A 57671-nucleotide genomic window follows, 5' to 3' on the forward strand; every position below is an offset into this window, starting at 1 on the left:
CTTTTCCGGCGAGGGCCTCGCCGATCGCTTCCACAAAAGCATCGGTACCTTCCGCCAGGAAAACATGGTCGCGGAACAGTTCCATTGTTTCTGTACGAACAGCTACCACGGGTTTTCCCATAGCCAGGTATTCGTCGATCTTGCGGGGATAGTTTCCGATGGTTACTTCATTGAAAACCTGAGGATTAATCAGTACATCCATGCCGGCGAGATAGGCCGGAACAGTGGCCGGTGGCCTGGAGCCCAGGAAGGTGATATTGGGCAGTGATTGCAGCCGGTCGATCGGAAAGGAATCATCCGTATTTCCCACCAGTACTACCTGCCAATCCGGGCGCCGGAGCGCAACGGCTTCGATCAGGTCGGCGTCGAGGCGGAGGGTCGTCAGCGCACCCGTATACCCGATGCGCGGGGATGGAATGGCCAGCAGGTCTTCGGGAATCGCCGAAACAAGCTCCGGGTTAAAGAGCGTCAGGTCACATCCCTGCCCGACGTACACCGACGCCGGGTTATGCTTCGCGGCCTGTGCCGCCAGGTACAGGGAATTACTGGCGATGAGGTCCGCCTTTTTCATCAGTGCCGGTTCGAGCCGGGTACCGTGTTTGCGCCAGTAGTCAACCGCGAGGAAATTATCCCGCAGGTAGTACACGTATACCGACGGCCGGAGCAATTCCTTCAGGTAAAATCCCTGCACCATATCGTTATCATTGAGTACGACGAAATCCGTCCAGCGGAGTTCTTTCAGGGCATCCTGTATGGTGGCGGTCAGTTTCCGGCCGTTTTGTTTGTTGCACCAGTCGTATATGGCGCCATCCGGCAGCCAGTTATAGGAGCCGAGGACTGTCGGCGGGGAGAGCACCCACAGGTTTGGCTCGACCTCGCTGAGGGTTTTCCCTCCTTGAGCATCAATGAATTTCCGGCGTTCGGCGAGGCGTTCGGAGTTTTTCCGGAGGAGCGCCGCCCAGTCCAGCGGCTGGTTGACAAACAGTACCTGATGCCCGCCGGCGGCCAGGGTCCGGGCCATATCCCGGATGTTGCTGCCCATGTTTTTCTCTTCCCAGGGCTGTCGGGCGATGATGACGAGGTGCATAGGTCAGGGCTGTCGGGAAAAATGGATGTCAAAATTGTATTTCACCTGCCGGTACACATCCCGGAGGAAAGCGACAAACCGGTTTCCGCTCTGGGTCCATGCGCTGCGGGTCATGGTACTGGGCTCCGCTTCGGGGTTGATCTGTTCGAGAAGGCTTTTGAAATCATCGTAAAACAGGCCCTTGCCTTTGTGCTGGATGAAAGAAAGGCACATGTTGTATTCCATGCGGTCCCCTTTGATGCCTTCGCCATACCTTCCGAATTTTTGGAAGAAGGTCGTCCGCCGCAGGTGCGGGTGATCACTATAGGCGTAAATTTTTGTATAGTCGAGGCCCCATGCGGGCGTATACATTTCTGAAAAGCCCTCGCCATACGGTTTCCGGTAAGGATAGGGGATGTAGGCGTAAAACCGGACATAGTCCAGTGCCGGATCGTTCTCCATGAACCGCAGCGCCGCCGAAAGCTTCTCCGGAAAAATTGCCGCCGGCTGGAAATCTTCCTGTATATACAGCGTATAGGGCGTCCGGACGGCGTCCTGGCCTTTGTTGATGTTATTTCCGAGCCCCCGGTTTCGCTCGGTCGTGATGAGGCGGAAGGGGTAGGTGGCCTGTAATTGCTTCAGTGCGTCGAGGTGTTCCGGGCGACTGCCGTCGTCCGACACCACAATATCCCCGAATGTACAGGAAAGGGCTCCGAAAGACCGCAGCAGGTTTTCGAGCGAGCGGCTCCGGTTGTAATGCGTGACCAGGAGCGTGACGGTTTCGAATGCATGCGCCATGACCTTAACGGAAAAACAGAAGCTGAAACGTGTTTTTGAGGAAGCGGAACTTCAGGTACAGCCACCGCAGCAGCAGCGTCAGCGGGTCCTGCCGCTGCTTCCAGTCCGACCGGAACGTCGCCGTACTCGGCTCCACCGATGAATTTACCTGGTCAAAGACCTTCGTAAACTCATCGTAAAAAAGCCCCTTACCCTTGTGTTTCAAGACGGAGAGGCACATCGTGAACTCGGCGATATCGCTGTTTGTACCTTCTACATACCGCCCGAAACGATCAAAAAAGGTACTTCTCCGCAAATGCGGGTGGTCGCTGTAAAAATAGAATTTCAGGTGATTGGCATACCAGAGCTGGGGCCGGAAGATCATCCGCGAAAACCCGCCTCCGGCATCTTCGCGGTAGGGGTAGGGGAAATAGGCATACAGCCGTACCAGGTCGAGGGAAGAGTCTTCCTGCATGCGCGACAACGCCGCTTCGAGGACTTCCGGCGCGCGTTCGAGCGGCACAAAATCTTCCTGAACGTATAAGGTATAGGGCGTCCGGACGGCATCCTGACCCTTGTTGATGTTGTTTCCCAGGCCTTTGTTTTTCGGCGTTGTGACGAGGTCAAACCCGTATTCTTTGCGGAGCGATTCCAGGACGGTCCGGTGCTCGGGGCGGCTGCCGTCGTCCGAAACCACAATTCCTCCAAACCGGCATCCCCGCTCCCGGAAGGTCTGCAGCAGGTTGGCCAGCGACTGGCTCCGGTTGTAGTGGGTCACGAGCAGGGTGACGTCCGGGAAATGAGCTTCTTTCATACGCGTTGAGAAAGGAAGGGAAGCCGCCCGTCCTTGAATTTCAGTTCGATGTGGTGGTATGTCCACCGCGCGACGAAGTATATCACGACAAAATTCAGAAATACCAGGTAGCTGTAGGACGCCGGTGAGAACTTCAGAATCCGGACAAAGAGAATATTAAACAGGCTGAGCGTCAGCGGATGTGTCAGGTAAATGGAGTAGCTGTAGGTTCCGACGCGGTGGAGGAGGGTACTCTTTTTCAACGTGGAAGAGCAGATCCCTTTTTCAAACGAAAACACGAAAATGGCCGCGAGAAATACGAATTCATACAAAAGCCCGATATGCTTCAGGGCTTCCCCGAAAGAAATCGATACCACAATCAGGGCCAGCATCAATACCTCCAGTATGGAAAACAGCCCGCCCGGCAGCGCCCGCACGCGGTCGTACGCCGCTGAAAACAGGGTAAAGCAGAATGCGCCTGCGAAAAAGCCCGTCAATCCCCGTAGAAAACCATAGTCAAAGCTGTAGTTGAGCTCCATTTTGCCGGTGACTGCCACGAGAGTTGCTGCGGCGCCGACCGACAGCGCCAGAAAAGCAGGCGCTTTCCACCGGGGGGCGATTAGCCGCATCGCCAGCCCGTACACTACGTAAGCGATCATTTCGGCGCTGATCGACCAGCTCGGAATATTCCAGCTTACGTCTGTTACGCCGAATAGTTTCACGGAATTGAGGAGCAGCAGGGAGGTCAGAAATGTATAAACATTATTATTCGGATTGTCCGGCTGGTTGATATGGACATAGTCCGAAAGGGAATTCTTCGTCAGTTCAACAAACAACACCGCCAGCAGCATCACGAAATGGAGCGGGTAAATGCGCCAGAACCGCCGCGTCAGAAAGCGTTGCAGTTTCCGGGATGTTTCGAACTGCGGGTAGCTGTAGGCGATGACGAATCCGCTCAGGACAAAGAAAAAATCCACAAACATATCTGCATTCCGAACCAGCCGGTTGTTGATCAGCGGCGTATCGGTGAAGAAAGCCATGTGAAACAGCACCACCATCGAGGCGAAAAGCCCGCGGAAAATATCGAGGACGTCAAACCGGTGTTTCATACGTCAGGCAGATTTGCGGAGAGCGAGTATCTCCCGGACGGACATCTTGAAACGGTGCGTCAGCAGCAGGTAAATCCCCCCGCCGATGAGGACCTGCGCGGCTGCGTGGATAATGCCCTCATTCCCAATGGTATATTTATACAGCACAATAGCCGCAACCATGACGGCGCAAAACGCGACCGGCTTGCTGAACATCGTCAGGAACTGCCGCATAAACGGCCCGACCAGCTGGTGTACCGTATAAAAATTCATCAACAGATTCAGGAACATACTGATCAAAAAGGCCAGCGCAATACCCGTCACCTGGTAGCGCGCACCGAGGAAATAGAGCAAGGGTACTTTCAACGCGAGCGTCGCCAGGTTGATGTAAAACAGCAGGTTCGGCTTTCCTTTCGTAAAGGCCAGGGTGAAAAGCGGGTTCGAGAGGCAGTAGAAAATGCTGACGAAGGTGAAGATACGAATGAGGGGAATAGTCGGCTCCCAGCCCGGACCGTACAGCAAGGGTACGACGACGTCGGCCGTCACAAACAACCCCGCTACCAACGGCATGTTCAGGAAACTGACCAGATCGAGGATGTTGAGGTACGACTTCTTCAGCTCCTCGTTATTGTCCTTCATCTTCGCCAGAATCGGGAAGGCTACCTGGAGAATAATCGGATTCAGCTTCGTAATCGGGAAGATGGCGAGCTGATAGGCAATGGTATAAAAACCCAGCGCCTTGACGCCGAGGAGACCGCCCACGATGATGTTATCGGAGTTGCCCTGAATGAAGCCCAGCAGGCCGTCGCCCACGTTGTAAATCCCGAAGCGTAAATGTTCTTTGATCGATCCGATGTTGAGATACAGCATCGGCCGGAAGAGCTTTCGCCCATAAAATACCTGCAGGGCCGTCCGGACAATGTGCATCGCCAACTGCCCGAAAATCAGCGAAAGTTCTTCAAAACCGCTATAGGCAAGGGATACGGCGACGACCATACCTGTCGCCGCTCCGATGATTTCCATGATGGCGATCGACTTAAACCGGAGCTCTTTCTGCAACAGAAACAGGTACACCTGCCCGAAGTAGATAATCACGAAATAGAGGGATGCCAGCTTGATAACCCGGTCGAGTTTCGGCTCCTTGTAATAGGCCACCACCAGCGGCGAACTGAAGTAGACGATCAGGAATATCCCGAAACCCAGTAGCAGACTGACGAAATACAGGCTGGAAAGTACTTTCCGGTCGGTCTCCTGCTTGTAAATAATGGAGTTCGAAAACCCGAGGTTACTGAAGATATAAAACAGGTTGATAATCAGGGTACTGACGCTGATTACCCCAAAAACGGACGGATCGAGGATACGCGCGAGTATCGTGACCTGCACGAACTGAAAAACGGTGGAGATGACGGTGGAAATAGTGATCCATTTCCCGCCGTCGATGGCGTTTTGCTTGTGGCTCATGCAGGAATACGTTTCAGGGCAGCCGTCTGCGGGGCAGCGGACCGACCGGCGGACAGGCAGGTACAGGTACTCGGGTAAAGGACCCGTAGGTAATCACACGGCAGGGTCATTATCAAATGGCGGTTTGATCGATGCTCAGGAAGTTCCCGAAAAGTAGTGCAATGTCAGAAGGCCAGCAAGCGTTGCGCGGAATTAATTCGGACCGAAAACGAGGAGAATACCGTCTGCCGGTCGAACTGATCCAGCACCGAATTCTGATTCCGGACGACCTGGCGGAAGTCCAGAAATACGTTGTGGCGGATCTGATAGGTTGCGGCAAATTCCCCGTAAAGCAGGCTCGTTCCGACGCCCTGACCGATGTAATTGCCGTATTCCCGGTCCTGCGGACGGGTATTGTAGCTCAGCAACGGGTTGCCGCCGAAGTTACGTCCGGCGAAGTCGAGGCCGTAGTTAGCGCCGACAAACGTACCCGTCAGCGTCAGGCGGGGCAGGGGCTGGTACCGCACAATGCCGACGAACTCCTTGAAGTTGCCGCCGAACGGGTGGGCCATCGCCTGATTGAAGTTGACGTAGTTGGTTTTGTCTGATACGTGCTGGAAGGTATAGGGTCGGGCCAGGTTGAATTCGGCCTGAATATCGAGGTTTTCGACGCCCAGTACATCTACGTATTTGGCGCCGATCTGAGCGGCGATCTTGTTGCCCCACCAGCCGGTACCTGCCCGGAGTTTGTTGAGGTTGAATTCGTCGAGGTTCAGCTGGCCGTATACCTGAAACCGGCGGAGGAAGTTCCAGCGGAAGTCCACCCCCAGCATGGAGTTATCGGCACTGTATTTCTGTGCTTCAATAGCCCGGTAGAAGATCACAGGGTTCATGTAGCCGAGATCAAAATATCCCTGTGATTTGTCGCGGCTATGGACGATGGCTTCAAAAACGCCGACGTTCAGGTTTTTACCAATATTGACGCCGAGGTGGTGGAGCGCCAGGAATTTCTTCGGCGGGAGATCACCGTATGCCAGGTTATTCTGGGCATTGTTGATTTCGGCAAAGAGGTTCATGTACTGAACGCGCCCGATGCGTGTCGTCAGTTTCAGAAACAGAAAGGGGCCGCTGTTGTCTGACAGAATAACGGATCGGAAACCGTTCCCGATGAAAACCTTATCATGCCCGAACTGAACATTGATTTGCTTGATCGGGTCGAAGGTCAGGTACCCGCGGGCGGTATAGAAATCCGCGCCGCTTTTGTCGGTAAACTTTCCGTCGGGCGTGCCTTTGAATACCTTCCAGGCGGCTTCACCGGGTACGGCCTGGAACTTCTCCATCCGCTCGGTAAAGTAGCCCGGCATGCGCAGCTGCGTATCCGTGAAGTAGGTATAGAAACCGATTTTCTTTCCGATGGAACCCCGTATTTCAACGCCCCGGGTATTGATGTAAGAGTACGTCGACGCATCCTTCCCGCCGCCGAGCATGCCGTAGAGAACGGGGTTGACATGCAGCTCCACGTCGTCGTTTCTCAGGCTGTACAGGTCATTTTTCTTCCCGTAGAAGTATTTCCAGAAGGGTTTTTCGCTGTCGGCCGTTTTCGGGTCCTGCGACCATTCCCAGCTGTCGTCCTTTAGGTATTGAATATTGAATTTATCGACGGGGGAGAGGTCGGCACACTGATCGCAGTTAAGACTGTCGACGAGCTGATAGACACTTTTCCGGAGATATGGCTTGACTGTGCTCTGGAAGCCGATCGCGTTTTTTCCGCTTTTGATTTCATACCGGTCGACGAGGTGGTAGTAGTCCGGGTTGAGAGGAACGTACACGCTCTGACCGAAGGAGAAGGCAGCCTGAGTCCAGAAAATAATCAGGAATAAAGTAAATCTGGGCATAGGGAAAGAAATAGCGCACTCCGGGTTTCGTGTTTTTATTGCTTACTTTGTACAGGTCACCGGGCCGTGCAAATTACGAAGAGATTCCGAAATAAACCTTTTTCCATGTTTGTCCTCGCCGAGCAATCTTCCGTCGGAAACCATTTCATCGCTGAACTCAGAGACGTTCAGATTCAGCAGGATCCGCTTCGGTTCCGGAGAAACCTGGAGCGTCTGGGGGAGATTCTGGCATACGAAATATCGAAAACGCTGGTCTTTTCGAAGACTTCCGTCAATACTCCGCTCGGTACGTCCGAGACGTTTTTGCTGGCGCAGCAGCCGGTGCTGGCGGTGATCTTGCGCGCGAGTCTGCCGTTTCACCAGGGGTTTCTGAATTTTTTTGACCGGGCGGAAAATGCCTTTATCGGGGCATACCGCGGACCCCACGTCGAAGGAGAGGACTTTACGGTCGAACTCGAATACCTGTCGAGCCCTGATCTGACGGGCAAAACACTCATCCTGATTGATCCGATGCTGGCGACGGGCAAGTCCCTCGAACAATCCTACCGCTCTCTCCTGCGGTACGGTATTCCGGCCCGGACGCATATCGCTGCCGCGATTGCCGCTCCCGAAGGCATCCGGTACCTGCAATCAAAAATGCCGGAATGCCGGATGTGGATCGGCGCGGTCGACGACCACCTGAACCACAATTATTACATTGTTCCGGGACTCGGAGACGCCGGCGATCTGGCCTTCGGTCCCAAGTTGTAACCATGAATCCCGTTTCCAAATATATTTCCGTCGCCCTGGCGTCGATGCTGAAGTTTGTGGCCGGTCCCCTTGCCGGACTAGCCCTGGAGTTGACCTGGTGGGAATCCGCCGCCTGTACCGTCGCCGGAATGATGATGAGTGTTCTGCTCTTTACCTTTCTCGGTCGGCAGATCCGCCGCTGGTGGGAGCAGTTTCGGAAAACCCGCCCCCGGCTGTTTTCGCCACGCACCCGTCGCGCCGTCCGCGTATACCGGGCCTTTGGCATTGCGGGTATTGCCTGCCTGACGCCCCTGCTTTTCACGCCTATTGGCGGGACGCTCCTGGCGGTTTCCTTCAAGGCTTCGCCGCAGCGGATTCTGTTGTGGATGATGGTGTTCGGCGTGGTATGGGGGATAGTCCTGACCCTTGCTATTTACCACGTTCCCGGCCTGCGGGGCCTATTGGGCAAAAGCTGATTGCTCGATCAGCCGCATGATTTTTTCCAGCCCTTCCTGATCTTCTGCGTGAAAATCGTTTAGCTCGGCGCTGTCGACGTCGAGTACGAGAAAGACATTTCCCTCCGGATCAAAACCCGGCACGACGATTTCCGAACGGGAATCGGACGAACAGGCAATATGCCCCGGAAACGCGTCTACGTCGGGTACGAGCACCGTCTGCCGCGTCGTATAGGCATGCCCGCAAACGCCCTTGGTGAAGTCGATCCGCGTACAGGCGATTGGTCCCTGGAAAGGTCCGAGAACCAGTTGATGATCCTTTTTCACGTAAAAACCTACCCAGAAAAAGCCGAAAGCCTGCCGGAGCGCGGCAGAAACGTTCGCAAGGTTGGCGGTCAGGTCGGGCTCTCCGCCGATAAGGGCTTCTATCTGGGGAATGAGACTGTCGTATACTTCTTTCCGGCTGGCCGTTGCCGGAACGTACAGGTTTTCAGCCATGTGCATTGTTATTTTTCCCGGACGAAAAGCTGGGTTTCCACCAATACTTCGTGGTACCGGGTTTCATCCGGATGGTGAATAAGGTGTAAAAGCAATTCCGCCGCTTTCTCGCCCATGGTATAGGCAAACTGCTCTACCGAAGCGACGGGCGGATTGTCGATGTAGTCCATCAGCGGAAGGTTGGCAAAGCTGGCAAAGTACACATCTTCGTTCGGGCGTATCTGCAGCTGCTTGGCCACTTCCATTGCCTGCAGGGCGACGTAGTCGTTGAAGCCAACAATAGCCTGCGGTTTTGGTTCCAGGGCCAGGAGCAGTTTCGTTTTGGTGTGGGTATCCTCGCGGCTGAGGTCGGTGGAGCGCAGGTATTGCGGCAGTACCGGCAGCCCGGCGCCGGTCATTGCCTGGATATACCCTTCCTGCCGCTCTTCGGAGACCTCCAGTTGCGGCGGGCCGTTGAGCAGGGCAATCCGCTCAAGGCCTTTTCCGGCCAGGTACTGAACCAGCTCCCGGGCGGCTTTGGTCACACTGTTCCGGACCTTGTGCGCGGGTACACTGCGCGGCACGCGGTCAAAAAACACCACCGGAATACCGAAGTTTTCCAGCTCCCGGAAATGCAGGTAATGATGGGTTTCTGCGGAAAGAGACGCAATGACGCCATCCACACGACTGGAAAGAAAGGTATTGAGAGCGCTTTTCTCCCGGTCGAGCCGGTCGCGCGATTGGCTGATGACGACATTATACCCCGTCAGGACATCTTCAATGGCCGTCACTGCGGTCGAAAAAAACTCTTCCCCCAGAAAAGGAAGAATGACACCGATGGTATGCGTGCGTTTCTTTTTAAGGACAAGAGCTGCCGGATTGGGGCTGTACTGCAGCTTCCGGGCCAGCTCCCAGACGCGCTCCCGCGTGCGCAACCCGATACGCGGGTTGTTTTGCAACGCCCGCGAAACCGTAGAGATCGATACGCCGAGCTCCTGGGCAATCTGTTTGATAGTGACCGTCTGGTGGTGCTGCATAGTTACAGGAAATCGCAGGGTAAAGATAACCATCCGGAACCGGCCCGGCGGATGCCGCAAATAAAAAGCCTTCAGGACAGTATCCTGAAGGCTTCACCAAACCACTTGTTATTCACTACTAAACAAAAATTAAGATCAAAGGAAGAAGGCTGAACGATGTAAAAATTGGATAAAAACGTGGGATATATTGTTGGATAAATACCGCTCCTGATAGTATGTCTGTTTTTGTGTTACAAATGTAAATGACCACGACTCCGAGCACTTTGTGTTTTAGATGATCGGTAAAAATCACCCTGAAAACGGATGGACCATCGGGATAAACCGCCAATCTCACGAATGAAGGTTCAATTGTAAATAGCATTTTTCCGATAGGGCTTTCGGGAGAAAAACCGGACGTGCGAAGCCGGTTGCACGGCAGCGCGATTCCGGACTGTGAGGTTGCGCAATCCTTTGCAATGGCCTGCGGGTGGAAAAGACGGGTCCCCGGCCGGAAAATCCGTCTCCTCCCTGCTGGAAGATTCCGGATTACCCTGTTGATTTGAAACCGCATCGTTTTACTATTTCCTCCGCATGGAACCTCTGACCCAATCGATCGTGGATCGGTACCGCACCCTCTTCGGGGCAGATCCGTCATTGATCGTCCGCTCTCCGGGCCGTATTAACCTCATCGGCGAGCATACCGATTACAACATGGGATTCGTCCTCCCGGCAGCGATCGACCGCGAAATGGTCTTTGCCATCAGCCCCCGGACCGACCGCCTCTGCCGCGCCTATGCGTTTAATCTCGAGCGGGAAGAGACCTTTTCCCTCGATAACCTGACCCGCAGCGAAGAGCGGTGGACGTATTACCTCAAAGGCGTCATCGATCAGATTCTTCAGTTAGGCTATGACCTGAAGGGTTGTGACGTTGTGTTCGGCGGCAATATTCCGCTCGGGGCAGGTATTTCGTCTTCTGCCGCGCTGGAAGCCGGCTTTTCGTTTGCATTGAATGAAATTTTTCAGCTCGGGATCGACCGGATGACGCTCGTTCGTCTCTGTCAGCGCGCTGAAAATCAATTCGTTGGCGTAAACTGCGGTATCATGGATATGTTCGCGTCCCTGATGGGGGCAGAAGACGCCGTGATCCGTCTCGACTGCCGCTCCCTCGATTATGAATATTTCCCCTTCCGCCAGGAAGAGCACATACTGATCCTCTGTGATACGGGTGTGAAGCACTCCCTCGGAAACTCCGAATACAATACCCGCCGGGCGGAGTGCGAGCGCGGCGTAGCCCTTTTGCAGGCATATGATGCATCTGTCAATAGTCTTCGGGATGTATCGCCTGAGCTGCTCCGGGCGCACCGCGATGAGTTCGACGAAGTGACCTACCGCCGCTGCGAATACATGGTCGAGGAAATTGCCCGGGTAGTAGCGGCCTGCGAAGACCTCAAGCGTGACGACCTGGTATCCTTCGGCAAGCATATGTACGCCACGCACTACGGCCTCCAGCACAAATACGAAGTGAGCTGCCCGGAGCTGGATTTCCTGGTTGATCAGACCCGTAACCAGCCGGCAGTACTCGGCGCCCGCATGATGGGCGGTGGCTTCGGTGGTTGTACCATCAACCTGGTCGAAAAAACCGCTGCCGATGCGTTTCTCGAAACCATGAAAACGGCCTATCAGGCAGCCTTTGGTATCGAGCTGGTTTGCCATAAAGTAGTGATCCGCCAGGGAACGTCCGTTGTCCGCTAACCTTACTGCCTCATGTTTCAATTTGATGAACATCCGCATCGCCGGTATAACCCGCTGACCGACAGCTGGGTACTGGTATCGCCTCACCGGACCAAACGGCCCTGGCAGGGGCAGGTGGAGAAAACGCCGGCAGACGACCGGCCGGCTTATGACCCGACCTGCTACCTGTGCCCGACCAATACCCGTTCCAACGGAGAGAAAAACCCGGACTACTCCGATGTTTTTGTCTTCACGAATGACTTTTCGGCGCTCCTGAGCGATACGCCGGAAGGAACCGTTTCAGACGGAGAGCTTTTTCAGGCCGTCAGCGAATCGGGATTATGTAAGGTGATTTGCTTTTCACCGCGCCACGACCTGACGATTCCCGAAATGGAAACGTCGGATATCCGGCGCGTCGTAGATGCCTGGTGCCTGGAGTACGAAGAATTGGGGAGCCAGCCGACGATCAACCACGTCCAGATATTCGAAAACAAAGGTTTCGTGATGGGTTGCTCCAACCCGCATCCGCACGGGCAGATCTGGGCGCAGGCAAGCGTACCCGACGAGCCGGCGAAAAAGCAGCAAAGCCAGCGCCGGTACTTCGAAAAGCACGGGCGTACACTGTTGAGCGATTACCTGGAGAAAGAACTGGTTAAAAAGGAGCGGATTCTGTTTGAAGACGAGCATTTCGTGGCGCTCGTACCTTTCTGGTCCGTATGGCCGTTCGAAACGATGATCGTGCCCCGCCGCCCGATGGCATCTATCCTGGAAATGACTCCTGCCGAACGCGATGGCCTCGCCGACGCCTACCGAAAACTGACGATTCTGTACGACAACCTGTTCGAAGTATCGTTTCCGTATTCTGCCGGGATTCACCAGGCGCCAACCGACGGCGCTGAACATCCCGAATGGCATTGGCACTTTGTATTTCTGCCTCCGCTGTTACGCTCTGCAACGGTGAAGAAGTTTATGGTAGGGTATGAAATGCTGGCTAATCCCCAGCGGGACATTACACCGGAACAAAGCGCGAAGATGCTCCGGAACCTGCCAGAGGTGCATTACAAAGCGAAGTAGTACACGTTATCCCAAATGTCTGTGAAGTCTGTGTCGTCTGTGAGCTAATTTTTTTCTCACAGACGACACAGACTTCACAGACATGAAACAGCCGGGGCCGCTTCCATTATGGAGACGGCCCCGGCTGTTTTCTTCTCTATCGGTTTCAGGCGACGGGCGTGAAGAATCGTTTCAGCCAGCTTTCTGCTGCGGGCAGGAGCCAGGATGTACGGTACTCTCCGACTGTTTTTACCTGAGAATTATAAATGTTTGTGTCGGGTGAAATGCGGCCGTCAAGTACAGCGGCTTTGGCTTTCAGTGCGTCGACGGCGCTGATACCGTCGGCGGTCTCGAAAAGCACGGAGCGGTCAAAAAAATCAAGGCTGTGGGCCGTACCTGCTTCGCGGATAATCCGGGTGGAAGCATCGATAGAGCAGCCGCTGGCGGCATATGCCTGCTCGTCGACCGCCAGCAATACTACGCGGTGGGCGAGGATCTCGACGGCATTGGTGAGGGGCTGTCCGTGGGCGGCCCAATCGTCAAAGGCAGAATCGAGGCGGAGGCGGATATCGGCTTCTTCGGACGCGGTCAGCGGCCGGTTGGCCTGGTACACCCACAGGCGGGCGTGGTCGGGCATTTGATCAAAGGCAATCCGCATAAGCTATTCCGGTCAGGGCCGGCTGTTGAGGAAATCCGACACGAGCTGGTCGGCTTCCCGGGTGGATTTATCGAGATCGTCGTTCACCAGAATAACGTCGAATTTATCCTGGAACGACATTTCAAACCGTACTTTATACAGGCGTTTCGACAGGCTGTCTTCGGTTTCTGTCCCGCGGGCCCGGAGGCGCTGTTCGAGTACTTCCATCGAAGGTACTTTGACGAAAATAGACAGGGCACGGTCGCCGAAGTATTCTTTCAGCTTCAGACCGCCGCGAACGTCGACATCGAAAATAATATGCCGGCCGGAGGCCCAGACGCGTTCCACTTCTGATTTGAGGGTACCATAATAGCCTCCCGGATATACCTCTTCCCATTCCACAAAAGCCTCTTCGTCAATCTTCCGCTTAAACTCGTCGATGCTGAGGAAGTAGTAATCCTTTCCGTGTTCTTCTGCCCGGCCGCGCTTGTCGCGGGTGCAGGCCGAGATCGAGAAGCCGAACCGTTCGGGATGGGCGGAGAGGAGGTGTTTGACAAGAGTGGTCTTTCCTGAGCCGGAAGGAGCACAGAAGATAATGGCTTTGCCGTTCAAACCGGATGTTTGTTTAGGTACGTTAATGAATAACCCCGGAGAAGCGGAGCTTTCCGAGGCCGTTTACTATGCCAAAAGTAGTTCAAATACGGCAAATGCGGTACAGGAACGGTTTTGATTCTCAATCCGGACAGACTGAATAATCCTTACTTCAGATCGGTAATTTTACTTTTGATGCAATCGACCAGACTCTGCGGTACATCTCTTTTCTCCACACGGAACTGCAATGCTTCTTTGATTGCCTTGTTCACATTGTAGCCGTTTTCACAGGGAAGACACTTGCCCAGGTTCTGGCGGACGTGTTCAATTTCGTCGGGAGTGGCTTCGCCGTCCAAAACCATCTGAATGAGTTTCATGCAATCGGCATGATGCTCACAGTGCTCTTTCTTTACCACCTTCTCTGCCTCGGCAGACGGACTGGATTCGGGTGTCATGGAAGTCATGTCGCAATGTTATTGATCGGGTGCTCTGTTAGTTTGGCCGGATACCTTATTTACCGTAGGAAATACGGAAAACTGACGCCAAAATGAAATAGGAACGCTTTTAGTTCCTGATATACAGTTTTATTGTGATAACTTTTCTGGAGACGAACAGGATAGAAAGACAAAACGCGGGAAACAACTCAGACCTGAAGGGCAGGCGCACCATAAGTGCTCGCTGTCAGAGGCATAGCATATTTTACAGCTAAAAAGTTTCCGGGTCAGGCAGTTTCTTCTTCTTCTTGCTCCGTTGTGTCATATCCCATCGAGGATGCATAGCCTTTCAGTTTCTCTTTCAGAAGCATCCGGGCACGGTGCAGGCGGGAGCGGACAGTACCAATGGGAATGTCCAGAATCTTGGCCATCTCCTCGTAGGTAAAGCCTTCGACGTCACACAAAATCAATACGGTACGGAAATCCACCGGCAGGGCGTTCAGGGCGTTCGTGACTTCGTCCCCGAGCAATTCCTGCACGGTTTCGGCGCGGAGGTCGGTTGTCTGGGCCGTCCCCGCCATTTCTTCCGAATCGTAATACGTTTCTACTTCCTGGTAATCGACCTTGCTGGGCTCTTTCGACTTCCTTCTGTAGTCATTGATAAAGCTATTTTTCAGGATGCGGAACAGCCAGGCCTTGGCGTTTGTTCCTTTTTCGAAAGAGTTGATAAAACGAAACGCTTTCAGATAGGTATCCTGAACAAGGTCATTGGCGTCGTCCTCGTCTTGAGTAAGCCGAAAAGCGAAGTTGTACATCGACTGGATGTGCGGCATGAGCTCCCGGTCGAAGATGGCATACTTTTCGGCCTCAGTGTACTGCCGGACGGCAATAAATTCGTCGGCTGTCATGGCTATGGTGAGTTTTATCGGCTAAAGCTAAAATATATTTTGCAAACAAAAGCCTGCCAGTCCGGATCGGCTGACAAAATGGCCGGACGGTCTGAGTCCGGAATGGCCGGTATGCCTACCGGGTTTACCCGAAAAGAGCTACCTTCGCGGCGTCAACGAACGGACGGGTCGGGCCGGGTCGCACCCCGGGTGAAAACCCCTGATCCTTAACTTCATCATCTTTATGTCAAACGGAATTTTTAATGTTCCGGCTCCGAAAAACGAGCCGATCTTCAGCTACGCTCCCGGTACACCCGAACGTCAGAAACTGAAGGACGCGATCGCGGAGCTCCGGGGAAAAGTCCTCGATATCCCGCTGTACATTGGCAACCGGGAAGTCCGGACGGACAAAAAGCTTACCCTGACGCCGCCACACGATCACCAGCACATCCTCGGTTATACGTATGAATGCGGCCCCGAACACGTCACTGAAGCCATTCAGGCCGCGCTCGAAGCCCGTACGGCATGGGCGGCCCTTCCCTGGGAGCAGCGCCTGGCTATTTTCCTGAAAGCCGCCGAACTCTCGGCAACGAAATACCGCTATTTACTCAACGCCTCGACCATGCTCGGGCAGTCGAAAAATGCCTTCCAGGCCGAAATCGACGCCGCCTGTGAATGGGTGGATTTCCTCCGGTTCAACGTTTCCTTCGCGACGGAAATTTACCGTGAGCAGCCGATCTCTCCCGATCCGCTCATCTGGAACCAGGTAGAATACCGGCCGCTTGAAGGATTTGTCTTCGCCCTTACGCCGTTCAATTTCACCGCTATTTCCGGCAACCTGCCGGCATCGGCGGCGATGATGGGTAACGTCGTTGTCTGGAAACCCGCGCCGACACAGATGTACTCTGCCTACGTCCTGATGCAGATACTGAAGGAAGCCGGCGTACCCGACGGCGTCATCAACCTCATTCAGGGAGACGGCCCCATGATCGGAAACCTGGTATTCAGCCACCCCGAATTTGCCGGTATCCACTTCACCGGAAGCACGGCGGTTTTCAAGAGCATCTGGAAAACCATCGGCAGCAACATGGATGAGTACCGGTACTACCCGCGCATTGTCGGTGAAACCGGCGGCAAGGATTTCATGCTCGCACACGAATCAGCCGACGCGAAAGCCTACGCAGCCAACCTGCTCCGTGCCGCGTTCGAATTTCAGGGGCAGAAATGCTCCGCTGCGTCCCGGGCGTATGTTCCGACGTCGATCTGGGAAACCGTCTGGGCAGAAATGAAAGGCATGCTCGAAACGTTTAAAGTCGGCGGAACCGAGGATTTCTCGAATTTCGTCAACGCCGTTATCGACGAACGCGCATTCACCAAAATCACCGGCTACATCGACCGCGCGAAGCAAAACCCGGCCAATACCATCCTCTGGGGCGGTACCTATGACAAATCGAAAGGCTGGTTTGTAGATCCGACCATTATCCTGACCTCTGATCCTCATTCAGAGACGATGGAGCAGGAAATCTTCGGCCCCGTCCTGACCATTTACCTCTACGAGCCGGCACAGTTTGAGGAAACCCTGTCGCTCATCGACCGGACTTCGCCGTATGCCCTGACCGGAGCGGTATTTGCCCAGAACCGGTACGCAGTTGAGCTGGCGAGCAAGAAGCTTATCAACTCGGCGGGTAATTTTTACATCAACGACAAGTGTACCGGAGCCGTTGTCGGCCAGCAGCCCTTCGGCGGCGCCCGCGGATCCGGCACGAATGATAAGGCAGGTTCGATGCAGAACCTGCTCCGCTGGGTATCTGCCCGGACGATTAAGGAGAGCTTCGTCCCTGCGACGGACTACCGCTATCCGTTCCTGGCTGAATAACCGGCAACCAACACGGCGCGAGGAGGTTAAGAAGCAAGCTTTTTAACCTCCTCCGTCTTTCTACTGACTCCCATGCAGAAACCAACATTCGCCTCCCAGACGGCCCGGTCGTTCGAGGAACTTCCCAGCCGCCGGAAACAACAACTGATGGCATTCGACCGCGTCCTGACCATCATGGACGAGCTGCGCGTGCATTGCCCCTGGGACCGGAAACAAACGATGGATTCCCTCCGTCACCTGACGATCGAGGAAACCTATGAACTCTCCGACGCGATCCTCAGCAAGGACCTTCCGGAGATCAAAAAAGAGTTGGGCGACGTCCTGCTTCACCTGGTCTTTTACGCGCGCATCGCCTCCGAAACCGGTGATTTCGACATTCAGGACGTGATGCACAGCCTGTGTGAAAAGCTGGTTTCCCGCCATCCTCATATCTATGGCGATGCCGTCGCGGATACCGAAGAGCAGGTCAAGCAAAACTGGGAACAACTGAAGATCAAGGAAGGAAACCGGTCGGTTCTCGCCGGCGTACCTTCTTCGCTGCCTGCGCTCGTAAAAGCCATGCGGGTACAGGAAAAAGCCCGCGGCGCCGGGTTCGACTGGGAAGAAAAAGAGCAGGTATGGGGCAAGGTCCGGGAGGAAATGGAGGAGTTCCAGGCTGAATTTTCGGAAGGTACAGCGGTTCATCCTGATCAGGCAGAAGCCGAGTTCGGCGACCTGCTGTTTTCCCTGGTCAACTACGCCCGCTTCGTGGATATCAATCCGGAAACGGCGCTCGAACGGACCAACAAGAAATTCATTACCCGCTTTGAGTATCTGGAGAAGCGCGCCCGCGAAGCAGGCCGCGAGCTGAAAGATATGACCCTGGCCGAAATGGACGTATACTGGAACGAAGCAAAGTCGCTCCGGTAATCCATTCATCCAGAGCTTGTTGCAAAATCCGGTTGAAGGCCGTTATTTGGGAGGAAGACTGATACCCATGACGACCGGCGACCGGATTTTATTCTTTTTCAGTGCCCTCGGAGCCTTCAACGGGCTGCTGCTCGGGCTGTTTCTGCTGTTTACCAACCGAAAAAAGTACCCGGCTATCTATTTTCTGGGGGCTTTGCTGATAGGGATCAGCCTGCTGACGAGTAACTCCGTTTTTCTGTATTTCAGCGAAGGGGTTCCGAGAGGATACGTGCAGATAGGCCTCGTCGCCTGCTGTTTTATCGGGCCGCTGCTGTATTTCTTTTTGCAATCGGCTGTCAGTCCGCTGGAAAAAGTACCCCGCATATGGCTGATCGTGCTGGCGGGCATAGCCGTCGTGATAGCGGGAATTTGCCTCGGATATCCTTTTTCCGCCCATCCGAGAAATTGGATCCGGTACGTTTCGACCGGCATACACATCTTCTGGGGCGGTTTTGTGATTGCCTCCGCGAGAGTTATGGCGCCGGTACTGCGGAATGTCTTTTCTCCGATAGCTCCCGGCCGGCCGGCGGATCTCTGGCTGTCTCTCATTTTCGGTGGAAATGCTCTGTTGTTTCTCTTCTATTTTTCCTCCAGAATTGATATTCATTTCTTCGCGACCTGCATGAACGGCGCGATTTCCTTTTCGCTGATCCTGTATGTAATGGCTACGCTGTTTTTTTACCGGAAGCGAACGGAGGAAATCTTTCTTTTTCTTCCGGAAAAACCCACAGCCCGCCGGTGGGAAGATCAGGATGCCGAACGCTGGCTGCGGAAGCTTGAACAGGTCATGGCCGAGAAGGCCGTGTACCGAAATCCCGATTTGAAACTGCATGACCTTGCGCGGGAAGTATCGGTGTCGGCGCATCAGTTGTCCGCGTTGTTGAATGAACAACTCGGTAAAAATTTCACGACTTACGTAAACGAATACCGCGTAGCAGAAGCCTGCCGGCGTATGACCGAACAGCCGGGATATACCCTGGAAGCCATCGGATACGAGGCCGGATTCAACTCGAAATCCACGTTTTTCTCTGCCTTCAAAAAAATCAACGGAATGACCCCGGCTACCTATCAGCAGTCTGTCAGTCAGCCGGTTAGAGAATAGGCGCAGTACGGTTTTATAAATACGTACTCCCGGAATCCATTCCCTGAACCCCTTATAGCAGCGCGTCGCGGACTTTTGGATCAGACCATCTGATCAGCCATGCGCTACGCTTTATTGTTTTTTTGTGGAATGATGACCCATACGGTATGGGGTCAGCAGCTTTTTTCGCTTCGCGTCCGGGTGACGGACGAACGGCAGCAGCCGATACCGGTCGACGCCCGCCTTTTTTCTCTTCCCGATTCGACAATGTTTCGCGGGGCGTCCTTTCCCGACGGTACGGTCATTCTGCCTGATATACCCGCCTTGCCGGTAGTACTGCGGCTTAGCGGGATCGGGCATGAAGATACGCTTGTAGCAGTCAGGCTCTCCCGGAATCTCGACCTGGGTACCATCCGGCTGCGGCCCCGGGCCGTTTCGCTGGGAGAGGTGCAGGTACGGGCACGGTTGCCGCTCGTCCGCCAGGGAGCCAACGGAACTACTGAAGTACAGATAGCGGGAACGATCCTGGCAGGTAGTGCTTCTGCCACGCAGATACTCGAACGATCACCCGGAATTACGTTTATTGACGGGCGAATCAACGTCATCGGAAAAGGAGAAGCGCTGCTGTTTCTCAACGGACAGGCCATTACCTACGAGCAGTTACTGGCTATCCCTGTGGCGCAGATACTACGGGTGGAAATCATCGCGAATCCCGGATCAAGGTATGACGCCGAAGGAAAGGCCATCGTACGGATCGTGACGCGGTCGGTTGCTGAGCGCGGCGTATCGGGTACCATCACCCAGCAGTATACCAATACCCGCTTTGCCGGAGGCGAGAGCAACACGCTGGGCGATCTGACCTTTCGGGCCGGAAAACTGACACTGGCCGCAAATGCGACGGTTCGGGCCGGAAACGATCGCGAGATACTGCATACAACCCGAACCCGGCCTGACCCTGCGATTTTCCTGCATTCGGATCTGACAACCGACTGGCAACGAAAGCTTCTGCCGTATGCTTCGTATGGCCTTGGCGTTCAGTATGCGCCGACGGAAAAGACCTATCTGTCGTTGGGGTACAAGGGAAATCTCGATCAGCTGGGCGGGAATCAGTTTAGCCGTAACCAACTGACCGACGCCGTATCAGAGGGCTTGTACCGGAGCCGCCTTGAAAAGGACGAGCGACGCCTCAACCATTCCCTGACGTTTAACTACCAGCGCCAGCTGGATTCGCTCGGCTCGTCGTTTTTTCTGGGAAGTCAGCTCGCGCGCTTTGGAACGGATATCCACGACCGGATTTTGGAAAATAACCAGGTTGCGGATAGCCTTTTCACCCGAAAACTGTTAAACGATCAGCAATACCGCATTACTATTTCGAGCACGCAGGCAGATTACACGCGTATTTTCCGGAACGGATGGAAGGTGGAAACCGGCGCGAAAATGTCCTATGCCCGGACGATATCGGCGACGGAATTTCAGATCGCCTCCGGCGAATCAGGCTATGAGCCGGACCCGAAACTCTCCAGCCACTTTGCCTATACCGAATGGATACCAGCCGGATACGGTAGCGTTAGCGGACCGCTGGGAAACGGTTTTCAGGCGGGCGCAGGACTGCGGGGCGAATGGACAAACTATACGCTGAACACGACCGCCGGAAACGGTCAGGAACTGAAGAAAAGCTATTTTCAGGTCTTTCCGTCGCTTTTTCTCTCCCGGAAATACTCGGAACAGGTAAGCGTCCGCTTCTCCTATACGGCCAAAATCAGCCGTCCGCGGTATCAGGCGCTCAATCCGTTTGTGATTTACCAGGACCCTTTCACAACCATTCAGGGAAACCCTGCATTACGGCCGGAGAAAGTACACGCGCTCGAAGCCGGTATCGCGGTCGGGAAGGTTGACATAAGGGCCGGCTATAATTTCACCCGGGATCCGCTGAGCGGCGCGGCCCTGCGCGGAGATTCTCCCAACAGCTACGTCCTGAAGGGGATTAACCTGGAAAAGGACCATACGTTTTTTGTTTCGGGAACGGCGACACTTTCCCTCGGCGGCTGGAACAGCACCAATACGCTGACCCTGACGCAAAGCCGGCATATTGACCACCAGTATGGTTTTACGTTCGTAAGACCCAGGCCGCAGGTATATGCCTATTCCAGCAACAGCTACCGTTTCGGTACGATACTGACGGTTCAGTTGCTGGCCTGGTACCTCGGTGACAGATACTATGGACTGTATCACAACCATAGTCGTGCTACTGTGACGATAGGAGTCGAAAAAGATGTCCTGGGTTCGCTGGGGAAAATTCGTTTTACCGCCCATGACATCTTCCACCAGACCAATAACTCCGGCCGGTACAGCGTGGGAGCCACAGATATCTATTACGACAGGACCTACGCCACCTCGGGCTTCACCGCTGCTTTCAGTTATCGCTTTGGTAAAGCCCTGAAAACAAGCTACAAAAACCGGCAAACCGCAGAAGCCGAACAAAACCGGGCTCGCTAAAAGGGAAAATACCCAGTAGCAGAGTAAATAGTCTTATGTTTATAAATTAAGTATAAATACGCTATTTGGGTTATTGGAAAGCAGGTAGGTTTGTGCTGTCCACCTACGAAAAACGCTTTTCATGAAAACACGTTTGTTACTCTGTGCACTGGCGTACAGCTCCATTGTGCATGCCCAGCTTTTGCTGGAAGAGAATACCGATTATCCGCCGGGCGACCTCACGGCGGTCTCGAATGGGAACTGGATCGCCATCAATACCGGGCCGGAGCCGCAGTCTGCCGGCAGCGGTCTTACTTATCCGGGATATGGTTCCTCGGGTATCGGGGCAGGTATTCAATTGACGGACCGGGGCGGAAAGGAGGTATACAGGCCCTTTTCGCACGTGAACAGCGGCATTTTGTACACGGCTTTTCTGTTGTCGGTGAATACCGCTTCTCCAGGCGGCGATTACTTCTTCTCCCTCAGTAAACAGGCGCCGGTGGGTACCAATTACATGTGCCGGCTGTATGTCCGAAGTAGTGGCGGAGGGTATCAGCTTGGATTCTCAAAAAGCAGTGAAGTGCCTTCATATGGGCCGACGGTCTTGTCCTTTGGTGCGACGGTGCTGGTTGTGATGCGCTATGAGTTTGTCAGTGGCGCCAACAATGACCCTGCGGGGCTGTTTATCAACCCGGTGTCGACTGTAGAAGGCGTGCCGGATATACAGGGCGATGTCACCGCATACGACGGGAATACGCCTTACCTCGGGACGGTCGTACTGCGCCAGAACCGGACCGACGGCACTACGTTTACGCCGGATGTTATGATCGACGGCATCCGCGTCGCGCATACCTATCAGCAGGCGTTACCGGTAGAACTGGTTTCATGGCAAGCGAAGCCGGAGCGGGAAGCGGTAAATCTCACCTGGATAACGGCCTCTGAAAAGAACACCAGCCATTTTATTCCCGAACGGGCCGACGACGCCCGGACGTTTGTCTCTCTGGGTCGCGTCGCCGCTTCCGGAGGCCCGGGGGTAAGGCAATCGTATGTTTTTGTGGATGAGAATCCGCCCAGACAAACCGCCTATTACCGCCTGCGGATGGTAGACCAGGATGGATCGGAAGCTTTTTCGGATGTGATTTCCGTTGAAGCGGACGAGCCCTGGTCTGCCCGTCTGCTCGGTTCTCCCCAGGGAAGAGAGATCCGGTTGTCATCGAATCGGCCCTTTGCGGCGTGGGTATTCGATGAACGGGGATTGGGTATTCCGGCGACGGTCCGGCCGGAAGGGGAGGCCGCCTATCTGATCGCTCTTCCGGACAGCGAGCGAGAACGGGCCTGTATCCTTGTTCTGACCGAAGGAAGGCAGCGCCGCTCCTTCCGGATTCCGCTGCCACGGTAGGTATCTACCTGCCGGCCAGGAAGCGGTTCCGGTACTCGAGCGGGGTACAGCCCTTGATCTGGCGGAACTGCCGGGCAATGTTCTTGCTGTCATTCATGCCGAGGTCTACTGCGATTTCGAAGACAGAGAGATCCGTGTCCAGCAGCTTCTGGGAGAACTTTTCGATCCGGAGGTTCTGAATGTACTTGTAGATCGGGTAGCCCGTAATCTCCTGAAAGCGGATTTCAAGCGACCGCCGGGAAAGGGGTACCTGCTTGACGACCTCGTCTACCTGAAGGTTTTTGTCAATATTCTGGTGAATGTACTTCAGGGTGGAGGCAATGTACTGGTCGTGCGTAGCGTAAATGTCGGTCGACTGCCGGGTAACGATCTGCGTGGGCATCACCAGAATATCCGAATAGGTATCTGTTTCCTTCCGGATCATGGCATCCAGCAGCCGGGCGGCCTCGTATCCTCCTTTCTCGGCATCCTGGGCGATACTCGAAAGCGGTGGATCAGACAGCTCACAGAGCATGACGTCGTTGTCGACGCCCAGTACCGCCACCTGCTCGGGAATACGGATGTAGGTATGCCGGCAGGTTTCGGTGATATGGCTGCCCAGGCGGTCGTCGCACGTCATGATAGCGATCGGCTTCGGAAGAGACAGCAACCACTGGCTGAGCGAGCTCGGTTTATAGTACCACAGCTCGCTCGCCTGGTCTTTCTGATGTTCGAAAAAATGCACTTTGTAACCCGCTTTCCGGATGCGGGCGTCAAAGCCTTCCCCGCGCTCGCGGGACCAGACAATATTCTCAAAACCGTAGAAGGCAAAGTGTTTAAAGCCTTTCCGGAGAAAATACTCGGCGGCCATCACCCCTGTTTCGTGGTATGCTCCGGAGATATTGGGGATACTGTCAAAACGTTCTTTGAAATCCTGAGCGATAACCGGAATACCGGCTGCGACGAGTTTGTCAATGGCCTGGTCGTTGTAAAGCTGACCAATGATGCCGTCGGCTTCCCATTCCTGCGCCCACTTGAGGATACCGTCGATGCCCAGTGTCTCCCGGAGGAACAGCGGCATCTGGCAAAAAATCCAGGGCCCGTGTTCGCGTGAGTACTTGTTAATGCCCCGGAGCAGTCCTTTGCTGTATTCTTCCGCGAAGTCTATCAGGAGAATGATCTTGTTCATATGCTACCCTGAAGTTCGGAATAGAAACCGATCACGCAAAGAGATCTTTCAGACTTTGTACGGTGGCATTTTTAACCAGCGGACGGGCGAATACCGCCACGCACAGAATGTATCCGAGCGTAGCCAGTAGAAACAGCATAGCAAACCGGAGTCCGGTCAGCTCCGCAATACCACCGATAATCAGGGGCACCACCGCGCCTCCCGCGATGCCTGTACACAGGATACCGGAAAACGTGCCGTGATGACTGGGCAACGAATTGAGGGCAAGCGAAAACACGATAGACCACATCACGGACGCAAAGAAGCCCGTCAACGGGAAAGCGATCAGGGCGGCTTCCTTGCTGCCGAACAGCCCGGTCAGCAGGGAAGCTATCGCTCCGAGAACGAAGAAAATCAGCACCCGCCGGCTGTCGAAAAACTTCAGCAGCAGGAGTCCCAGAAAGCAGCCGATTGTCAGCAATCCCCAGAAGTAGGAAATAACACCGGCGCCGGTCGTAGCCGGATCGACGTCGTGATAGGTCTGTAGAAACTGGGAAGTCCAGTTGGCAATTCCCTGTTCTGTCCCGACGTATGAAAAGATGCCGAAAAAGAAGAAGATGACCGTTTTGTTTCGCAGCAGGCTGAACAGCGTTTTTCCGGTGTCAACTTTTTCGTCGTCCGTCAACTCGACCTTCGGAAACCGTACTCGCCAGATAACCAATACCATAACCAACGCAACGACAGCGAATACCCAATAGAGAGATACCCACTTCAGGTCGGACGGTACCAGGCTGTTGAACAGGGAAATAAGTGGCGAATGATCAGCCGAGTGTACGTGTTGGACGAGGTAACTGTAAAGCCATGGGCTTAAAAAGGAAGCACCGCCGAAGAAAAGCTGCGCCATGACCGAATTGAAGGCAAATTCTTCCTCACCTCCGGCAACCCGGAGTAAAGGGTTAATCACTACCTGCAACATCGCCATGCCAATGCCAATCAGAAAAAGGGAAAGCAACGCCACCGCGAATCCGGGGGCCAGCGCGAAAAGGAGAGCGCCCGCGAAGGCAAGGAGAAAAGCCGACAGCAAAACCGTCTTTTCCCCGAACCGTTCGACAAGTATACCCGAGGGAATCGACATCACACCATAGGCCACAAAAAAAGCGAACGGGAGAAAACCGGCCAACCCGATACTCAACCTAAAACTCTGTACGATGTCCGGAATAATCGGACCCAGAATATTGGTGAGAAAGGAAATGACAAAAAAGATGAGAAAGATCAGGACGACGATCGGTTTTTTCATCAGGTAAGGCTTTGAACAGCGGACGGAACCAGGGCGGCAGCGCCAAATAACGCAATATTTTCGTTTTGGGAGTGAAGAATCTTCAGCCGGCCGATCGAAACCGGATAAGCGAATTCGGCAATCGTGCGGTGCATGGAATCCCGGAAAAATGGAAAGGCTTTGGTGACAGACCCGCCCAGTACAATGGCCTCCGGATCATACGCATACATCACCGACATGATGGCCCGACCCATGTGCGTTCCGAACTCCTCCCATAACGCCAGGGCGCCCGGTTCGCCACGGAGCGCGGCTTCGTGGGTTTCGTAGGCAGTGGTACCGTGGACAAATTCGAAGAACTGATTGCTCGCGTAGTGTTCCAGGTTTTGATCCAGATAGGGCAGAAGACCTATTTCACCGGCCCCGCAATTGTTGCCGGTAAAAAGCTGATTGTCAATAATCAGACCCGAACCCAGCCCGGTTCCGGCCGTCACGCCGACTACCGAACGGAAGCCCCTTGCCAGTCCGTAGCGGTGTTCGCCAAGGGTAAAGCAATTGGTATCGTTGTTGACGAATACCGGAAGGTCAAACGCCTCTTCCAGAATGTCACGAAGGGCGACTTCTTCCCAGGATGGAATATTCGCGACATTGTATACAACGCCCTTTTCGATGTCGACTACGGAAGGTACTCCGATGCCGATTCCATTGACAGGCAGCCCGTCGACGAGCGGCCTGATAAGGTCCATAAGCTGCTGAAGGGTAGAGGAAAGGGAATCTTTCTCAAAAAGCTGGCTGCTCCGCTGGTGCATAAGGGTACCGTTCTGGACGATACCCGCCCGGATATTGGTTCCGCCTAAGTCAACTCCGACGTTCATTGGTTGGTTATTTCGATGGAAATTCAAATGGCAAAGGGATCCTGGTTACCCGTTGAGACGGGTACTATGTATTGAAAAGCAAAACGAATTGAAACGCTAACGGGTCACCGTAACCGTACGCCCCGGCGTACCCGATGCATCAAAGCACCTGAGCCGTATCGTACCGGTTTTCGTGATCGGTTCTTTGTATATGGGAGACTGGCTGGTAGGTTCCGTGTTATCCGTCGTATACCGGATGGTCAGTCCGGGGTACTCCGCATTGGCTTTAAGGCCCTGCGGCGTAGTCAGCACGCCGGGCATAGGGACCCGGTAGTTATATCCGCCGTTAAGATGCTTGAGCCGGGGCATTTCCCGTTGAGCAAGCCCGTTGGCAAAGGCATTCCAGCCCTGTCGGATGGCTTTTTCGCGGTCGGCCGTCTGCTCGATCGTTTCCCAGTTTCGTGCCGGAGACCAGGCGCTCTCGGCGAAGGCCATCAGTTTCGGCAGCATGTAATACTCCATCATATCCCGCCCTTTGACGGTTTCACTCCAGAGTTCCGCTTCTACGCCGAGTATATTTCGGCGCGCCCCGGGTTTTAGCCGCTCCATTTTGGAGAGGTCCAGCGGCTTGCCCATGGAATTGGTATAGGTCGTCTTGAAGTAGTCGAACGGTGCGAATGTCCAGGCGTTGCGCGGTCCGACAAATCCACCCCAGTACAGACCGGGTTCTTTCGGGTCGTTGCTGTAAGCGAGGTCGAAATAAAAGTTCGTCACGTTGCAGAGAATTACCGGATAGCCGGCGTTGGCGAGACGGTAGCCGAGATCAGGATCATAAAGATTGTTCCAGATATAAGGAACAACGCCCTGCCCGACAAAGGCCGGATTGGCCTGGTACCTGCCGTCCGGCGTCTTATTCATCGCTACTTCTTCCCAGCCGTGTACTTCGAGGTTCCGCTTGCGCAGACGTTGCTGCAGCTGCCCGAAGAAATAGCTCTGGAGGTACCGCGGCCCTTTGATTTCCGGATGCTTTCGAAGCAGGTCATCGATCATGGGAGATTTTGTCCAGACTCCGTCAGCCACTTCGTCACCGCCTGCATGGATGACGTCCATTTTCAGACCGGCCTCCTGATACATTTTGGTGATCTCGTCAACGACTTTTTCGTAAAACCGGTATACTGATTCCCGGGCGACGCACACGACGTTATCCTTGTACCCCTGAGCAGACAGGTAGACCGACTTGTCCTGAGGGTCAATCAGGCGGTATTCTTCTGCCGCATCTTTTTTGCCTTCCTTCATCAGACGCTCATAGCGGGCTTCCATCGATTTGATCGCTGCGCGGGCGTGACCGGGGAAGTTGAGTTCGGGAATGATTTTCACATGCCGGGCCGCCGCATACTGCAGGATTTCCACAAAGTCTTTCTTCGTATAGAAGCCGCTGCCGTATTTCCCTTCCTGATGCGCAAAAGGCCCTGATCCATAGGAGGGATGCAGTACCGGCGTATGCATGCCGGCGGTGTGTTCGCGGTGCGCGCCGACTTCCGTCAGTTCGGGAAGACCATCAATTTCCAGTCTCCAGCCCTCGTCTTCTGTCGTATAAAACAACAACCGATTGATTTTGTAGAAAGCCAGCAGGTCAATCACGCGTAGTACAGACTCCTTCGTCTGGAAATTGCGGCTGACATCCAGGTGGAGACCCCGGAAGGCAAAGCGAGGAGCGTCTTCTACCTGCACAAACGGCACATCAAGGGTTGCGGCAGGCTTCGCAAAAGAGGAAACGGGCAGCAAGGAAACCAGACTCTGTGTCCCATAGAACACTCCGGCGGGATCGCTTCCGGTGATTCGGACGCCGTTGGCATCAACCGTGAGGCGATAGGCCTCGGTTTTCGTGTTACCCACTACCCCAAGCTGCAGAAAAATCCCTTTTCCCTGACCTGCTCCGGAGGATATGGAAAACGCGGTTCCTGTGGCAGATTTCAGTCGGTCCGCAAGCAATTCAGCTTCTTTTTCAAGCCCTTTTTGCACATAAATGGTCAGTGAAGAGGAGAGTGGAAGAGAACCGCCGCCTTTTGCCAGTGACAAAGGTGCCGGGACAATAGGGGCCACCTGATCCGCCGGCAGCAGCGTAAGGTCGTGGTTTTGCTGATAGGCCAGTTCCGGAGAGGGAATGGGAAGCTGATCGTCCTTTCCCCGAAGAATCTGCTCCTGTTTGGTAAACGGTTCGATCGTATAGTTGCTTATTTCTTCTATCCGCTCGCTTCCGTTTTCAGCATATACAATGTACAACCCCAATGGTGCGTCGGTCTCCTTGATGACGCCTTCTGTACCTTCATAGGGGATCTCGATGGTTTCGCCGGGCTTGAGTGAAAAGGAAGCGTTCGGCGTGAGCTTGTACCAGTCGCCATTGATGTGTTCTACAGTAGCCGGTCCGTCCGTTTTGCGGATCGGCCGGGGAGACATATTAAAATAGAGAGTCCACCCTTTGTTTTCGAGTGCTTTTTGCCCTTCGTTCCGGAGAACAAACTTGGCTTTGAACCCGGCCGGGACTTCCGTGAAATTGGAAATAAGCTTCCAGGATACAACCACGGGGCTACTTGCGTCAGCGGCCTTTTGGGTCGACTGACATCCCGGGAGGAAAACCAACCCCAGAAGAAGAAAGGAGAGGAGTAACGGAATGCGCATGAAGCGGGAGTTTAAGTAGCCCTTATAATACGGACAGGTGTATTAAAAATACCATCGAATACAGCCTCCATACTAAAACTTTTTCGGCAGTGTCCCAAACCTCCAGACTGGTATCGCTCGACGCTCTGCGCGGCTTCACGATCGCAGCGATGATCGTCGTAAATTTTCCCGGCTCTGAAGCGGCCGTCTTTCCGACGTTGTCTCATTCCAGATGGAATGGCCTGACATTCACGGATCTTGTCGCACCCTTTTTCCTGTTTTTTGTCGGTATGTCCATAGCCCTGGCCTTCTCACACAAGCGAGGGCAGCCGGGTTTGTACCGGAAGATTCTGATCCGGTCCCTGAGGATCTATGCCGTCGGGATGCTGCTGAACCTGCTGCCGGATTTCGATTTTTCAGATGTGCGGTGGACCGGTACGCTTCACCGGATTGCCATTGTTTTTGGTGTCTGCGCTTCTCTGTACTTAAGCAGTAACTGGAAAGTACAGGCCAGCGTGGCGGGGTTTCTCGTGGTGGAATACTGGCTTGTGATGACACTGATTCCGACGCCGGGATATGGGAAGGTTATGCTGGAGCCGGGACAGAACCTGGCCGCCTGGGTCGATTCGCTGTACCTGCCCGGGAAAATGTGGCAGGGCACCTGGGACCCGGAAGGAATCCTGAGTACGTTCCCGTCGATTGCTACGGGTATCACGGGTATGCTGGCCGGCCAGTGGATGCTGACGCAGCGTCCTCCGGAAGAGAAAACCATCTTCCTGATGATTGCAGGGCTTGTATCAGCGAGTGCCGGCTATTTCTGGGGATTGATTTTTCCGGTAAATGAAAATCTCTGGACCAGCTCCTTTGTCCTGGTGACTTCGGGCTTTGCCTCTCTGTTGTTCGGAACCTTTTATTATATCGTGGATATCAGGGGAGATGCTGCGTGGACATGCCCCGGTATCATTTTCGGAAGCAATGCCATCGTTGCCTATGTGCTGGCAGATGTCTTTGCGCTGGTTTTCTACCGTTCAATAGGCGGTGGGGAACCCTTGAATGAAGCAGTAGTGGGAAGCCTGACAGCGGCCGGAATGGGAGCGAAAGGAGCGAGCCTGCTCTACGCGTTGCTGTTTGTCGGCGTGAATTTCATTCCTGTATGGTGGCTGTACCGGAAGCGGATTTTTATCCGCCTGTAAAGAAAAAGCCGGCGGACGCCGGCTTTTTCTTTCTTGTTTATCCTTTCCAGATAATATCCAGCAGGGACGCCAACCGGTCTTTGAGTTCTTTCCGGTCGACGATGAAGTCCAGAAAACCATGTTCCTGCACAAACTCGGCACTTTGAAAGCCTTTCGGCAGGTCTTTGCCGATGGTTTCGCGGATGACGCGCGGACCGGCAAACCCGATCAGGGCGCCGGGCTCCGAAATATTGAAATCGCCGAGCATCGCAAACGACGCCGTCACACCGCCCGTAGTCGGATCCGTAAGAAGGGAAATATACGGAATACCTGCCTTGTCGAGCAGCGCAATCTTGGCCGACGTTTTCGCCATTTGCATGAGTGAGAAACCGGCTTCCATCATCCGTGCACCGCCGGACTTGGAGATCATGAGGAACGGAATACGATGCGCAAGGGAGTAGTCCATCGCCCGGGCGATTTTCTCGCCGACGACAGAGCCCATCGACCCACCGATAAACCCGAAATCCATACACGCCACAACGAGATCCCTGCCATTGACCTTCCCATGACCCGTCCGGACAGCATCTTTCAGCCCGGTTTTCTTTTCCGTAGCCCGAATACGGTCGGGATAAGCCTTGGTATCGGTGAAATGGAGCGGGTCACCGGACGACATTTTCGCGTCGAGCTCGGTGTAAAGCGTATCGTCGAAAAGAAGCTCGAAATACTCCTGCGAGCCGATTCTTTCGTGGTAGTTGCAGTTGGAGCAGGTATAGGCGAGCAGTTTGTGCTCGCGGGTATGCATGATTTTTCCGCAGTCAGGGCATTTGTACCAGAGCCCGTCCGGGGCTTCCCTTTTGGCTTCGGTGGGTGTTTGAATACCCTTGTCTTTCCGGGTGAACCAAGACATATAGTAGCGTTTAGACGTTTAGAATCAAGAGAATCGGAAATGAAAACCCCCGAACCAATGAATCCTAAAACCGGATTTGGGAGGCCAAAGATAGTCCATTCCCCGTCTATGTGGGAGCCAAAGCGCTGATTTTTGGGCGGTTCGGATGCAGCTTTAATAAAGAATTCAGGAATTGTTGTACTATTCCAAAAGAAAATTGGAAGGAATGCCGGACGACTTTCTATTTTAAATCTGCGTGCCTGTCGGAACAGGAAAATTGCCTAAGTTTGCGTTTGCCGAACCGGATCGGGGAACCTGATTGAATTGATTCTGAAGGGTTTGACGCCGGGGATTTCTTCTTCATCGACCTGATTGACGTAGCGTATTCGGACGTTTCCGGATTGGGTCAGCCGGTTTCCGGCTGTCTGATTCAGGCTCGCCATTCCATATAATACGAGTAAGAAACTTAGTCTTCACATTTCAACGATTTGTATGGCCACTGCAACTCAAATTGCTCCGGGTGTTCTCTCAGGGGATGCTGTTCAGGAGTTGTTCGAACTCGCCAAGAAACATCAGTTTGCCCTCCCTGCTGTTAACGTTGTCTCCAGCAGCACGGTCAATTCCGTTCTGGAAGCTGCCCGCGAGGTAAATTCCCCCGTTATTATCCAGTTTTCCCATGGCGGTTCTCAGTTTTACGCCGGGAAAGGCCTGAAAAATGAAAATGAGAAGGCTGCTATCGCCGGAGCAATTGCAGGCGCCAAGCACATCCATGAGCTCGCCAAGCAATACGGCGTTGCTGTGATCCTTCATACCGACCACTGCGCCAAGAAGATCCTCCCCTGGATCGATGGCGTGCTGGAAGCCGGCGAGCAATTCTTCGCCGAAACCGGTAAACCCCTCTTCTCTTCCCACATGCTCGACCTGTCGGAAGAACCCATCGAAGAAAACATCGAAATCTCTGCCAAATACCTCGAGCGCATGGCCAAAATGGGCATGACCCTCGAAATTGAACTGGGCGTGACCGGTGGCGAAGAGGACGGCGTAGACAACTCTGATGTCGATTCTTCACGCCTCTATACCCAGCCTTCCGAAGTAGCATTTGCTTACGAAGAGCTGAACAAGGTATCTCCCCGTTTCACGGTGGCAGCTGCTTTCGGAAACGTACACGGCGTGTACAAGCCGGGTAACGTGAAACTGTCTCCGGTAATCCTTCACAACTCGCAGGAATACATCCGCGAGAAGTTCGGCCTCGAAGCTGAGAAACCTGTGAACTTCGTTTTCCACGGCGGTTCAGGTTCTTCCCGCGAGGAAATCCGCGAAGCAATCGGCTATGGTGCTATCAAGATGAACATCGACACCGACCTTCAGTGGGCTTACTGGGATGGTATCCTCGGTTTCTACAAAGAAAAAGAAGGCTACCTGCAAGGCCAGATCGGTAACCCGACCGGTGAAGATTCTCCGAACAAGAAGTTCTACGATCCCCGCGTATGGCTGCGCGAAGCCGAAAAGTCTTTCGTTGCCCGTCTGAAGACGGCTTTCGAAGACCTCAACGCGGTCAACGTAAACCAATACCTGTAACCGGTCTGCCGGTACAAGCAAAGAAGGACGGGATATCCCGTCCTTCTTTGCTTGTACCTCATGCCCTTTGCTCCACGTCCCCCGCTACTTCAGCCGGAGATAATACAAACGCTCCGTTTCCGGCAGCTTTTCGATGGCATACCGCAACATGGTACGTGGCATTTTAGTAGCGTGTTCGTTGAGAAATTCCAGTAAAGTACCTTTGTCCTGCTCACCGACTTCGCGCAGCATCCAGCCGGAAGCCTTGTGAATAAGGTCATGTTTATGGTTGAGGACGAGTTCAGCCAAAGCCAGGGTATCGGTGTATTCTTTTCGCTTGATAAAATAGGCGGTGGCAATCAGTGCGATGCGTACGGTCCAAAGGTGTTCGGAACGGATGAAATCATAGAGCATGCTCCGGTCCTGGTCGTACAGAAATGCTCCGACAATATCCCGTGCCGAAACGTCCACCAGATCCCAGTTATTGACATAGTCTTTGTTGGCCAGGTAAGCCTCGAAAATATCCAGTCGCTTGTCAAACGGAGCCTTTTTGAACTGATCAACCCAGATAAAAAGCGCTGACGCACGGGCCTCGTGAAACGGACTTTGCAGCAACGCGATTACCTCGTCGAGCGACAACTGACGAAATTGCCTGGCGACTGCCCGTACTTCCCCGACAGCAAGGCCGAGAAAGACATCGTGCTCGCCATACTCGCCGGGACCGGTTTTGAAATACCGCGCAACAAAAGCGGCTTTGTCAGGGTTGGCTTTCGCCTGAAGAGCTGCGATAACAGGATGAGGGGACATAGAAGGTTGACGTTTTTAGGCCCGCGGGAACTAAGCGGAGCGGATACGTGCTAGTACAGCAATGAAGCGCTGATTTTGATACAATGATAACCATCGTTTCCTCTACCAATCAGAAAAATTCGAGGAGTCTCCAGGTTGCGGAATATTACCGGCAGGTATTGCAGTCGCAGGAGGCGGATTGCCGGATAGTCGACCTGGCCGACCTGCCCGTTGACTTTATCTATTCAGCGCTGTATGCCAATTTCGGCAAGCATGACGCCTTCAATGCCATCCGGGATGCGGTTGAAGGTTCGGATAAACTTGTTTTTGTTCTTCCGGAGTACAACGGCTCTTTTCCCGGTGTTCTGAAAGCCTTCCTCGACGGATTTCATTACCCCAGTAAACTATGCGGAAAAGCTGCAGCCCTGGTCGGTATTTCCGACGGAGGAAGTGGTAATCCATTAGGAATGAGTCATTTGAGTGATATTCTCAGCTTCATGGGAACTACTGTAGTCGGCATCCGCGTAAAGATTCCATTCCTCAAGAAGAATTGGGTGGACGGAGAAATTCAGGACCCGTTCATACATTCCCTGATCCGACAGCAGGCTGATATGCTGATCCGGCTATAAACAAAAAGAGCGCCAGGCGGCGCTCTTTTTGGCTTTACAAAAACACACTATTTCTTCTTACGCAAGTAGATATTCCCCATAGAGGTATTCAGGGAAATATTAACGCCCGGAGCGTTAATGATACCTCTGGTCGCACGATCGTCGGCAATGTAGAAGTCATTCCCACCGACATAAACATGGTCTGATGACAGGCTCTGCGCAAAGGATTGCGCCTGGCCGCGTATCGCCTGCGCATGAAGCTGGAGAGCGGCGGCGTCATTCTGAACACCGTCCAATTTGCCCTGAATGCCGACCGTTCCCGGTTTTGTCGCTCCGGCCGCCGCGGTTGCCGGTTTTCCATACCCCGTGACTTGAACCGTAGCAAGGGCGTTCTTTTTCGTCTGATCTGCCGGAAGGGGCTTGATGTCAAAATCTGTAAAGGCATTTCCGTTGAAACAGCTCAGGGCTACCGTGGCTTTGGTATCAGCAGGCAGCGTTACGTCGATGGCCTCATGGCCGGTCGACAACGAAATCGGCTTGTCCTGATTCACCGTTGAGAACTGCGCCGTGATTTTGCCCATCGTAGAATAGGCAACGACAGGCCCCGTGATGTCTTTCAGGTTGATAGACGAAGACATGGTCCGGACTTCGATTTCGCCCTGCATGTTGCTGATGGACAGCTCGTCCTGTTCAAACGCACGACCGACGGATTTCCAGTTCAGTCCCAGCGTTTTCGGCAGTTTGATGGAGTAGGAGAGACCTTCCTGACGAATGCTGGTCGAAATCGTCATGACGTCTCCTTCGGTCTGAACCGTCAGGTTGACGCCGGAATTATCCGTCCCGCCACCACCGACCGGACGAAGGCCCTCCGCTTCTTTGGGGACGGGTTGCATGCCTTTTCCTTCGATGACGATCTCCTCACCGTCATATCCCTGAATAGAGACTTCGGCATTCTGGATGTTCATGACGACCTTCTTGCCGGGGCCGGAAAATTTAACACGATACGTTTTGGGAACCTGCTTTTCCTGGGCAGACAAAAATCCCGGAACGGCAAGCAGGGCAAGCAAAAGGACAGCTCTCATGGCTTTTCAGATAGTTAACAGTTCAATACTTTGTTGGGCTTTCTGGCGGATAAAGGGGTCGGTAGACGGATCGTCGACGAGCGACTTCAGCCGGGGAATCGCATTTTTTTCCCGAAGGCTCACCAGCGATTCAATGACACTCAGCTGCTCCGGAATTTCAGACGCGACCTGTAGCCGGGTAAGCAGCGCTTCCCGCACGCCCTGGTTCCGGCCAAACTTCCGGAGGGTTTCGATCGTCGCCAGCCGGACGTTGATATTCTCGTCGTGCCGAAGTGTTTCCGCCAGCGTTTCCAGTAATTCCGGTTTCAGCTTGGGCAGGTGGCTGGCATATTGAAGCCCCTTGAGGCGTTCGGCTGCGGATTCCTTCCGGAGAAGGCCGAGTACGACCAGCTCCTGCGTCACCTTCAGCTCACGGCGGAGGCTGGCCAGCTCCTGACGTACATCGCCGGTGGCCGGGGCCGTTGTTTCAGGCAGCGAAGGTGTCGACGCGACTTCTTCGCGGGGAGCCGTAACCGGTGCCGGCTGGTTTGCGGGAGATTCCACCGCAATCGTGCGGACTTCCACTTTCGGACGGATTGTCAGCCGGCCCAGCCAGAAGCTGAGGCCCACAGCTGCCAGTACCGCCGCGTATCCGAACCAGGGCATCCGTTTTCGCGGTTCGGGAACGAAGGCGACCTCGCGTCCGCGCTCCTCTTCGAGCCGCTGATTTTGCTTTTCCCGATCCAGAAGGGCATAGAAGGACGTATCCATCGCCGCATCGGGTTCTGTTTCCCGGTCCTGAACAGCATGCCAGGTTTTGCGGAGCTCATCTGCCTCGCGCTCCAGCGGAGGGTCGGCAGCCAGCTTGCGTTCAAATGCCAGTCGCTCCGCTTCCGGTAGCCGTCCCAGCAGGTAATCAATCAGTTCATTTTCCATTAGGGTCGATCCAGTTGGAAATAAAGGTCTCTCAGTTTCTGCAGGCCGCGGAACGCCCGAACCTTGACATTGGCTACAGACAGGCCCAGCAGTTCGCCGATTTCTTCGTAGCTCATATTCTGAAACCGGCTGAGTACGAGTACGTCGCGGTATCCTTCCGGCAATTGCTGCAGTGCGAAATGAAGCTGCTCGTGCCGGTCGTCGGCCGGATCGTCCGTTTCAGGCAGATCCGGAATGATGTCTGTCTGCACGCGGATGGTTTTCAGGTGATCGTGAAAAACATTCCGCGCGATCTCATGCACCCACGTCCGGAACGACGCCCCCTCCCGGAAGGTATGCCGGTAGCGCAGCAGCCGCAGAAACACCTGTTGGGTGAGATCGCGTGCTGTTTCCCGGGAGTTTTGCCGGTAGAGAAAGAAGTTTAACAGGGCTTTTTTGTAACGTTCATACAGCACGGCAGCCTTGTCAAGGTCTCCTTCCTTTACCGCCAGCATGGCCTGTTCGTCGGTCATGAGGGCGTTTTTTAAGGTTGCGAGTAGGGTATTTCCAGGTTTTGACCTGATTTTGAAAGAGGATACCCACGTATCGGGTATAAGTTACAGCAGGGAGACGAAAAATTTTTCTTGCCTTCCTCCGTTAGTCGCAAAGCAGGAAAAAGGGCAATTTTGTACGCATGAAATACCTCCTCAGTTGTCTGGCCGGCGTCATTGCGCTGAATGTACTGGCCGGTTTTTTCTATTTCCGACTGGATTTGACCGAAGACAAGCGGTACAGCCTTTCCGAGGCTACCGAAAATCTGCTGGGCCAACTCGACGACGAGGTGTATGTCCGGGTGTATCTCGACGGGGAGCTCAACCCCGGATTCCGGCACCTGCAGGAATCTGTCCGCGAAACCCTGGAAGAGTTTAAAACCCGTTCCGGCGGGCATTTCGATTACCGTTTCATCGACCCGTCCGAAGGAGATACCAAACGGAAGGAAGCCCTCTACGAATCGCTGGCAGGCAAAGGCCTTATTCCGACGAATGTCGTGGAAGGCGGTGACGATAACCGCAGCCAGAAGCTGATCTGGCCCGGTGCGGTGATGACGTACGGGAAAAAGGAAGCAGCCATTCAGCTGTTGAAAGGCAATATCAGCAAGTCGGCGCTCGAAAACCTGAACCTGTCTGCCGAAAACGTGGAGTATACGCTGGCATCCGCGCTCCGGGAACTGACGCAGAAGGAGAAGAAAAAGATCGGATTGCTGACGACGCTCTCCAAAGGTCTCGACGCCGTCCGGATGTCAGACCTGATCGTAGCGCTGCAACGGAACTACGAGATTTTTCAGGTTAATCTTCAGACCTCCCCGAATCTGGATGGACTGGATGCGATCCTCGTCGTGAAGCCGGACCAGCCGCTGGCGGAAGACGATCAGATCAAAATCGATCAGTTTATCATACACGGCGGAAAAGGGTTGTTTTTCGTAGATGGGGCAACGACGGATTCTGTAGCCCGCGAAGGACTATTTGCGAAACCGACTGATCTGAAATTCAACGACTTGTTTTTCCGCTATGGCCTCCGGACGAATGCCGTCGTAGTGAAAGACCTGCTCTCCGCCCAGATTCCGCTGAATGTAGGGATGATGGGCGATCGACCCAATATTCAACTGATGCCGTGGCGGTTTTACCCGCTGCTGAATACCTTCGGAAAATCGCCCATTACCCGTAATCTCGACGCGGTATACGGACGGTATATCGGCTCGCTGGATACGGTTTCTTCGCCGGGTATCCGTAAAACGCCGCTCATTCTGACTTCTCCCTATACCCAGCTGCTCCACGCTCCGGCAGTGATTCCGTACAACGAAGCGAGCCAGAAACCCGACCCGGCCCGGTACCAGGGCGGGCAGAAAGTGGTGGCATACCTGCTGGAAGGCACGTTTACCTCCCTGTTCAAAAACCGCCTGCTTCCGGACGATCCGCGTGCGAAAGGCCTCGCAGTACAGGATAAGCCGTCTAAGATTGTCGTCGTAGCCGATGGAAATATGCCGCTCAATGAGTTCGACAGCCGCCGGCAGGTACCGCTGCCGCTGGGTTTTGACCGCTTCAGCCCCGACCGGCACGTTTACGCCAACAAGGATTTTATTCTGAATGTGGTGGATTACCTTCTGGACGACAACGGCGTGATCACGGCCCGCAACAAGGAGTTCCGCCTGCGCCCGCTCGACAAGGTAAAAATCAGCGAAAACAAGGCGTTCTGGCAGGTGTTGAACCTGGCCGGGCCGCTGGTACTGGTCGGATTGCTGGCTGCTGTGTGGTTTGGATGGAGACGGAAGCAGTACGCCGCCTGAGCGAAAGGGAATAATCGAAATCCGGTAATACCCATTGCGATTCACTTAGGGGAAATAGCAGATTCCTGGTCTTTTTAACTAGTATTGCAGTGTCAGCGACTCGGTTGTCCGCCAGGCTGGCACGCACTCCACCGCCAGGATATGAAGCTATTGTTTACCCGCCTTCTCGGGGTACTGTGTGCTGTTTGGTGTATTTCGATGACCAGTCAGGCGCAGATTCTTCCCGGTGTCACCCATCCCAAGCGTATACTCACACCCCGTGAGGGACTGCCGCAGTCGTTTGTTTCCGGTCTGGTACAGAGCCGGGACGGATTTGTCTGGATCGGTACCCGTAACGGTCTGGCGCGGTACGACGGTCGCCAGTTTCGCCTCTTTCAGCACCGGCTGCATGATTCTACAACACTGAGTTCCAATGTAATAGCTTCTCTGTTTCTGGATCAGCGCGACCGCGTCTGGATTCAGTATGAAAACGAGGCAATCGATGTCCTCGACCCACAGACAGAGCGCCTCGAACATATATCCCTCCGCCCCGTCTTCCGAAAAGCTCCCCGTACGTTTATCCGGCAGGGGTTGCTGGCGGACCGCGCCGGAAATACCTGGGGTATCGAGCGGGGAAACGGCGTCTGGCGGTACGACCTGCAACGCGGCGAGGTGCAGCATTTCGACCGGAAAACAATCGGCAGCGACACGGCAAAAGGCTTTCTGGAAGACCGCGCCGGCTGTATCTGGATACTGACCCTCCGCGGATTGTATTGCCTGGAACCCGGAAAGAATACGCCGAAACACGTCGTATTGCCTGTCACGCCGATGTTCGGAACCAGCCAGACGATGAGTGCGGATGCCGTGGGAATGTTTGAGCGGACAAACGGCGAAATACTGTTCAGCGGCTGTCATCACCTGTTTTTCTTTCATCCCAAAAAGAAAACCTTCCGCAGCCTCCCGCTTCCGAAGTTTACCAACAAGGCCGTTCGCTGGTACCAGGCCGGGCGGGACGGAAAAGAGTACTTTGAACTCGACGGAAGTGTCTACCAGTACGGAGACGCGCAGGGAATTGTTCATGTCGGCGAAACATCGCTCACGCATTTCCGGGAATCCTTTGCCTTCCTCGTGGATCAGTCCGGTCTGATCTGGCTGGGAACCAACGCGGCGGGTATTCATCAGATAGACCTGACGTCACCCTTTTTCCGCTCCTTCCCGAATAACCGCTCGTTTCATGCCGATTTGTTCCAAAAACGATTCGGGCTTTCGGTTTCGGCGCTGGCCGACTGGCCGGAGGATGACCCCGAGTTTCAGCTGACCAGCTACGTCTTCCGGACGGTTTACGACAGCCGGAAGCGGCTGTGGATGGGTATTCGTGACCGTATCGGGCGTTTTGACGAGAGGACGAACAAGCTGGCACTGTTGCCGCCGGTTCCGCATGTGCGGGAGCCGCACGATCATATGCCCGGCTTGCGTGGCCTTGCCGTTGACCCGGGAGGATCTCTCTGGGTGGTGGGAGACAATGGTTTTCTGGCTTCCTATGATTCGGCGCGCCGCCAGTGGGTACCTTTCGTAGACCCGGGGTTTATCCGGAAGGCCATTCATCCGCTGACGATACCGGCCGATATTGAAGTAGATGACCGACATATCTGGATTACCACTGAAGCGCATGGCTTGCTGTGTATTGACCGGAAGACGAAACAGCTTCGCCAGTTTACCCGGGAGCGGTTTCCGCAGCTATTGCCTACCAATCAGCTGATTGGTATTGAGAAAGACCCGACCGACCCGAACCTGTTCTGGATCGGCTCCTATGAAGGATTGGTCTGCTTCAACCGCCATACCTGCCGCAGCCGGATATTCACGCCCGAAAACGGTTTGCCGGATAATACGATTTACTCCATACTGGCCGATGACGCGGGATATTTCTGGCTGAGTACCAACAAGGGTATCTGCCAGTTTCACCCCCGGTCGTTTCAGATCCGCGTATTCCGGACGGTAGACGGCCTGCCCGGAGACGAATTCAACCGGTTTCACCACCTCCGGCTGCCGGATGGTACGCTGGCTTTTGGCGGGACCGAAGGATGGGTTCACTTTAACCCCGTCCGCCTCCATACCGACGGATTTTCCCCGAGGGTGATGCTGACGGATGTCCGGGTGAATAACGTTTCCATCGACCGGCAGTTAAATGCCACCATTCTGAACAGCGGAAAAGACTGGGAGCTACCCTTCGATCAGAACTCCCTGACCTTTGAATTTGCAGGCCTTCAGTTCAATCAGCCACAGAAACTGCAGTACCGCTACCAGCTCGAAGGGTATGACGACGCCTGGGTATACGCCGGAAATACGCCGTCGGCCCACTACACGAAGCTGCCGCCGGGCCGGTATGTGTTTCTCGTCAACGCCACCAATACCACGGGCCGGTGGAGCCCGCATGTCAAACGGCTGTCTATTGTCGTCCGGCCGCCTTTCTGGCGCACGTGGTGGGCATACCTGGGGTATGCCTGTGTGGCCGGCGGTCTGCTGTGGTTGTATATCCGGTACCGTATCAACGAGGAGCGCCTCCAGCAGGCAGTGTCCCTTCGTGAAAAGGAAGCCGAACAACTACGCCGGATGGATGAAATGAAAGGCCATTTCTTTTCCAACATCGCGCACGAATTCCGGACGCCGCTTGCCCTCATCCTCGCCCCGGCGGAGCTGCTCCGGCAAGAGCTGACCGATCCGAGGCAAACCGGTTGGGTATCGGCGATTGAGCGGAATGCGGCGCAGCTACTGGGGCTGATCGGGCAGCTCATGGACCTGGCAAAGCTGGAGTCGGGAATGATGATGACGGAAGAAGTCCGCGGCAGCCTTTCCGGGATTGTCAGCGGCGTAGTGGCGTCGTTTGAAGCAAAAAGCGCCCTGCGTCAGGTAAAGCTGCATCTCCGCGACACATTGGGCGACCGCGCGTTCTGGTTTGATCCCGACAAATGGGAGCGTATTGTCTATAACCTGGTCTCGAATGCGGTGAAGTATTGCGGCGAAGCGGGAGAAGTAACCGTTACCCTGACGGACGATCCGGCGCCGGAAGGTACCGGCAACCGGCCGGGTGTCTGGCTGATTGTCGAAGACACAGGAGCGGGTATTGCCAAAGAACAACTTCCGTTGATTTTCGAACGATACTACCGGGCGCCGTCGCGCCAGCCCGGAACAGGTATCGGTCTGGCGCTCGTCCGGGAACTGGTAGAGGTACAGGAAGGGCGAATTGAAGTCTGGAGCGAACCCGGAACCGGAACCCGTTTTTCCGTCTGGATACCCTGCCGGCCCGTCGACGATGCAACGACGGAAGCTGCCGGGCAGGAAGGAGAGCATCATATCCTGCTCGTAGAAGATAACCCGGATCTGATGGCTTTTCTCGCAGGGGCGCTGGGCGACCAATACCGCATCAGCCGGGCCATCGACGGAGCGCCCGCGCTGGCCCTGGCGCGCGTCGATCCGCCGGATATCATTATCTCAGACGTCATGATGCCGGGTATGGACGGGCTTGAACTGCTCAGGGCGCTAAAGGCGAACCTGGAAACCAGCCATATTCCGGTACTCCTCCTGACGGCGAAATCGGACCGCGAAAGCCGCCTCGAAGGGTTACTGACAGGAGCAGATGATTACCTCACCAAGCCGTTTGTCGTCGAAGAACTGCGCCTGCGGGTCCGGAACCTGATGGACCGGCAGGAGCGGTTCCGGAGTAAGTTTCAGGAGCGGAGCCATGCACCGCTTCCGGAGGAATCTGCGGAAGAGGACCCGTTTCTTACCCGGGTCTATGCCTTGCTGGAAGAGCAGCTCGACGATTCGTCGGTAGGAGTGGAGTCGCTGGCGGGGCAATTGGGCATTAGCCGTGTGCACCTTCACCGGAAAATAAAGGCGCTTACGGGTATGACAACGACGGACGTTATCCGGAGTTACCGGCTGAAACGGGCGGCGGAATTTCTTCGTCAGGGGCTGAACAGTTCGCAAACGGCCTACCGTGTCGGCTTCGAAACCCCCGCCTATTTCGCGCGGTGTTTCCGCGAGCGGTTCGGCATGACACCGCTGGAGTTTCAGAAGCGGGAGAAATAGATGGACTTGGTATAGACAGGTTACCTTATGAACAGGAATGGTAACATCTGTGACATTGTTCGGGCCTTCAGCCTGTTACGTTTGTATCAGTCAATCGGCGGCCGGCAGCGGCCGGCGATCGCGGAACCCGCCCTTAAACAGAGTCGTCATGTTACGTTTTTCCGCTTCGTCGGTTTGTCCGCGCTGCCAGGCGACGGAAACAGAACGCCGGCCTCGCCCCTTTTTCGTCAGGTACCCGTTGTTTTTTGTGAACGTCCGCTATTACCTATGCCTTCGTTGCCGGACAACGTTTGTTACCTGGCCACGCAAACGCTGAACACCACACCTTTATTTATATCACCTGTACAATGGTCTTTTCCCAACGGGTGTCGTCACAGGGTTGCTGAGAGGATCCCCGAGCGGCGAACGGACCGGATTTCCGAGATAAGTAGTCATAAAAATGCCGGCTTTTATGGGCCGGCAATTTTTTTGCTGTTTCCCGGAAAGTACCCGGACAACCGACTCTTTCAATTAAATGAGACCGGCATAGAGCGCATAGTTTTCATCGTCAAAGCAAACGAACACCACGCGGGCTATTTCACGGTTTTCCGCCAGGAAGCCACGTACCGTTCGAACAGCAATTTCCGCCGCCTTTTCTTTGGGAAACCTGTATATGCCGGTACTGATATTGGGAAATGCGATAGTACGTACCGAATGGTCTGCGGCCAGGAGAAGGCTATTGAGATAAGCAGAGGATAGTAAATGCTCCTCGTTGCTATGGCCATTAGTCCAAACGGGACCGACAGCATGGATAACGAATTTTGCGGGAAGCTTTCCGGCAGTAGTGATAACGGCTTCGCCGACTTTGCAGCCACCCTGTCTGTTTCTGATTTTTCGACACTCCTCCAGTATCGCAGATCCGCCGGCTCTGTGAATCGCACCATCTACGCCACCCCCGCCAAGCAGAGAGGTGTTTGCAGCGTTGACAATAGCATCGACAGCTATTTTCGTAATATCGCCTTTCAGTACCTCAATCATAATGAACCTCCATTACAAGATATGAGGCTGTAAGATACCTTTTAATAACAGAGTGCCCCGAATGCCTGGCATTCAGGGCACTCTGTCTATTTTTTTCGAACGACTACTAAATCAAACTATTCCCCGTCATAATCTCCGGCTTCTGAATGCCCATCAGCTCCAGAATCGTCGGAGCGATGTCGCCGAGCTTGCCGTCTTTGACAGACTTGTGCTCGTCGTCGAGCAGGATGCACGGAACGAGGTTCAGGCTGTGCTGGGTATTGGGGCTGCCGTCGTCGTTGATCATGTAATCGGCATTGCCGTGGTCGGCGAGTACGATGACCGAGTAGCCGCTGTTGCGTGCCGCCGTAACGACTGCGTTCAGAGACTCATCTACCGATTCACAAGCCTTCACGACGGCTTCGAATACGCCGGTATGGCCCACCATATCGGGGTTGGCGAAGTTGAGGCAGACAAAATCGGCTTCTCCTTTTTCCAGTTCCGGTACGAGGTGATCGCGTACGTCATACACCGACATTTCGGGCTTAAGATCGTACGTGGCGACTTTCGGAGAAGAGCAGAGAATACGGGTTTCTCCTTCAAACGGCTCATTCCGTCCGCCCGAAAAGAAGAACGTAACGTGCGGATATTTTTCGGTTTCGGCGATCCGGATCTGCTTCTTCCCGGCTTTGGAGATCACTTCTCCAAGGGTAGACGGCAGGTTGGAATCGTCGAAAATGACTTCGACATTGTGGAACGACTTGTTGTAGTTGGTCATCGTCAGGTACTTGATGGCCAGCTTGTGCATGCCGTATTCGGGGAAATCTTCCTGCGTGAGGGCTTTTGTGATTTCCTGGGGGCGGTCGGTCCGGTAGTTGAAGCACAGAACCACATCGCCGTCCTGAATGGTGGCTACGGGCTTGTCGTTTTCGGTCAGAACGATCGGCTTGATAAACTCGTCCGTCACGTTTTCCGCGTAGGAAGCCTTGATGGCGTCGAGCAGGCCCGCGGCCGGCGTTGCATGGCCGATACCGTTGACCATGACCTCATAGGCCAGTTTGATGCGCTCCCAGCGGTTGTCCCGGTCCATGGCGTAGTAACGGCCCGTAACCGAGGCGATCTTTCCGACGGATGTCGTCAGAAACTGCTCCAGATCGGTCAGAAAACCCAGGCCGGATTTCGGGTCGGTGTCGCGGCCGTCGGTAAAGGCATGGATGAAGACATCCTTCAGACCGTTGTCTTTCGCAACATTGCAAAGCGCCTTGAGGTGGTTGATGTGGGCGTGTACCCCGCCATCCGAAACCAGCCCGAGGAAGTGAACCGGCTTGTTGTTTTCCTTCGCAAACCGAAGGGCGTCGGCCAGTACCGGCTCGTGGCGCAGCGTATCCTTTTCGATGGCGTCGTTGAGCCGCACGAGGCTTTGCTTGACCGTCCGTCCGGCGCCGAGGTTCATGTGCCCGACTTCGGAGTTCCCGAACTGACCTTCAGGAAGCCCGACTTCGGGACCGAACGTCACGAGCGTAGAATGGGGGTACTGGGCAAAGAGCGAATCGTAAAACGGCGTGTGAGCCGCGAGGATGGCAGAGCGGTCTTCTTCACCTTTTTTGGCGATGCCCCAGCCGTCGAGAATGACTAGCAGAACTTTTTTGCTCACGGTAGGAAGAGAATCAGAAATGGATGATTTGACAAAGGTACCCGTCCCGGAGGGAAAAACCGGGTTTTCGCCCTGAAAATGAATCAGACGCGCTGCGATCCGATCCAGTCAAGAAAGGCTTCGTTGCATCGCCGGACCATCTGATAGACGTCCTCGAAGGCCGAGTCGTCTTCGTAGTACGGATCGGGGACGGCGGGGACAGAACCGTCGGTTACTTCCGGATCAAATTTTCCCAGAAGAAACACCTGTCCATTCGAAATATCGCGGGAAAATTTAGCCTGAATGGTGTCAAAATTGGCGTAATCCATCGCCACGATGTAGTTGAACTCCTCGAAATCGGCGCGGACAAGCTGACGGCAGCGGTGGGTCAGGATCAGGCCGTGGCTTTCGGCGTTGCGGCGGGTACGCCGGTCGGGAAGATCGCCGATGTGGTAATTGCTGGTACCGGCCGAATCACACGCGATGCGGTGCGACAGACCCCGTTTTTCAACCAGGTCCCGGAAGGTAGCTTCAGCGATGGGGGAGCGGCAGATATTGCCGAGGCAGACAAAAAGAACGCGGATCACAGGATGCGGGAGGTTGGAACCGTTTACTCAACCGGCTTTCCCTGCTCGTCGATAAGGACAAACACTTCCTCGTTCTCTTTCTTCATGAGGTACTTTTCCCGGGCAAAGGATTCGAGGGAAGAAGGAGAAGCAGAAATGGCCTTGCGCTCGTCGTGAACCCGCACGATTTCTTTTTCCATGAAGGCTTTCTGGTCCTTCAGTTCGCTGAGCTCATTGCCCATTTCCCACTGCTTGTACGGATTGTAGTCGCTGATGCAGACCATGCCGAACCAGACCAGAAAAGCAAGAAGCCGGAAGTTAGGGGGCCACAAACGAGACATAGGAGAGGGAGGTTACGGCCTTGAGAGAGTTGCTTTAAGTTTTAGGCTATAAGCTGTAGGCACTTCTGATGCCTACAGCTTATAGCCTAAAGCTTAATGCCCGAATTAAAACGCCTTCAGACCGGGGAAGTAAGCAGAATCGCCAAGTTCTTCCTCGATACGGATGAGCTGGTTGTATTTCGCCATCCGGTCAGAGCGGGAAGCCGATCCGGTCTTGATCTGACCCGTGTTGAGTGCAACAGCGAGGTCAGCGATCGTCGAATCTTCGGTTTCGCCTGAACGGTGTGACATGATGTTTTTGTAGCCGTTGCGTTTGCCGAGGTTCACGGTGTCGATCGTTTCGGTCAGGGAGCCGATCTGGTTCACCTTCACGAGAACGGCGTTGGCAACACCCTGCTCGATACCCATTTCAAGGCGCTTCACGTTGGTTACGAAAAGGTCGTCACCCACGAGTTGCGTCTTCGAACCGATTGCGTCGGTGAGGGCTTTCCAGCCTGCCCAGTCGTCTTCGGCCATACCATCTTCGATGGAGATGATGGGGTATTTGTTTACCCACTCCGTCCAGTAAGATACCAGTTCGGAAGAGGTCAGTTCTTCTTTCGTAGACTTCTTGAAGATGTACTTGCCGGTTTCGGTGTTGTAAAGCTCGGAAACAGCAGCGTCCATCGCGATGAATACGTCTTCGCCGGGGCGGTAGCCAGCCTTTTCGATGGCCTGGAGGACCGTTTCGAGGGCTTCTACGTTCGACTGGATATTCGGGGCAAAGCCGCCTTCGTCACCGACGTTGGTGGAGTAGCCCTTGCCTTTGAGTACGCTCTTGAGGGCGTGGAAAACTTCCGTTCCGATGCGGAGGGAGTGTGAGAACGTTTCTGCCTTGGCAGGAACGACCATAAACTCCTGGAAGTCGATAGCGTTGTCAGCGTGCGCACCGCCGTTGATGATGTTCATCATCGGAACGGGGAGGGTGTTGGCATTGACACCGCCGATGTAGCGGAAGAGGGGCAGGCCTGCTTCCTGGGCGGCAGCCTTGGCTACGGCCAGGGAAACGCCGAGGATGGCGTTGGCGCCGAGCTTACCCTTGTTCGGCGTACCGTCGAGCTCGATCATGAGCTTGTCGATCAGGTTCTGCTCGAAAACAGAAATGCCGAGGATTTCAGGGTAGATGATTTCGTTGACGTTCTCAACGGCTTTCAGAACACCTTTGCCCAGGTAAACCGACTTGTCGTCGTCGCGAAGCTCAACCGCTTCGTGAACACCGGTCGACGCGCCTGACGGAACAGCCGCACGGCCAAGGAATCCGTTTTCGGTACGGATGTCTACTTCAACAGTGGGGTTTCCACGGGAATCCAGAATCTGACGGGCGTGTACGTACTGAATCGTACTCATAGAGAAGATATGTTAGATGACACAGTTGAGACCTCGCGAAAACCGGAGAAACAATCTTGTCCGGAAAAACTCCGGAGCCGGATGTGTTGATCCTTGCGGAATTTCGACCGCAAATGTAACGGATTTTGAGAATGGTGACCTAGCGGAAATGCCGAAAAAGCACCAGGCTCAGCAAATAAAGAACGGGTCTACCTGCCTTCTTCCTGCGAAAGCTTCTGCCATTGCCGGAGATAACAAACGAGCATGTCGAGGCCTTTTTCAAAATGCTCGTTATTCGGAATAACAATGTCGGCGTTGGCTTTGTACGGTTTGATGTACTTCTGATACGTCGGCCGGACATGGTGCTCCCAACGGTAGAGAACGTCGTTGATATCGTATCCGCGCTCATCTGCATCCCGGCGGATCCGGCGGTTCAGCTTGATTTTGTTTTTCGCGGCGATGAATACCTTCAGGTCGAGCAGGTTCGCAATTTCCTCGAAATAAAATACGAAGATTCCTTCTACAACGATGATCGGCGTCGGGTAAAACAACAGCTCCCGCGGCACGATATCCGGGTTGTTGAAGGTGTACTCCTTCTTCCGGACGACCGTCCCTTCGCGCAGGTCATGGATATGCTGGGCGTAGAGCTTGAAATCGATCGATTCGGGTAAGTCGAAGTTGTGGACGCCGTGCTGGTCCAGCGGTACTTCGTGAAGCGGACGGTAATAATTATCCTGTGAGATGAGCGTGATCTGATCTTCCGGAAAAGCTGCCAGAAGACTATTCAGAAACAACGTTTTGCCCGACGCACTACCACCGGTAATGCCAACAATAAAAGGTTTGGGGGACTGCATCTATTCTTGATTTCCAGCGCAAAGGTACAAAAGAACCCCCGGTTCCGGCACGTTGTTTCGCATCAGAACCGGGAGAGCCGGATCAATACTGGGCGTGAACGGCGGTCAGAATGCGCTCTGTTTCCCTGCGGATCTCGCTGGTCGGCCGCACAAAATTGTTGTTCATGAAGCTGAAAGCGAAGGTTTTGCCGCTCTTCGTCGTCAGGTATCCGCTCAGGTTGTACACGCCGTTGAGCGAGCCGGATTTGGCAAACACATACGGTTCTCCGTCCGGGGTCTTGAAGTAGTTGCGGATGGTGCCGGTTTTTCCGCCCACCGCGAGCAGCGGAAATACCCGCTCGCGCGGCGCCGTCTGCAGGATTTTGGTAAGGAGAACGATGATATCCCGCGGCGTGAACAGGTTGAACCGGGAAAGGCCCGATCCGTCTACCCACGAAGCTTTGTCGGGCAGGTCGGCCAGGTGATTTTTCAGGACATAGTCGATGGCCGTACTGCTTTTCAGCGGCTGCTCCAGCCGGGAGGCAACCAGCAGCAAAATCTGCTCCGCCATAAAATTATCGGAGGGCTGAAGCATGTGTTTGTAGAGGCTGTCGGACGGAACGGAGCGCAGGCTCTGATAAGCCGGGCTGCTGAAGGTTTGTACCGTGCCGACGGATTTACCCGTCGCTTCCTGCAACAGTTTGACGGTCAGCGCCGGAGACGTACGGTAGGGAACGTCCTGCTCATATCCTCCCGCAACAGGTACTGCCGTCGCATGAAAATCATTGGTCATAAAGTCCCGCCGTACTGAAAACCGGTTGCCCGGTAAATCAGGTATCAGCTCGAAAAACCGGGGCATATAGCTAAGGCTACCGGCCTGTTTTCCCGAAAAACGAACCACATTTCCATATAGCGGTAGGGCCGAAAGCTCTGCCTGGTAGTAGTCGTTGTAATCGTCCCAGGCCCAGCCGGAGCCCCAGGCATCCTGCTCAAACCGGCCCGGCCAGTAGACGAGCGTTTCGGAACGGGATTTGAGAAAATCAATCGCGCGGCTTCCGCCATAGTTGAGGTTCAGCAGGGTAGGGTCGCCCGTTCCCCAGAAAATGAGGGAATCATTCCGGACGATATACCGGAGCGCTTCCACCGAATCACCGAGCGTTTTCAGGCCGGCGAAAAAGGTGAACAGTTTGGTATTGGATGCCGGCGTGAAGTATTTGTCTGCCTGGTATTCGTAAACCGGCTTCCCGGTACCGAGGTCGTACAAGGCAAAACCGGTATGATGCGGGCCGAGAACGGCGGATGTCCACAGGGTATCCATCGGAGGTCCCTGGACAGAAGCGGCTTTCCGGTGAACCGTACAGGCAAAGGATCCCAGTACAAGGAAAAGATAAAGGAAGAAGTGTTTCATCGGGGAAAGGGAATCTCCCCCAAACATAAAGAAAAAGCACCGGAAACAGGGGGTCTCCGGTGCTTGCTGGCAAGTATTGTTTTCCTACCGCACGATGATGAGGCGGCGGGTAATGACTTCTGTTTCAGTCTGGAAGCGTGCTACATACGTGCCCGGCGTCAGCGTCCGGAGATCGAGGCGATCCCGGAAAACACCCGGTTGGGAGACAGTCCGCTGGTACACGGTCTGGCCGGTCAGGTTCGTAACCGTAATATCAACCGATTTCGCCGAAGCGGGGAATTTGGCATCGATCCGGAACTCTCCGTCGGTACTCGGGTTCGGGTTGACAGAGACAATTGCACGGGAAAGACCGGGATCCGTCGACGTTACCACCGGTACAGCCTTCTGAATATACAGGTTATCAATCGCCCAGCCCCAGCCGTGTGCATACTGGTCGGAAAAGAGGCGGAAGCGGATGAGGACGTTATCGCCGGGGCTGAAATCGCCGTAGGTCATCATATTGACCTGCCGGCGACGGAAAAGGCCTGCGTTTCCTTCGTATTTCGAATTCTGAACAGCGAATCCGTCTACCGTAATGCGTTCCAGGTTGCTGTTATAGGCACTCAGCCACTCGCTGTTACTACGGGCGTCCCACCCGTCTTCGAAGGGAATCCAGGTTTTGCCACCGTTTTTAGAGCCTTCGACGACAACGTAGTCATAGAAATCTGAGCTGCCGAATACAGAGCCCGCTTCTCCCGGCTCTACCAGACAGACTTCGTCAAACCGAATGAACGGATCCTGATCGGATAACTTGATCGGTGTCAGAAGCGTATAGGTGATATTAGCCTTATTTCCCTGGCTGGCCGGGCCGTCCTTATACGGGTGATCGCTGTGAATAGCTCCATCGGCAAAAGTCGCCGGTTTGTCGATCTTGAAACCGGTGCCGGTGAAGTCTTTGCCTGCGTCCGTTCCGTTGAAGTTGTTCACGTATTCGGTGACAGCCGCATTGATACCTTTTACTGTAATCGAGAAATACCCCGTTGCCGGCAGCATGGCCTGGTTCCGTGCCTTTGACCGGTCACGGGCCACAATGCGGTATTCTACTACATCTCCGCCTTTCAATGTGCCGGCCGGAAATACCAGCGCGCCAAGTGCGTAGATATTGTTGCTACGAATGCCGTTGACAACGTAGTAGCCTTGTCGTGGCATGGCTACAGACGGTTTAGCCGCTCCGTTAATGCGGTATTCGATGTAAGTAGTATCGATCCCGAAATCATAGTCGTCGAAAACGTCGGCGTCAAGATAGAGGGAATCTGTCGTCGCGAAAAGCTCCGTTTGCGGTACGTGTGTGATAGTCGGAGGCGTTTTGTCCGTGCCTACTTTAAAGGTCCAGTAGGCACGTGCGGGTGCTTCAGCCGGACTGGAAACAGTCCGGTTGGCATTGTCCGCTGCTGAAATCCAGTACCGGATGGTCCGGTCTCCGCTGGCAGCCGGAATATCCGCCGTATAGTTCTCGCCGGACTGGGTCATGGGGACGGTAGTGGCTTTCGCACGCGTCGTATCGTTGACCGTGTACGAGAGCGTCACGTTTCCTTTCAGCGTTGTATCACTTTTGACCGTAGCCCTGACCGTAATCGGCTGACCGATCAGGTCTTCGGAATCACGGAGCCGGTCGTGCAGAATAGACGTGGCTTTCCAGCCCATTTCAGAAAAGAAATTCAGGACGATCGGGCCGGGGTTCTGGTTGACTTCCCCGCGGGCGAGCGAAGGCGTCATCAACGCGTTGGCATTGCCATTCGGGTAGGTCGATTCGTCGAGGTGGGAAATACTGGAGCCTCCTGAGTAGGCGGAAGGTGCATACACCTTGGGTTTCTGATTGTTGTTGGCTGCGATGGCCAGGGCGCTATTGAAGAACAGGTTGCTGCTCGTCATTTGCCGCAAGATATCGACGGAAGGATTGCTGAAAGCGCTGATCAACTGCTGGTTCGTTCCGTTTACTAGGTAGTGGTCGTAGACCCTGGGATAACCAAAATTGTCACCGTCCCCCCAAATACCGAGATTGGTATTCGTTACCCCGAACGAACTGGTAAAACCGAGCCCGTGCCCCAATTCGTGCGTCACAACCGTCACAAAATCCTGTCGTCCGGCCGAGCCTTTCGTCGCGCCGTCGGTGCCGAGGTACCAGTTGACCTGTTTGTTGCTGTTAAACGAACAGGTAATGTCAAACTCGCCACCATTCAGGTTTTGGCGCGCCAGCTTTTCAGCAAGGGCAATCGGGTACGCGGTATTCGCTTTTGTGGCGCCAGAGAATCCCGTCACATATGAAGCCGGCCGTGCCCCACCGAGAATGATGGACCCGTTGTTATTTCCACCCAGATCCGTCCATTTCGCCTGTACACGAATGGGTACGGGAGAGACAATCAACGATCGCCAGATATCCACCGCATATTGAAAAGCTGCTTTCGCGCTGTCGGAAAAGCCCTCGTAATCGACAATAATATCAGAAGTGAACGCGGCAGTCCGCCCCGCCCGCGCACGCAAAAACTCAATCGGAGGGCCAATGCGCGAATCCGCCTGGCCGGTGGCATAACACACCGTTCCTTTGGCCGGCAGAAAGATCAGATCGCCTGTGGCACGGGTCAATTTCTTTTCGGGAAGCGGTTTTTGCGCAAAAACCGCACCACAACCTGCCAGCAGGAATACCAGTAGAAGTTTTTTCATAAACAAGGGATGGCTTCAACAGGTCACCGGTTTGGAGGGGATCCAAACGAAAGAATGCCTGATATGGTCTACAATTACAGCATTTGTTTCTGCTCTTCAAATACCCTCAGCCGAAAACATCTGCGTCCGTTTTCTATTTTTGGGACGAAAATGCGCCGGCCGGCGCGAAGGAGGAGGAATGCACCTATCGGCGGAAGAAATTCTCAGACATTATTGGGGACATGACCGGTTTCGGCCGTTTCAGAAAGAGATTATCGAGGCCGTGATGGCCGGTGACGACGTGCTGGCTCTCATGCCCACGGGCGGCGGGAAATCCGTGTGTTTTCAGGTACCCGCCCTCGCTATGGACGGGCTGTGCCTGGTAATCTCTCCGCTCATCGCCCTGATGAAGGATCAGGTCGAAAACCTCCGGAAAAAAGGAATTGCAGCCGAGGCCGTGTATTCCGGCATGAGCTACCGGCAGATCGACCGGACGCTCGACGCCTGCATCTACGGAGACGTAAAATTTCTTTATGTTTCTCCCGAGCGCCTCAAGACGGAACTCTTTCAGGTACGGGCGAAGCAAATGAAAATCAACCTCATAGCGGTCGACGAAGCCCACTGCGTCTCCGCCTGGGGATATGATTTCCGGCCGTCCTACCTGCAGATCGCCGAGGTACGTACCTGGCTGCCGAAAATACCCCTGCTGGCGCTTACCGCGACGGCAACACGGGAAGTTAAGTTTGATATCGTCGACAAACTGGCGCTCAACCGGCCCCGCGTTTTCCAGCAGAGTTTCGCCCGGCCGAATCTGTCGTATTCCGTCATCGCATCAGAAGACAAGGAAGGTCGTCTCCAGCGTATCCTGACCAACGTACCGGGCAGCTCCGTGGTGTATGTGCGCAGCCGTCGCAGAACGCAGCTCGTTGCAAGCGACCTGACGCGGAAAGGCATTCCGGCCACGTTCTACCATGCCGGTCTTTCGCCCCAGGAGCGGAATGCCCGCCAGGATGCCTGGCTGAAGGGAAAAGTACGCGTGATGGTGGCGACGAATGCCTTCGGTATGGGAATCGACAAGCCGGATGTCCGGACGGTCGTTCATATCGACCTGCCTGATACCCTCGAAGCATACTACCAGGAAGCCGGCCGTGGCGGCCGGGATGGAGAGAAATCCTTCGCGATCGCCCTCGTAGCGCCCTCCGATCCGGCGGAACTGAAGAAACAGGTGGAGCAGCAATACCCTGACACAGATTTCATCCGCAGGGTATACCAGTGCCTGGCCAACTACTACCGCCTGGCAATAGGCGCCGGGCTGGGGAGTAGTTATGATTTTGATATTCAGGGCTTTCAGTCGACGTTCGGATTGCCGACCGTCGACACCTATCATGCGCTGCGCCTGCTCGAAGGAGAGGGATTTCTTCAGATGAGCGAGTCGTACCATAATCCGTCCAAGCTCCATTTCGCGATTGACAGCCGGCAACTGTATGATTTTCAGCTAAGAAACGAACGGTATGACGCCTTCACGAAACTGCTTCTCCGGATGTATGGCGGTGTACTGTTTACTGATTTTTGCATTATCTCCGAAGCAGCGATAGCCAAAGCCTTTCTCATTCCGGAAGCGGAAGTCCGCTCGATGCTGCAACGGTTGCAGGACCTGGATATCGTCGAATACGATCCGCAGAAAAACCAGCCGCAGCTGACCTTTCTGACCGAACGGTACGACGCTTCGGAATTACCCCTGTCGGTGCGGGAAATCGCTGCCCGCCGTGACCGCGACCTCTCGAAAGTACAGGCCGTGATTGCCTATGCCGGAAACCGGCAGCGCTGCCGGACCCAGTTGCTGCTGGCGTATTTCGACGAACCCTCCGACCTGGAATGCGGTATCTGCGATACCTGCGTCGCCAAGAAGAAAGGACCGGCCGAAACCCGGCCGGCAGCGTCCGCTGCTTCACCGGAACCGGACGAGAAGCAGCAGATTCTGACCTACCTCGCAAACGGAAGCACTACCATCCAGCACCTGGTCAGTCAGATCGCGCCCCGGAACGAAAATGCCCTGCTTTTTACCATCCGGGAAATGCTCGCTGACGGCCTCATTGCCTATGATGCGCTGGGTAATCTGTCTCTTGCCGAAAAACGGCGCTAAATCTTCTTTTTTGCCGGAAGTGTAACCTTTCTTCTCCTTTCCGGTAATCTTTTCCCGAACGCAAATGCAACGTTCGGGCAGATACTTCCATCTTTTCGCGGATGACTTGCCGTTCAAAAAAAAGTTCGCCCACTTAACACATTTTAACTAAATGTTTCGTTTGAAACGTTGTTCACCTGCCATCTTTGATCCATCGAGCACGAACTAAACCTCCGTTAATACCTTCTCTTTTCACTATGCGACACTTTTTACTGAGTGCCTGTCTGGTCTTACTCACGTTGCTGACCCACGCCCAGAATCCGAACCGCGTGACCGTCAAAGGTCGGGTGGTGGATACCACGAGCGTTTCCCTTCCTTTTGCTACCGTTATGCTGCTGACGCCGAAAGATTCGGCGCTGGTGAGCTATGCGCGTTGCGATGAAAAGGGCGCTTTCGAGATCAAGAACGTCAAGCGGGGTACCTACCTCGTCAAAACTTCCTTCATGGGGTACCTGCCGTATCAGCGGGAATTCACGCCCGGGGACGGCGCCGTGACGGATCTCGGCGAGCTGAAAATGAAGGCCATCGCCAAAGAGCTTTTCGAAGTGGTGGTCAAAACGGCCAAAGCCCCGCTCAACATCCGGGGAGACACGATTGAATACAACGCCAGCTCCTTCAAAGTACCGCCGGGATCGACGGTGGAAGACCTCCTGAAGCGCCTTCCGGGGTTCCAGGTGGATCAGGACGGCAGTATCCGCGCTCAGGGTCAGGAGGTGAAACGGGTGACGGTTGACGGCAAGAATTTCTTCGGCGGAGATCCGAAAACAGCGATTAAGAACCTGGGTGCCGAAACCATCGACAAGGTACAGGTGTACAACAGCCAGTCGGAACAATCAAAGGCGACGGGCATCGATGACGGTAAGAAAGAAAAAACCGTTAACCTCGCGCTGAAGGACGAATACAAGAAGGGTGGATTCGGTAAAATCAAGGCCGGAGGCGGTACCGACGAGCGCGTGGACGTTCGCGGAAACTACAACCGGTTTGATGACAAGCGCCAGTTTGCCGTCGTCGGTCTGGGGAATAATATCAACCAGTCAGGCATGAGCTGGGACGATCGCCAGGACTTTTACGGAAGCTCCGCTTTCCGCTGGGACAACGTCGATTTCGGCTTTGGCGGCGGTATCGGAAGCGGTTCGGGATATGGCGGTAACTTTTATTCCGGCGGCGGTCAGGACCGCGGTTTCAACAATTCCTATGCGGGCGGTCTCAACTATAACTTCGAGACGAAAAAGCGGAAATTCAGCTCCAATTACTACTATTCACAACGTCGCAATTGGATGGATCAGGTGTCGAAAAGACAAAGCATTTTGTCGGATAATTCTTACGAAACGAACACCAATTCAAACGATTATTCCAAGAACGACAACCACAGTATTCAAGTCCGCTACGAAGACAACCTCGACTCACTTAATACACTGATTTTGCTGGGTAACGGAACAATTAACAACACCGATGGAACCTCGAAAAGTGTACAGGAAAACTTCCGGGGAACAAACGCGCTGACGAACCGGTCGACCCAGGACAACGGCAACGATACCCGGAACTATAACTTCTCCGGTTCGGCGCTTTTCCGCCACAAATTCCGTCAGAAAGGAAAGACATTCTCGGCCAGCGCCAGCTACATCCTCAACAGCGGAAAGGGCGATGCCACCCAGCGTTCGCTGAACGAATTCTTTGCCAGCTCGACGGGTTATGTTCCCCCGAAAAACCTTGATCTGCTGAACAGTACATCCAACAAACTGAACCAGTTCAAGGTCAACCTGTCGTTTGTTCAGCCGATCACGAAGCGGGTATCCTGGGAGAGCTTCTATAACTTCGGGGTACGGAATGACGAAGTAGACCGCGACGTGTACAACAGACTGGAAGGCAACCAGCGGAACGATACCCTGAGCCGGTATTACACGAACCAGATCATGCACAACCGCCTCGGAACCTCGTTGCGCTACAACCACAAAGGCCTTAATATTTCGGCCGGTCTGGCGGGTATCCGGATGGACCTGGAAAGCAAGTTTGCGTCGGATCAGTCGAAAGCAGATTTCACGCGGCTCAACCGGGACTATACCCTGTTTGTGCCGAGCGCCGGTCTGAACTTCGACCTGAAAAAGAACCGCTACCTATATGTGGAATACAGCGGAGACGTGCAGCAGCCTTCCGTACGCGACCTGCAACCGATCATTGACTACTCCAACCCGCTCGTTGTGACGCAGGGGAATCCGGACCTGAAGCCGACCGTGGCGCACAACTCGTACGGCGGTTACAGCTACTTCAATCCGGCGTCGTTTGCGCGGTTGTTTATCAACGCCAACTATACCTACTATTCCAATCAGGTCGTGTACAACCAGACGGTGGATTCCCTGCTGATTACACACTCGAAACCAGCCAACGTTTCAGGCGGCCAGAACGTCGGAACGTACGTCAGCTTCGGGTTCCCGCTGAAGAAAAACAAGGCGAATATCGGGTTCAATACCTCGGCCAACTTCGGTCAGAACTATACCCTCGTCAACGACATCCGGAACCGGACCAACAACAATAACTACCGGTTTGGTGTCAACCTGGACCTGACGCCGAGCGAGAATTTCACGTTCTACGGAAATGCCAACTGGGCCTACAACGACGTGAACTACTCCATCAACACGACCCAGAACCAGAAGATCTGGAACATCAACTACAACGGTCAGATGAACGTGAAGATGCCGTGGGGTTTGTATTTCAACACGACGTTTAACTATGCGATCTACAAGAACGACCGCTTTGATCTGAACCAGAATATCCCCATCCTCAACATGGCGCTGTACAAGCTGCTGGGCAAGACGAAACGTTCGGAAATCCGCTTGTCGGGCTACGATATTCTCCGCAAAAACCAGGGCATCACGCAGACGGCGACATCCAACTATTTCGTTCAGACGCAGGTACGCACCATTACCCAGTACTTCATGCTGAGCTATACCTTCAACATGCGCGGAATTACCGCCAAAATGCGGAGAGACGGCTTCTCCTTCTAACGAATGATGAACACGATGAAAAAAACGATCTTTCTGCTCCTGTTTTCGCTCCCTGTCTTTGCTCAGGAGCCGGAGGGAATCATCACATACGAACGCACGCAGTACTGGACCAAAATCCAGCAGCGCCTGACCTTCCTGAGCCAGGAAGAGAAAGACCGCGCCAAGATGACGTTCGGCTCGCGGGACGGGTACAAGGAAAAAATGAAGCTCGTCTTCAGCCCGACCCAGAGCGTCTACACCTACCTGAGCGATCAGGGCGAGTCGGAAGACGGCCGGTGGTCCTGGCGCCAGGATGACTATATCATTCAGCGGGATTTCGCGAAAGAAACCCTGACCGAGCTGCATGAGATGATGGGCAAGACCTACGTCGTGCAGGATTCCCTTCCTGCGCCCAAATGGAAGATTCTGAACCAGCTTAAAGACATCGCGGGCCACGTCTGCATGAAGGCTGAAACCGAAGAGCCGGTGAAAGGACAAAAGCTGACCGCC

General features: G+C 54.3%; 46 protein-coding genes (2 of these 46 cut by a window edge). 17 read left to right on the forward strand and 29 right to left on the reverse strand.

The features are described 5' to 3' along the window. The 6 genes from BLR09_RS22110 to BLR09_RS22135 all read right to left on the reverse strand — a co-directional run. Positions 1-1087: the 5' portion of a glycosyltransferase gene (locus BLR09_RS22110; protein WP_093207944.1), read on the reverse strand. It extends 107 nt beyond the left edge of the window; 1087 of the gene's 1194 nt are visible here — the first part of the coding sequence; the start codon lies at positions 1085-1087; its stop codon lies beyond the left edge, outside the window. Between the two features lie 3 nt (positions 1088-1090). Continuing rightward, positions 1091-1864, reverse strand: coding sequence for a glycosyltransferase family 2 protein (locus tag BLR09_RS22115; RefSeq protein WP_093207946.1), 774 nt, complete (start codon positions 1862-1864; stop codon positions 1091-1093). A 4-nt stretch (positions 1865-1868) separates the two neighbouring features. Next, positions 1869-2657, reverse strand: a complete 789-nt coding sequence (locus BLR09_RS22120; RefSeq protein ID WP_093207947.1) for a glycosyltransferase family 2 protein — start codon at positions 2655-2657, stop codon at positions 1869-1871. Continuing rightward, positions 2654-3745, reverse strand: a complete 1092-nt coding sequence (locus BLR09_RS22125; protein WP_093207949.1) for an acyltransferase family protein — start codon at positions 3743-3745, stop codon at positions 2654-2656. The genes BLR09_RS22120 and BLR09_RS22125 overlap by 4 nt, the downstream gene beginning before the upstream one ends. Positions 3746-3748: 3 nt before the next feature. Further along, positions 3749-5185 carry an MOP flippase family protein gene (locus tag BLR09_RS22130; protein WP_093207950.1) on the reverse strand — a complete coding sequence of 479 codons (1437 nt, stop codon included), beginning with the start codon at positions 5183-5185 and terminating at the stop codon, positions 3749-3751. Between the two features lie 164 nt (positions 5186-5349). Continuing rightward, complete coding sequence (locus tag BLR09_RS22135; protein ID WP_093207952.1) at positions 5350-7059, reverse strand: hypothetical protein; 1710 nt, start codon at positions 7057-7059, stop codon at positions 5350-5352. A 105-nt stretch (positions 7060-7164) separates the two neighbouring features. Here BLR09_RS22135 and upp point away from each other — a divergent pair, with 105 nt between their 5' ends. Beyond that, positions 7165-7809, forward strand: coding sequence for a uracil phosphoribosyltransferase (gene upp / locus BLR09_RS22140; protein ID WP_093207953.1), 645 nt, complete (start codon positions 7165-7167; stop codon positions 7807-7809). A gap of 2 nt (positions 7810-7811) precedes the next feature. Further along, a complete protein-coding gene (locus BLR09_RS22145; protein WP_093207954.1) occupies positions 7812-8264 on the forward strand; it encodes a hypothetical protein in 453 nt (150 codons plus the stop codon). On the opposite strand, the gene BLR09_RS22150 is transcribed toward BLR09_RS22145, so the two are convergent. Together BLR09_RS22150 and BLR09_RS22155 are read right to left on the reverse strand one after the other, a co-directional pair. Next, positions 8247-8741, reverse strand: coding sequence for a GAF domain-containing protein (locus tag BLR09_RS22150; RefSeq protein WP_093208180.1), 495 nt, complete (start codon positions 8739-8741; stop codon positions 8247-8249). The genes BLR09_RS22145 and BLR09_RS22150 overlap by 18 nt on opposite strands. Before the next feature lie 8 nt (positions 8742-8749). Next, positions 8750-9757, reverse strand: coding sequence for a LacI family DNA-binding transcriptional regulator (locus BLR09_RS22155; RefSeq protein WP_093208182.1), 1008 nt, complete (start codon positions 9755-9757; stop codon positions 8750-8752). Between the two features lie 570 nt (positions 9758-10327). Between BLR09_RS22155 and galK the strand changes: the two genes are divergently transcribed. After that, positions 10328-11488: a galactokinase gene (gene galK / locus BLR09_RS22160; RefSeq protein ID WP_218126705.1), complete on the forward strand. Its 1161-nt coding sequence runs from the start codon at positions 10328-10330 to the stop codon at positions 11486-11488. A gap of 12 nt (positions 11489-11500) precedes the next feature. Beyond that, complete coding sequence (locus tag BLR09_RS22165) at positions 11501-12541, forward strand: UDP-glucose--hexose-1-phosphate uridylyltransferase (RefSeq protein ID WP_093207956.1); 1041 nt, start codon at positions 11501-11503, stop codon at positions 12539-12541. 145 nt (positions 12542-12686) lie between these two features. On the opposite strand, the gene BLR09_RS22170 is transcribed toward BLR09_RS22165, so the two are convergent. From BLR09_RS22170 to BLR09_RS22185, 4 genes are all read right to left on the reverse strand, one after another. After that, entirely contained in the window at positions 12687-13157 is a 471-nt protein-coding gene (locus BLR09_RS22170; protein WP_218126706.1) for a hypothetical protein, read from the reverse strand. Between the two features lie 33 nt (positions 13158-13190). Continuing rightward, a complete protein-coding gene (gmk, locus tag BLR09_RS22175; protein WP_093207959.1) occupies positions 13191-13769 on the reverse strand; it encodes a guanylate kinase in 579 nt (192 codons plus the stop codon). A gap of 146 nt (positions 13770-13915) precedes the next feature. Further along, complete coding sequence (locus tag BLR09_RS22180) at positions 13916-14212, reverse strand: hypothetical protein (protein ID WP_245689994.1); 297 nt, start codon at positions 14210-14212, stop codon at positions 13916-13918. Positions 14213-14469: 257 nt separating this feature from the next. Then, on the reverse strand, positions 14470-15090 hold the full coding sequence (locus tag BLR09_RS22185) for a sigma-70 family RNA polymerase sigma factor (RefSeq protein WP_093207963.1): 621 nt from the start codon (positions 15088-15090) through the stop codon (positions 14470-14472). Between the two features lie 223 nt (positions 15091-15313). On the opposite strand from BLR09_RS22185, the gene pruA reads away from it, so the two are divergent. The 5 genes from pruA to BLR09_RS22210 all read left to right on the forward strand — a co-directional run bounded on the left by pruA (position 15314) and on the right by BLR09_RS22210 (position 22848). Then, positions 15314-16945: an L-glutamate gamma-semialdehyde dehydrogenase gene (gene pruA / locus BLR09_RS22190; RefSeq protein WP_093207965.1), complete on the forward strand. Its 1632-nt coding sequence runs from the start codon at positions 15314-15316 to the stop codon at positions 16943-16945. Between the two features lie 72 nt (positions 16946-17017). Then, the gene (gene mazG, locus BLR09_RS22195) at positions 17018-17854 is read left to right on the forward strand and encodes a nucleoside triphosphate pyrophosphohydrolase (protein ID WP_245689995.1); all 837 of its coding nucleotides are present in this window, start codon (positions 17018-17020) and stop codon (positions 17852-17854) included. Positions 17855-17921: 67 nt separating this feature from the next. After that, entirely contained in the window at positions 17922-18995 is a 1074-nt protein-coding gene (locus BLR09_RS22200) for a helix-turn-helix domain-containing protein (RefSeq protein WP_093207966.1), read from the forward strand. A 99-nt stretch (positions 18996-19094) separates the two neighbouring features. Next, positions 19095-21470 carry an outer membrane beta-barrel family protein gene (locus BLR09_RS22205; RefSeq protein WP_093207968.1) on the forward strand — a complete coding sequence of 792 codons (2376 nt, stop codon included), beginning with the start codon at positions 19095-19097 and terminating at the stop codon, positions 21468-21470. Positions 21471-21591: 121 nt separating this feature from the next. Then, the gene (locus BLR09_RS22210) at positions 21592-22848 is read left to right on the forward strand and encodes a hypothetical protein (RefSeq protein WP_093207969.1); all 1257 of its coding nucleotides are present in this window, start codon (positions 21592-21594) and stop codon (positions 22846-22848) included. Positions 22849-22852: 4 nt separating this feature from the next. Here the strand turns inward: BLR09_RS22210 and BLR09_RS22215 are convergent, their stop codons facing one another. The 4 genes from BLR09_RS22215 to BLR09_RS22230 all read right to left on the reverse strand — a co-directional run bounded on the left by BLR09_RS22215 (position 22853) and on the right by BLR09_RS22230 (position 28801). Continuing rightward, complete coding sequence (locus BLR09_RS22215; protein WP_093207971.1) at positions 22853-24016, reverse strand: AraC family transcriptional regulator; 1164 nt, start codon at positions 24014-24016, stop codon at positions 22853-22855. 31 nt (positions 24017-24047) lie between these two features. Then, positions 24048-25292, reverse strand: coding sequence for an MFS transporter (locus tag BLR09_RS22220; protein WP_093207973.1), 1245 nt, complete (start codon positions 25290-25292; stop codon positions 24048-24050). Beyond that, positions 25292-26143 carry an ROK family protein gene (locus BLR09_RS22225; RefSeq protein WP_093207974.1) on the reverse strand — a complete coding sequence of 284 codons (852 nt, stop codon included), beginning with the start codon at positions 26141-26143 and terminating at the stop codon, positions 25292-25294. The genes BLR09_RS22220 and BLR09_RS22225 overlap by 1 nt, the downstream gene beginning before the upstream one ends. 96 nt (positions 26144-26239) lie before the next feature. Then, on the reverse strand, positions 26240-28801 hold the full coding sequence (locus BLR09_RS22230; RefSeq protein WP_093207976.1) for a family 20 glycosylhydrolase: 2562 nt from the start codon (positions 28799-28801) through the stop codon (positions 26240-26242). An 89-nt stretch (positions 28802-28890) separates the two neighbouring features. Between BLR09_RS22230 and BLR09_RS22235 the strand changes: the two genes are divergently transcribed. Beyond that, the gene (locus tag BLR09_RS22235) at positions 28891-29973 is read left to right on the forward strand and encodes an acyltransferase family protein (protein ID WP_093207977.1); all 1083 of its coding nucleotides are present in this window, start codon (positions 28891-28893) and stop codon (positions 29971-29973) included. Positions 29974-30010: 37 nt separating this feature from the next. On the opposite strand, the gene accD is transcribed toward BLR09_RS22235, so the two are convergent. Beyond that, positions 30011-30859 carry an acetyl-CoA carboxylase, carboxyltransferase subunit beta gene (gene accD, locus BLR09_RS22240; RefSeq protein ID WP_093207979.1) on the reverse strand — a complete coding sequence of 283 codons (849 nt, stop codon included), beginning with the start codon at positions 30857-30859 and terminating at the stop codon, positions 30011-30013. A 471-nt stretch (positions 30860-31330) separates the two neighbouring features. Between accD and fbaA the strand changes: the two genes are divergently transcribed. Continuing rightward, positions 31331-32416: a class II fructose-bisphosphate aldolase gene (gene fbaA / locus BLR09_RS22245; protein ID WP_093207980.1), complete on the forward strand. Its 1086-nt coding sequence runs from the start codon at positions 31331-31333 to the stop codon at positions 32414-32416. Positions 32417-32500: 84 nt separating this feature from the next. Here fbaA and BLR09_RS22250 read toward each other — a convergent pair whose 3' ends face one another. Then, the gene (locus tag BLR09_RS22250; RefSeq protein ID WP_093207982.1) at positions 32501-33202 is read right to left on the reverse strand and encodes a DNA alkylation repair protein; all 702 of its coding nucleotides are present in this window, start codon (positions 33200-33202) and stop codon (positions 32501-32503) included. Positions 33203-33285: 83 nt separating this feature from the next. Between BLR09_RS22250 and BLR09_RS22255 the strand changes: the two genes are divergently transcribed. Continuing rightward, positions 33286-33810, forward strand: coding sequence for an NADPH-dependent FMN reductase (locus BLR09_RS22255; RefSeq protein WP_093207983.1), 525 nt, complete (start codon positions 33286-33288; stop codon positions 33808-33810). 47 nt (positions 33811-33857) lie between these two features. Here the strand turns inward: BLR09_RS22255 and BLR09_RS22260 are convergent, their stop codons facing one another. Genes BLR09_RS22260 through BLR09_RS22270 form a run of 3 tightly spaced genes read right to left on the reverse strand, consistent with a single transcriptional unit; the run spans position 33858 to position 36298 of the window. After that, positions 33858-34871 (reverse strand): DUF4097 family beta strand repeat-containing protein, encoded by a 1014-nt coding sequence (locus tag BLR09_RS22260; protein ID WP_093207985.1) that lies wholly within the window; start codon positions 34869-34871, stop codon positions 33858-33860. A gap of 6 nt (positions 34872-34877) precedes the next feature. Then, the gene (locus BLR09_RS22265; protein ID WP_093207987.1) at positions 34878-35786 is read right to left on the reverse strand and encodes a HEAT repeat domain-containing protein; all 909 of its coding nucleotides are present in this window, start codon (positions 35784-35786) and stop codon (positions 34878-34880) included. Further along, on the reverse strand, positions 35786-36298 hold the full coding sequence (locus tag BLR09_RS22270; RefSeq protein WP_093207989.1) for an RNA polymerase sigma factor: 513 nt from the start codon (positions 36296-36298) through the stop codon (positions 35786-35788). Before BLR09_RS22270 ends, BLR09_RS22265 begins: the two co-directional genes overlap by 1 nt. Before the next feature lie 161 nt (positions 36299-36459). On the opposite strand from BLR09_RS22270, the gene gldG reads away from it, so the two are divergent. Together gldG and BLR09_RS22280 are read left to right on the forward strand one after the other, a co-directional pair. Further along, entirely contained in the window at positions 36460-38109 is a 1650-nt protein-coding gene (gldG, locus tag BLR09_RS22275) for a gliding motility-associated ABC transporter substrate-binding protein GldG (protein WP_093207990.1), read from the forward strand. A gap of 141 nt (positions 38110-38250) precedes the next feature. Beyond that, entirely contained in the window at positions 38251-42177 is a 3927-nt protein-coding gene (locus BLR09_RS22280; RefSeq protein ID WP_093207992.1) for a hybrid sensor histidine kinase/response regulator transcription factor, read from the forward strand. Positions 42178-42687: 510 nt separating this feature from the next. Here BLR09_RS22280 and BLR09_RS22285 read toward each other — a convergent pair. From BLR09_RS22285 to BLR09_RS22320, 8 genes are all read right to left on the reverse strand, one after another. After that, a complete protein-coding gene (locus tag BLR09_RS22285; RefSeq protein WP_093207993.1) occupies positions 42688-43194 on the reverse strand; it encodes an O-acetyl-ADP-ribose deacetylase in 507 nt (168 codons plus the stop codon). Positions 43195-43300: 106 nt separating this feature from the next. Further along, positions 43301-44827 (reverse strand): 2,3-bisphosphoglycerate-independent phosphoglycerate mutase, encoded by a 1527-nt coding sequence (gpmI, locus tag BLR09_RS22290; RefSeq protein ID WP_093207995.1) that lies wholly within the window; start codon positions 44825-44827, stop codon positions 43301-43303. Between the two features lie 83 nt (positions 44828-44910). Further along, on the reverse strand, positions 44911-45393 hold the full coding sequence (locus BLR09_RS22295) for a low molecular weight protein-tyrosine-phosphatase (protein WP_093207997.1): 483 nt from the start codon (positions 45391-45393) through the stop codon (positions 44911-44913). Between the two features lie 23 nt (positions 45394-45416). Then, positions 45417-45713, reverse strand: coding sequence for an FtsB family cell division protein (locus BLR09_RS22300; protein WP_143011183.1), 297 nt, complete (start codon positions 45711-45713; stop codon positions 45417-45419). Positions 45714-45818: 105 nt separating this feature from the next. Beyond that, positions 45819-47099: a phosphopyruvate hydratase gene (gene eno / locus BLR09_RS22305; protein ID WP_093208000.1), complete on the reverse strand. Its 1281-nt coding sequence runs from the start codon at positions 47097-47099 to the stop codon at positions 45819-45821. A gap of 188 nt (positions 47100-47287) precedes the next feature. Next, entirely contained in the window at positions 47288-47932 is a 645-nt protein-coding gene (gene udk / locus BLR09_RS22310; RefSeq protein ID WP_093208002.1) for a uridine kinase, read from the reverse strand. An 82-nt stretch (positions 47933-48014) separates the two neighbouring features. After that, positions 48015-49319 carry a D-alanyl-D-alanine carboxypeptidase/D-alanyl-D-alanine-endopeptidase gene (locus tag BLR09_RS22315; protein WP_176785642.1) on the reverse strand — a complete coding sequence of 435 codons (1305 nt, stop codon included), beginning with the start codon at positions 49317-49319 and terminating at the stop codon, positions 48015-48017. A gap of 84 nt (positions 49320-49403) precedes the next feature. Next, positions 49404-52019: a T9SS type A sorting domain-containing protein gene (locus tag BLR09_RS22320; protein ID WP_093208005.1), complete on the reverse strand. Its 2616-nt coding sequence runs from the start codon at positions 52017-52019 to the stop codon at positions 49404-49406. A 178-nt stretch (positions 52020-52197) separates the two neighbouring features. Here BLR09_RS22320 and BLR09_RS22325 point away from each other — a divergent pair, with 178 nt between their 5' ends. The 3 genes from BLR09_RS22325 to BLR09_RS22335 form a co-directional block, all read left to right on the forward strand. Further along, positions 52198-54141 carry a RecQ family ATP-dependent DNA helicase gene (locus tag BLR09_RS22325; protein WP_093208187.1) on the forward strand — a complete coding sequence of 648 codons (1944 nt, stop codon included), beginning with the start codon at positions 52198-52200 and terminating at the stop codon, positions 54139-54141. Positions 54142-54377: 236 nt separating this feature from the next. Continuing rightward, positions 54378-57182 (forward strand): outer membrane beta-barrel protein, encoded by a 2805-nt coding sequence (locus tag BLR09_RS22330; RefSeq protein ID WP_093208006.1) that lies wholly within the window; start codon positions 54378-54380, stop codon positions 57180-57182. Positions 57183-57197: 15 nt separating this feature from the next. Next, positions 57198-57671, forward strand: partial view of a GLPGLI family protein gene (locus tag BLR09_RS22335; RefSeq protein ID WP_093208188.1) — the 5' portion only. The gene runs 267 nt beyond the window's last position; only the first 474 of its 741 coding nucleotides appear in the window; the start codon lies at positions 57198-57200; its stop codon lies beyond the right edge, outside the window.

Source organism: Siphonobacter aquaeclarae (genome assembly GCF_900103285.1).
Classification (GTDB): Bacteria; Bacteroidota; Bacteroidia; order Cytophagales; family Spirosomataceae; genus Siphonobacter; species Siphonobacter aquaeclarae.

Excerpts from the sequence above, each read along its gene's own strand:
- BLR09_RS22300 (WP_143011183.1), bottom strand. The coding sequence starts at position 45,713 with ATGTCTCGTTTGTGGCCCCCTAACTTCCGGCTTCTTGCTTTTCTGGTC.
- BLR09_RS22255 (WP_093207983.1), top strand. The coding sequence starts at position 33,286 with ATGATAACCATCGTTTCCTCTACCAATCAGAAAAATTCGAGGAGTCTC.
- BLR09_RS22115 (WP_093207946.1), bottom strand. The coding sequence starts at position 1,864 with ATGGCGCATGCATTCGAAACCGTCACGCTCCTGGTCACGCATTACAAC.
- BLR09_RS22200 (WP_093207966.1), top strand. The coding sequence starts at position 17,922 with ATGACGACCGGCGACCGGATTTTATTCTTTTTCAGTGCCCTCGGAGCC.
- BLR09_RS22250 (WP_093207982.1), bottom strand. The coding sequence starts at position 33,202 with ATGTCCCCTCATCCTGTTATCGCAGCTCTTCAGGCGAAAGCCAACCCT.
- BLR09_RS22330 (WP_093208006.1), top strand. The coding sequence starts at position 54,378 with ATGCGACACTTTTTACTGAGTGCCTGTCTGGTCTTACTCACGTTGCTG.
- BLR09_RS22150 (WP_093208180.1), bottom strand. The coding sequence starts at position 8,741 with ATGGCTGAAAACCTGTACGTTCCGGCAACGGCCAGCCGGAAAGAAGTA.
- BLR09_RS22230 (WP_093207976.1), bottom strand. The coding sequence starts at position 28,801 with ATGCGCATTCCGTTACTCCTCTCCTTTCTTCTTCTGGGGTTGGTTTTC.
- BLR09_RS22220 (WP_093207973.1), bottom strand. The coding sequence starts at position 25,292 with ATGAAAAAACCGATCGTCGTCCTGATCTTTCTCATCTTTTTTGTCATT.
- eno (WP_093208000.1), bottom strand. The coding sequence starts at position 47,099 with ATGAGTACGATTCAGTACGTACACGCCCGTCAGATTCTGGATTCCCGT.
- BLR09_RS22270 (WP_093207989.1), bottom strand. The coding sequence starts at position 36,298 with ATGACCGACGAACAGGCCATGCTGGCGGTAAAGGAAGGAGACCTTGAC.
- BLR09_RS22280 (WP_093207992.1), top strand. The coding sequence starts at position 38,251 with ATGAAGCTATTGTTTACCCGCCTTCTCGGGGTACTGTGTGCTGTTTGG.
- BLR09_RS22205 (WP_093207968.1), top strand. The coding sequence starts at position 19,095 with ATGCGCTACGCTTTATTGTTTTTTTGTGGAATGATGACCCATACGGTA.
- BLR09_RS22145 (WP_093207954.1), top strand. The coding sequence starts at position 7,812 with ATGAATCCCGTTTCCAAATATATTTCCGTCGCCCTGGCGTCGATGCTG.
- mazG (WP_245689995.1), top strand. The coding sequence starts at position 17,018 with ATGCAGAAACCAACATTCGCCTCCCAGACGGCCCGGTCGTTCGAGGAA.
- fbaA (WP_093207980.1), top strand. The coding sequence starts at position 31,331 with ATGGCCACTGCAACTCAAATTGCTCCGGGTGTTCTCTCAGGGGATGCT.
- BLR09_RS22260 (WP_093207985.1), bottom strand. The coding sequence starts at position 34,871 with ATGAGAGCTGTCCTTTTGCTTGCCCTGCTTGCCGTTCCGGGATTTTTG.
- BLR09_RS22265 (WP_093207987.1), bottom strand. The coding sequence starts at position 35,786 with ATGGAAAATGAACTGATTGATTACCTGCTGGGACGGCTACCGGAAGCG.
- BLR09_RS22125 (WP_093207949.1), bottom strand. The coding sequence starts at position 3,745 with ATGAAACACCGGTTTGACGTCCTCGATATTTTCCGCGGGCTTTTCGCC.
- galK (WP_218126705.1), top strand. The coding sequence starts at position 10,328 with ATGGAACCTCTGACCCAATCGATCGTGGATCGGTACCGCACCCTCTTC.
- BLR09_RS22325 (WP_093208187.1), top strand. The coding sequence starts at position 52,198 with ATGCACCTATCGGCGGAAGAAATTCTCAGACATTATTGGGGACATGAC.
- BLR09_RS22320 (WP_093208005.1), bottom strand. The coding sequence starts at position 52,019 with ATGAAAAAACTTCTACTGGTATTCCTGCTGGCAGGTTGTGGTGCGGTT.
- BLR09_RS22210 (WP_093207969.1), top strand. The coding sequence starts at position 21,592 with ATGAAAACACGTTTGTTACTCTGTGCACTGGCGTACAGCTCCATTGTG.
- BLR09_RS22170 (WP_218126706.1), bottom strand. The coding sequence starts at position 13,157 with ATGCCCGACCACGCCCGCCTGTGGGTGTACCAGGCCAACCGGCCGCTG.
- BLR09_RS22130 (WP_093207950.1), bottom strand. The coding sequence starts at position 5,185 with ATGAGCCACAAGCAAAACGCCATCGACGGCGGGAAATGGATCACTATT.
- BLR09_RS22285 (WP_093207993.1), bottom strand. The coding sequence starts at position 43,194 with ATGATTGAGGTACTGAAAGGCGATATTACGAAAATAGCTGTCGATGCT.
- pruA (WP_093207965.1), top strand. The coding sequence starts at position 15,314 with ATGTCAAACGGAATTTTTAATGTTCCGGCTCCGAAAAACGAGCCGATC.
- BLR09_RS22155 (WP_093208182.1), bottom strand. The coding sequence starts at position 9,757 with ATGCAGCACCACCAGACGGTCACTATCAAACAGATTGCCCAGGAGCTC.
- BLR09_RS22165 (WP_093207956.1), top strand. The coding sequence starts at position 11,501 with ATGTTTCAATTTGATGAACATCCGCATCGCCGGTATAACCCGCTGACC.
- gldG (WP_093207990.1), top strand. The coding sequence starts at position 36,460 with ATGAAATACCTCCTCAGTTGTCTGGCCGGCGTCATTGCGCTGAATGTA.
- udk (WP_093208002.1), bottom strand. The coding sequence starts at position 47,932 with ATGCAGTCCCCCAAACCTTTTATTGTTGGCATTACCGGTGGTAGTGCG.
- accD (WP_093207979.1), bottom strand. The coding sequence starts at position 30,859 with ATGTCTTGGTTCACCCGGAAAGACAAGGGTATTCAAACACCCACCGAA.
- BLR09_RS22120 (WP_093207947.1), bottom strand. The coding sequence starts at position 2,657 with ATGAAAGAAGCTCATTTCCCGGACGTCACCCTGCTCGTGACCCACTAC.
- BLR09_RS22215 (WP_093207971.1), bottom strand. The coding sequence starts at position 24,016 with ATGAACAAGATCATTCTCCTGATAGACTTCGCGGAAGAATACAGCAAA.
- BLR09_RS22225 (WP_093207974.1), bottom strand. The coding sequence starts at position 26,143 with ATGAACGTCGGAGTTGACTTAGGCGGAACCAATATCCGGGCGGGTATC.
- BLR09_RS22185 (WP_093207963.1), bottom strand. The coding sequence starts at position 15,090 with ATGACAGCCGACGAATTTATTGCCGTCCGGCAGTACACTGAGGCCGAA.
- BLR09_RS22315 (WP_176785642.1), bottom strand. The coding sequence starts at position 49,319 with ATGAAACACTTCTTCCTTTATCTTTTCCTTGTACTGGGATCCTTTGCC.
- upp (WP_093207953.1), top strand. The coding sequence starts at position 7,165 with ATGTTTGTCCTCGCCGAGCAATCTTCCGTCGGAAACCATTTCATCGCT.
- BLR09_RS22180 (WP_245689994.1), bottom strand. The coding sequence starts at position 14,212 with ATGACTTCCATGACACCCGAATCCAGTCCGTCTGCCGAGGCAGAGAAG.
- BLR09_RS22135 (WP_093207952.1), bottom strand. The coding sequence starts at position 7,059 with ATGCCCAGATTTACTTTATTCCTGATTATTTTCTGGACTCAGGCTGCC.